This window comes from Nitratireductor sp. (assembly GCF_017794765.1).
GTDB lineage: Bacteria > Pseudomonadota > Alphaproteobacteria > Rhizobiales > Rhizobiaceae > Nitratireductor.
Window position 1 is genome coordinate 3,134,225 of sequence record NZ_CP051236.1, and the last position, 48,117, is coordinate 3,182,341.

A 48,117-nucleotide genomic window follows, 5' to 3' on the forward strand; every position below is an offset into this window, starting at 1 on the left:
TTCCTTAAGTTCCTCCAGCGCGCGCGGCTCGTCAGAGTAGGATCGGATCGTGTGCCCGGCTTCGTTCGCCAGCCAGCCGACCCGCGCGAGAAAGCGAACCTGCTGCCAAAGCGGAAGCGTCCGCAGATACCCGGCCGCAGCGCGGCCGATCCGATTGCGCTCACGCGCCCGCGCTGGCCTCCTGTCGGGGATCTTCGGCTCGTCCGGGTCGCCGCTGATGGCCACAATTTTCGCACGGCCATCGTCATGTGCAGGTCCGCCCCAGTCGCCACCCGGCCCGGCCCACCGCCCGCCAAAGCGGTAACCACGCGGAACACGCGGCTGACCGGGATTGAAATTCGCCCGCGCCTCCAGCAAGGCCTGCAAATGCCACGCCCGTATCAGAAATGCGCCTTCGGCATAGGCCGCGCGCAGCGCCGCATAATCCCTGGCAAGTTCTCGCTCGTCGCCTTCGCTGACCATCTGACCCCGCCTCGTTCAACGGGGCTATGATCAGCTCACAGCGGGCACCGAGGATAAAATTCCTATATTTTTTTGATGCGATGCGGGGAACGATGAGCGTTCCGAAGACAATTCAGATGTTTGGTCAGATGCCTGGGAGAAGAAAAAGATCAGGATTGCAGGTATGAGCGCGGGTTTATCCCCGGACGGGCCAGCCCTATCGCATCCTCATGACGAGCCGTCTCGATAAGCGCCGTTTCTCAGGCCAGAAACAACCCCTCCAGAAACCGCGCGGCATCCTCGAAACGGCCCTCGCCACCGCGGTTTTCGCCCAACACCGCACGCACCTGCACGTCGAAATCGGCATAGTGCTGGGTGGTCGCCCAGATGGCGAAGATGAAGTGGTAGGGATCGCTCATTTTCAGGCGTCCCGCGCGCATCCAGGTGGCGATGATCGCGGCTTTCTCGTCCACCAGTTCCTTCAACTCGCCTTCCAACAGCGGCAGGATACGCGGTGCGCCCTGCAGAATCTCATTGGCAAACAGCCGGCTCTCGCGCGGGAAATCACGCGACATCTCGATCTTGCGGCGAATATAGGAGCGGATTTCGGTGTGCGGATCACCCGCCGCATCCATTTCGCGCAGGGGGGCGAGCCACGTCTCCATGAGACGGTGAATCAAAGTCGCAAAAATCTCCTCCTTGTTCTTGAAATAATAGAGGAGATTGGGCTTGGACATGCCCGCCGCGTCGGCGATCTGGTCAATCGTCGAGCCGCGAAACCCGTGCTGGGAAAAAACCTCGAGCGCGGCCTCGCCGATCAGTTCGCGCTTTTCGCGCTGGATACGGGTGCGCTTTGGACGGGCGGCGGGCTTGTCCATCAGGTGGGCACTCCTGCAAAACAAGCGTGGCGGATACAGGCCGCGCGGCCCAGCTGGTCCAGCCGATTAGTCCACTGTGGAATGCGCCAGCGCAAGGACATTTCCCCTACTATCCCCTTGACCGCCAACATGGCGGTGTTAACGTTTGTCCAAACGGTCAAAAATTGCGTAGCATATCTTCGCGCAAAGCACCAAGCATTGACCGGGACAAGCCGAGCGAAACAACAATCAGGGGAAGCTTGGTCATGCTCGACAGGCTCAACAAGAGGCCGAACGATCTGTCTGCGTTCTGGATGCCGTTCACCGCGAACCGGCAGTTCAAGGAAACGCCGCGCATGCTCGTCGCCGCCAAGGACATGCACTTCACGGCCGAGGACGGCCGCAAGATCATGGATGGCACGGCAGGCTTATGGTGCGTCAATGCCGGCCACTGCCGGCCGAAGATCACCGAGGCCATTCAGCAGCAGGCGGCGCAGCTCGACTATGCGCCCGCCTTCCAGATGGGCCATCCCATCGCATTCGAATTCGCCAACCGGCTGGCGGCAATTGCCCCCGAAGGCATGGACCATGTGTTCTTCACCAACTCCGGCTCGGAGAGCGTCGACACGGCGCTGAAGATCGCGCTTGCCTATCACCGGGTAAAGGGCGACGGCTCCCGCTTCCGGCTGATCGGCCGCGAGCGCGGCTATCACGGCGTGAATTTCGGCGGCATCTCGGTGGGCGGCATCGTCGCCAACCGCAAGATGTTCGGCACGCTCCTGACGGGCGTCGACCACATGCCGCACACGCATCTGCCCGGCGAAAACGCGTTCACGCGCGGCGAGCCCGAGCATGGCGGCGACCTGGCCGACGAGCTGGAGCGCATCGTCACACTGCACGACGCCTCGACGGTGGCGGCGGTGATCGTCGAGCCGGTGGCCGGCTCCACAGGCGTCCTGATCCCGCCGAAAGGCTATCTGAAGCGCCTGCGCGATATCTGCGACAAGCACGGCATTCTTCTGATCTTCGATGAGGTCATCACCGGTTTCGGCCGCCTCGGCGCGCCGTTTGCTGCGGATTATTTCGGTGTGGTGCCGGACATCATGACCACCGCCAAGGGCGTGACCAACGGTGTCATCCCCATGGGCGCCGTGTTCGTGAAGAAGGAAATCCACGACGCTTTCATGAACGGGCCCGAACACCTGATCGAGTTCTTCCACGGCTACACCTATTCGGGCAATCCGATTGCCTGTGCGGCGGGCCTGGCGACGCTCGACACCTATCAGGAAGAGGGGCTGCTCACGCGCGCCTCGGAGCTTGCCGACCACTGGGCCGATGCACTGCATTCGCTCAAGGGCGAGCCGCATGTGATCGACATCCGCAACATCGGCCTTGTCGGCGCGGTGGAGCTCGAAGGCATTCCCGGCGAACCGACAAAACGCGCCTTCTCTGCCTTTTTGAAAGCCTATGAGCGCGGTTTCCTGATCCGCACCACCGGCGACATCATCGCCCTTTCGCCGCCGCTGATCATCTCGAAAGGCCAGATCGACGAGCTGATCGACAATCTGCGCGACGTTTTGAGGATGATCGACTGACATGGGGGCGGAACGCGAAAAGGCCACCCATGAAGTGCTGATCGACGACGAGCGCGTGCGCGTGACCCGCTGGGATTTCGCGCCGGGCGCGGAAACCGGCTGGCACCGCCATGGCATGGACTATGTGATCACCACGCTCACGCCCTGCGCCTTCCATCTGGAAATGCCGGGCGGCAAAACCGTGCACAACAACCTTGAAGCAGGCGTTTCATACCGCCGCGACGAGGGCGTGGAGCACAATGTCATCAACGGCGGCGACAAACCGATGTCGTTCGTCGAAGTGGAATTAAAGTAAGGGACAACACAACATGGCCGCACCGGGCGAGAATCTGAAGATCAACGCCGACCGCCTTTGGGATTCACTCATGGAGATGGCGAAGATCGGGCCCGGTGTCGCCGGGGGCAACAACCGTCAGACACTGACCGACGAAGACGGCGAAGGCCGCAAGCTCTTTCAAAAATGGTGCGAGGAAGCCGGGCTCGAAATGGGCGTGGACGAGATGGGCACCATGTTTGCTACTCGCGCAGGCACCGACCCGGAGGCCCTGCCCGTCTATGTGGGCTCGCATCTCGACACCCAGCCGACAGGTGGCAAATATGACGGCGTGCTCGGCGTTCTGGGCGGGCTCGAAATCATCCGCTCGATGAACGATCTGGGCATCAAGACCAGACACCCCATCGTGGTGACCAACTGGACCAATGAGGAAGGCACGCGCTTTGCCCCGGCCATGCTGGCTTCGGGCGTGTTTGCCGGCATACACGAGCGCGACTGGGCCTACGACCGCACGGACGCGGCAGGCAAGCGCTTCGGCGACGAGCTGGAGCGCATCGGCTGGAAGGGCGACGAGCCCGTCGGCCAGCGCAAGATGAAGGCTTTCTTCGAACTGCATATCGAGCAGGGGCCGATCCTTGAGGACGAGCTTGTCGATATCGGCGTCGTCACCCATGGGCAGGGCCTGTGGTGGCTGCAGGTAACGCTGACCGGCAAGGAGAGCCACACCGGCTCGACGCCGATGCCCAAGCGCCGCAATGCCGGGCTCGGCATGGCGCGGGTGACGGAGCTGGTTCATGAGGTGGCGATGGACCACCAGCCAAACGCGGTGGGCGCCATCGGCCACGTGGAGGTCTATCCCAATTCCCGCAACGTCATTCCGGGCAAGACGGTGTTCACCGTCGACATCCGCTCGCCTGACGAGAAGACGCTGAACGCAATGCGCGCGAAGATCGAGGCCGGCATCGAGACCATCTGTGATGCACTCGACATCACGTTCGAGATCGAGCCGGTCGGCCATTTCGCTCCGGTTACCTTCGACGAAGGCTGCGTGAAGGCGATCCGCGACGCCGCCGAACGGCTTGGCTATTCGCACCGCGACATCGTTTCGGGCGCCGGACACGACGCCTGCTGGATCAATCAGGTAGCGCCGACCGCCATGGTGATGTGCCCCTGCGTCGACGGGCTTTCGCACAATGAAGCGGAAGAGATTACGAAGGAGTGGGCGCAGGCCGGCGCGGACGTCCTGTTCCATGCCGTGGTGGAAACGGCGGAGATCGTCGAATGATCTGACGATCTCTCATATCCGCCGAGGACGACAAAACAAGAGGGGAAACTCATGTCCAAGGTCATCAGAAACGGAACCATCGTCACGGCTGACCGGACGTGGAAGGCAGACATTCTCGTGCAGCATGACAAGATCGTGGCGATCGGCCACGATCTTCATGGCGATCACGAGATCGACGCCACCGGCTGCTATGTGATGCCTGGCGGGATCGACCCGCACACTCATCTGGAAATGCCATTCATGGGCACCTATTCGAGCGACGATTTCGAAAGCGGCACCCGCGCTGCCGTCTCGGGCGGCACGACGATGGTGGTGGATTTCTGCCTGCCCTCGCCCGGTCAATCTCTGCTGGAGGCCATCCAGATGTGGGACAACAAGTCGACCCGGGCGACCTGCGACTATTCCTTTCACATGGCGATCACCTGGTGGGGCGAGCAGGTGTTCAACGAGATGCCTGAGGTGGTGGAAAAGGGCATCACCTCCTTCAAGCATTTCATGGCCTACAAGGGCGCGCTGATGGTGGACGATGACGAGATGTATTCGTCGTTCCAGCGCTGCGCCGAGCTTGGCGCCCTGCCGCTTGTGCACGCCGAAAACGGCGATGTGGTCGCACAGCTTCAGGCAAAGCTTCTGGAGGAAGGCAACAATGGGCCGGAGGCGCACGCCTATTCGCGCCCGCCGGAGGTGGAGGGCGAGGCCACAAACCGCGCCATCATGATCGCCGACATGGCGGGCACGCCGCTTTATGTGGTGCACACATCGTGCGAGCAGAGCCACGAGGCGATCCGCCGGGCACGGCAGAAGGGCATGCGTGTTTACGGCGAACCGCTGATCCAGCATCTGGTGCTGGACGAAAGCGAATATGCCAATGCCGACTGGGACCATGCAGCACGCCGCGTGATGAGCCCGCCCTTCCGCAACAAGCAGCATCAGGATTCGCTGTGGGCGGGCTTGCAGGCGGGATCATTGCAAGTAGTGGCCACCGACCATTGCGCCTTCACGACGGACCAGAAACGCTATGGCGTGGGCGATTTTACCAAGATCCCCAACGGCACGGGCGGGCTTGAGGACCGTATGCCAGTGCTGTGGACCTATGGAGTCAACACTGGCCGGCTGACAATGAACGAATTCGTCGCAGTGACTTCCACCAATATTGCAAAAATCCTGAACATGTATCCGCAAAAGGGTGCGATCGTGGAAGGGGCTGATGCAGACATCGTGATCTGGGACCCGGAAGCCACGAAGACGATTTCGGCCAAAAGCCAGCAATCGGCCATCGATTACAATGTGTTCGAGGGCATCGAGGTGAAGGGCCTGCCGAAGACCGTTCTGTCGCGCGGCGAGATTGTGGTCGAGGATGGCGTGGTGAAGCCCAAGCCCGGCCACGGAAAATTCGTGGCGCGCGAGCCGCACATGGCGGTGAACCGGGCGCTTTCGCAATGGAAGGAAGTGACCGCGCCGCGCAAGGTGGAGCGGACGGGCATTCCGGCGAGCGGCGTATAAGGAGACACATCCATTGAACGCCAACCCAGCAATCCGCCAGGAAGCGTCCTCCCCTCAGACCAGCAAGCCCGTGGTGCAAGCGAAGGGTCTGGGCCTCACCTTCGAGACCAATGACGGACCGGTGCGCGCGCTCGCCGATGTGGATCTGACCATCAACAAAGGCGAATTCGTTTCCTTCATCGGCCCTTCGGGCTGCGGCAAGACCACGTTTCTGCGTGTCATCGCCGATCTGGAACAGCCGACCGCCGGCGAAATCCTCGTCAATGGTATGAGCCCGGAAGAGGCACGCCGCAAACGGGCCTATGGCTATGTGTTTCAGGCAGCAGGGCTCTTTCCCTGGCGCACCATCGAGCAGAATGTCGCCCTGCCACTTGAGATCATGGGCTATTCGAAGGCGGAGCAGAAGGAACGCGTACACCGCACGCTCGATCTCGTGAACCTTGCCGGCTTCGAGAAAAAGTTTCCCTGGCAGCTTTCGGGCGGCATGCAGCAACGCGCCTCTATTGCGCGGGCGCTGGCCTTCGACGCCGATCTTCTCCTGATGGACGAGCCGTTCGGTGCGCTCGACGAGATCGTACGCGACCATCTGAACGAGCAGCTGCTCGACCTTTGGGCGCGCACCGGCAAGACCATCGGCTTCGTGACCCACTCGATACCGGAAGCGGTCTATCTTTCGACGCGCATCATCGTCATGTCGCCGCGCCCCGGCCGGGTGACGGACGTGATCGTTTCGCCGCTGCCGAAGGAAAGGCCGCTCGACATTCGGGAATCGCCGGAGTTTCTGGAAATCGCGCACCGGGTGCGCGAGGGTCTGCGCGCGGGGCATGGCGATGACTAGGGGATCGTCCGCCAGCGCTGCCCCAAAGGTGATGCCATGACGGCGGCAGCGGGAACGGCGCCGGCGGGCACCAAAACGCCCGTCTTCCGACGCGCGGCGGAAGGCAAGACACTACCGATCCTGATCGTGCTCGGGGTCATAATCCTGATCTGGTATGCGTTTACCGTCTACCTGAACGCGCCTTGGCAGATGGACGCCTATGAACGGGCGGGGACGGAATGGACAGCCGCCGATCTCGTGCGCGATACCATGGCACAGGAGCGGCCCGTCCTGCCCTCGCCGCACCAGGTGGTGGCGGAGATCTGGAAAACCACGGCTGGCACGCGCCTTACCTCCAAGCGCAACCTGTTCTATCACGCATGGATCACCCTCTCCTCCACCCTGCTCGGCTTCGTGATCGGCACAGTCCTCGGCGTGCTGCTTGCCGTGGGCATCGTGCACAATCGGGCGATGGACAAATCCGTCATGCCCTGGGTGATCGCGAGCCAGACAATCCCGATCCTCGCGGTTGCGCCGATGATCATCGTGGTGCTGAACGCCGTGGGCCTCTCGGGCCTCCTGCCCAAGGCACTGATTTCCACCTACCTTTCCTTCTTTCCCGTGGTCGTGGGCATGGTGAAGGGGTTTCGCAGCCCCGAAGCATTTCAGCTCGACCTGATGCGAACTTACAATGCCAGCGGCACGCAGACCTTCTGGAAACTGCGCTGGCCAGCCGCCCTTCCCTATCTCTTCACCTCCATGAAGGTGGCGGTGGCGATCAGCCTTGTCGGCGCGATTGTCGGCGAACTGCCGACAGGTGCGGTCGCGGGCCTCGGCGCGCGGCTTCTGGCCGGCTCCTATTACGGCCAGACGGTGCAGATCTGGTCTGCCCTTTTCATGGCGGCAGCACTCGCCGCCGTGCTGGTCGGGCTCGTGGGCATCGGCCAGCGCATGGTGATGGCGCGGATGGGAGAAAAGCCATGAACTGGGCCTTGACCGGAGCGCTTCTTTTCTGGGCCGCCGCATGGGCGCTGAACGAGTGGCTCGCCAGGCTGAACCCGCGCTCGCCAAAGGCCAAGCGCGCGCTTGGCCTCCTGATCCCCGCCATTTTCGGCATCACGCTTCTCGTCGTCTGGGAAGGACTGGTGCACGGCTTCAACATTTCGCCCGTTCTCCTGACGCCACCGAGCGCCATCTGGGCGCGCATCACATCGTCCCTGCCGACCCTGTGGGCCGATTTCCAGCAGACCTTTCTGAAAGCCGTGCTGATCGGCTACGCGATCGGCTGCGGCGCGGGCTTCCTGACAGCCGTCGCCATCGATCGCTCGCCCTTCCTGCAGCGCGGCCTGATGCCGCTCGGCAATTTTGTCTCCGCCCTTCCGATCATCGGCGTCGCGCCAATCATGGTCATGTGGTTCGGCTTCGACTGGCCATCCAAGGCGGCGGTTGTCATCATCATGACCTTCTTTCCCATGCTGGTGAACACGGTCGAGGGGCTTTCAGCGTCATCCGCCATCGACCGCGACCTGATGCGCACCTATGCATCGTCCTACGGGCAGACGCTGTTCAAACTGCGCCTGCCGGCGGCGGCGCCGTTCATCTTCAATGCTCTGAAGATCAACTCCACACTTGCGCTGATCGGGGCCATCGTCGCCGAATTTTTTGGTACGCCGATTGTGGGCATGGGGTTCCGCATCTCCACCGAAGTGGGGCGCATGAACATCGACATGGTGTGGGCCGAAATCGCGATGGCTGCGCTTGCAGGCTCACTCTTTTATGGTGCGGTAGCGCTTCTGGAGCGCGCTGTCACCTTCTGGCATCCATCCATGAGGAGTGGATAACCGGCCGCGCGGAGAACAGCGGCCCAATCAAAGAGGGAAGCAAAGATGAAACACGCAGTGAAAGGCCTCTTATCCGGTATGCTGATGCTCACCGCTTCGCAGGCAATCGCCGCCGATGACGTGACGCTGCAGCTCAAATGGGTGACGCAGGCACAGTTCGCCGGTTATTATGTCGCCAAAGACAAGGGCTTCTACGAAGAAGAAGATCTGAACGTCGAGATCAAGCCCGGTGGACCCGATACGGCGCCGGTCCAGGTTCTGGTGGGCGGTGGCGCCGATGTCATGGTGGACTGGCTCCCCTCGGCCCTTGCCGCGCGGGAAAAGGGTGCCCCGGTGGTGAACATTGCCCAGCCGTTTGCCCGATCGGGCCTCACCATGGTCTGCCGCAGGGAAACCGGCATCGAAAAGCCGGAAGACTTCAAGGGAAAGACGCTGGGAACCTGGTTCTTCGGCAATGAGTATCCGCTCTACAACTGGTTGTCGAAACTTGGCCTGCCGCGCGACGGATCGGAAGATGGCGTGACGATCCAGAAGATCGGCTTCAATGTCGACCCGCTTTTGCAGAAACAGGCCGATTGCATCACCGCCATGACCTACAATGAATATTGGCAGGTGATCGATGCCGGGCTTACCGAAGACGACATTGTGGTCTTTAACTACACCGACGAGGGCGTGGCGACGCTGGAGGACGGGCTCTACGTTCTGGAGGAAAAGCTTGAGGACCCTGAATTTGTGGACAGGATGGCCCGTTTCGTGAAAGCCTCAATGAAGGGCTGGATGTGGGCGAAGGATAACCCGGAAGAAGCGGCAATGATCGTGCTCGACAATGATGCGACCGGTGCGCAGACCGAAAAGCACCAGACGCGCATGATGGGCGAGATCGCCAAGCTTCTGGGTGAAGATGCCAAGCTGGATGAAGCCGCCTATCAGCAGACCGTCGAGACACTGCTGCAGGGAGGCGACGATCCGGTGATCACCAAGGAGCCGGAAGGCGCTTTCACCCACGAGGTGACCAAAAAGGCGATGTGACCGCTGGCATCATGACGCCAGCCTGCGCCGTTGCGTCTCCCGATAGACGCCCGGCGTAGTGCCGGTCTGACGCCGGAAAAAGCGGTTGAAGTAGGCCGGGTCCTGAAACCCCAGCGAATAGGCTATCGCCTGAACCGGGGTTGGCGTGAAGACCAGATCACGGCGCGCAGCATCAATCAGACGGCGTGCGAGCAATCGCGAGACGCTCGCACCCGCCTCCCGTCGTGCGATCCGGTTTAGCTGCGCCACCGACACGCCGATTTTCTCCGCATAGAAGGCGACCGGGCGGTGCTCGCGAAAATGCGCAGCGATCAGCGTCTCCAATGCCAACAGCCGCCGGCTGTCACTGCTGGAGCTGCCCTGTGGCTCGGGCGTGGATGTCCGCACGCCAACCCGCGCCAGCCGAACCAGAATTTCGGTGACATGCATGTCCAGCAACCAGTCTCGACCCAGAACGGCCGCGTTGCCATGCTCTTCAAGCAGTTGCGGAAAGAGGCGCTGCAGATGTGCCGCCTCACCTGCGGTTTCCCCTTCCATGGGCACAATGCGCGACTTGGTGAAATACTCGGAAAAGGCCCTGTCTGATGCACGCGGCAGGGCCAGCCGGTCTGCAAGAACCGTTGCGACAATGCCTTCAGAGCCTCGCGCAAATTGAAACCCATGCACCGCATCCGGAGGAATGAAGATGGCGCAGGGGGCGGAAAACGGCTTGCCTGCCGTTTCATCGCCAATCAGCTTTCCCTCTCCTGCGGTCATCCAGAACAGCTGAAAAAGCGCGTTGTGCCGATGGACAGAAATTTCCCAATTGTGCAGTGCACTGCGAGCAGAGAGCGTTTCACAATGGAGCCAGAAATCAGAGGATTCATCTGATTTCTCTTCATAAAGTCGGTAGTTTGGAACTCTGGTCCGCATCGGTCTTCTCTTCAAATATGATCGAAAAGTGCAATCGTTTGCGACAAATGTCCATTGTCGGCCAGGATCGATTCTTCCAGTCTTGCCCTTCCCGGTGGAGGAAGGTTTCAGCGTGCGAACACAAGTCGTCATAATCGGGTCTGGCCCGGCCGGGCTGTTGCTCGGACAGCTTCTTACCAATGCCGGCATCGACAATGTCATTCTCGAACGGGCCTCCAGAACACATGTGCAGTCGCGGATCCGCGCTGGCGTGCTTGAAGAAGGGACTGCCGCAATGCTCGATGAAGCCGGTGTCGGGCAGCGCATGCGTCGCGAAGGCTTGCCCCATGACGGCTTCGATCTGGCATTCGACGACCGCCGTCACCGGGTTGACCTCCGTGGTCTGACGGGTGGCAAACGCGTTCTTGTTTATGGACAGACGGAGGTCACGCAGGACCTGTTGGACGGGCGCGAAACCGCTGGCGCAGTCGCCGTCTATGAGGCCGGAGAGGTTCAGCCGCACGGTTTTGATGGTGCACATCCCTATGTGACGTATACGAAAAACGGGAAACGCCACCGCATCGACTGCGATTTCATCGCCGGTTGCGATGGTTTCCACGGAATTTCGCGCAAGTCCATCTCGCAGGACGCCATCGAAACCTTCGAGCGTGTCTATCCCTTTGGCTGGCTTGGCATCATCGCCGAGGTACCTCCGGTGGGCGACGAGCTGATTTACGCGAACCACCCTCGCGGTTTCGCACTGTGCTCCATGCGTTCAACAACACGCAGCCGCTACTACGTTCAGGTGAGCGCCGATGAGCGCGTCGAGAATTGGTCCGACGAACGCTTCTGGGACGAGATCCGCAACCGGCTGCCAACAGCAACGGCCGAAGCGATGATCACCGGACCCTCAATCGAGAAATCCATCGCTCCCCTGCGTTCCTTTGTGGCAGAGCCGATGCGCTTCGGCCGCCTGTTCCTGGCGGGCGACGCCGCTCACATCGTGCCCCCCACGGGTGCCAAGGGCTTGAATCTCGCTGCGAGCGACGTGCGTTATCTCTTTGATGCCTTTCGGGAATTCTATATCGAGCGGTCCTCCGCCGGGTTGGACGATTACTCAAACAAGGCACTTTCACGCGTGTGGAAGGCGGAGCGCTTTTCCTGGTGGATGACGAGCACCCTGCATCGGTTTCCCGACCAGGGCACCTTCGGCCAGCGGATCCAGCATGCGGAACTGGATTATCTGTTCCAGTCGCGTGCCGCGCTCACCATGCTGGCCGAAAACTATGTTGGCCTGCCCTATTAGGCCGCACAGGAAGGAGAGCGTCCAGGAAAGGCATGGTGCCTGGCGGTAGCGTCACTCCATGGCGTTCATCGTCAGGAGTTCATAGGCGGCAACCTGCTCGCCTTCCGGATTGTAGACGCCGACATCCCAGCGCACTTCACCATATTCGTCCTTGCGGCGCGTCTTCTGCTTCACCGTGAGGCGCACTTTCAGCGTGTCGCCGGGTGAAACCGGCTTCATGAAGCGCAGATTGTCGAGGCCGTAATTGGCGAGAACCGGGCCCGGCGCCGGGTCGACGAACAAGCCCGCCGCGAAGGAAAGGATCAGATAGCCGTGTGCAACCCGGCCGGGGAAGAACGGATTGGCCGCGGCAGCCTCTTCATCCATATGCGCGTAGAACGTATCACCGGTGAACTCGGCGAAATGCTCGATGTCCGCCAGCGTCACCTCACGCGGACCGGCCCAGAGCGTGCGGCCGGGCTCCAGCTCGCCAAAGGTCAGGCGGAAGGGATGCGGCTCTTTCTCCTCGGTCGAAGCGCCTGCCACATAGCGGTTGGTGATGCCGGCGATGAGGTCGGGGCTCGCCTGGATCGCAGTGCGCTGCATGTAGTGCATCACGCCACGGACACCGCCGAGCTCCTCGCCGCCGCCGGCGCGGCCGGGACCGCCATGCACCATGTGCGGCAGCGGCGAACCGTGACCGGTCGCCTCCTTGCCGGTGTCACGGTTGGCGAAATAGAGCCGGCCGTGGAATGCGCCCGCCTCCAGCACCGCCTGCCGGGCAACCGCCGGATCATGTGTGAAGACCGAGGCAACGAGCGAGCCCTCGCCGCGATTGGCGAGCTTGAGCGCGTGGCCGAGATCACGGTAAGGCATGATGGTGGAAACGGGGCCGAACGCCTCGACAGAATGCAGCTTCTGAGCACCATCGGGATCGTCGCAGGAGAACAGCATGGGCGGCACGAAAGCGCCCGCGCCGGCATCCGCATCGGTGACTGAAAAGGCATCCGGGTCGCCAAACACACGGCGTGCCTCGGTGGCGAGAATGCCCGCCTTCTCAAGAACGTCGTCGCGCTGGGCGAGGCTTGCGAGCGCGCCCATCCGCACGCCTTCGCTGCGCGGATTGCCGACCACGGTCTTCTCAAGCCGGGCAATGAGCGCGTCGGTAACCGCATCGCGGTGCGCGTCGGGCACGAAAATACGGCGCACGGCGGTGCATTTCTGGCCGGCCTTGGCCGTCATCTCGCGGTGCACTTCCTTGATGAAGGCATCGAATTCAGGTGTCCCAGGGGCTGCATCCGGCCCAAGCACCGAGGCGTTGAGCGAATCCTGCTCGGCCACGAAGCGCACGGAATTGCCGATGATCTTCGGGTTGGCGCGCAGCATGGATGCGGTGGAGGCAGAGCCCGTGAAGGACACCACGTCCTGACCGGTCAGGCGGTCGAGCAGGTCTCCGGTGGAGCCCGCGATGAACTGCACCGCGCCTTCCGGGAACAGACCCGATTCCACGATCATGCGGAAACAGGCTTCGGCGAGCCACGCGGTGGCGGAGGCCGGCTTGACGATGGCCGGAACACCGGCGATCAGCGTCGGCGCAAGCTTTTCCAGCATGCCCCAGACCGGGAAGTTGAAGGCGTTGATGTGGACGGCCACGCCCTGAAGCGGGGTCGCCACGTGCTGGCCAACGAAGTTTCCGGAGCGGGAAAGCTGCTCCAGCGCGCCATCCACATAGACTTGATCGTCGGGCAGCTCGCGCCTCGCCTTGGAGGAGTAGACGAACAGCGTACCGATGCCGCCATCGATGTCGATCATCGAGTCGGGCTTGGTCGCGCCGGTCTCATAGGAAAGCTCGTAGAGCGCGTCGCGGCGGTCGTTCAGATACTCCGCCAGCGCCTTGATGGCGAAGGCGCGGTCGTGGAACGTCATCGCGCGCAGCGCCGGCCCGCCCACCTGTCGGGCATGATCGGCCATGCGGGCGAAATCCAGTTTCTGCGAGCCAAGCTCGGCGACCACATCGCCGGTAACCGCACTCCGCAGGGGTTTGAGATCGCCCGAGGGCGCAATCCACGCCCCTGCCGCATAGCTTTCAAGCCGCATCACGCTCATGGAACACTCCTTGTTGGTCAGCGCACCCGCGCCGGCAGCCGGGCGAAGCCGCGAAAGCGCACGCGTCCGGTGCGTTCAGGTTCGCCAGTCAGCCGGTAGCCGGGAAAACGTTTGAGAAAATGAGAGATGCCGATCCGGCCTTCCATGCGTGCCAGCGAAAAACCGGCGCAAAGATGAGGGCCGCCAGCAAAAGCCAGATGCTTGTTGGGCTTGCGCCCCAGATCGAGCCTGTCGGGATCGGCGAACTGGCGTGGGTCGCGATTGGCCGCACCAATACACAGATGGATAGGTGTGCCGGGCTCCACGGTTTCACCGTAAAACTCCACCGGTTCCACCGCCATGCGGTTGCCGAGCTGGTTGGGGCTCTGGAACCGCAAGAACTCATCGACGGCGGTCGCGATCAAGTCCGGGTCAGCTTCAAGCCGCGCCTTCTCGTCCGGCCATTGCAACAGTTCATAAAGCGCGTTGCCGATGAGGTTCGTGGTCGTCTCGTGCCCGGCGTTGAGGATGAAGATGCAATTCTGCAGAAGCTCCACCTCGGACAGTTCCTCCCCGTCATTGCCGTTGATGAGACGGGTCAGCACATCTGTCGCCGGATCGCCGGGATTGTGGCGCCGGTCATCGGCGATGTCCTTGAGATAGGCCTTGAAATCAGTGACGGAGGTGTTGCCCCATCTGAGTTGCTCGTCGCTGACGACGGGCTCCAGCGCACCGAGAATGGCAAGTGACCAGTCACGCAGTGGCTCGCGTTCTTCATGGGGAATATCGAACAGATTGCCGATCACCTCGACCGGGATCGCCGCGGCGAAATCCTCGATCAGATCAACCTCACCCTTCTCTTCCATCCGGTCAAGAAGGCCATCGACCAGCGTGATCAGCCCCGGTTCAAGGGCTGCCAGCGCGCGCGGCGTGAGCGCGCCCATCATGATCTTGCGCACCCGCGTGTGCAGCGGCGGGTCGTTGAAGACGAGGCTCGTTGTGTGATGCTCATAGAGCGGCGTCTCGCCGAATTTCGGCAGAAACTCGGCCTTCTTGTCGGACGAAAACGTTTTCGTGTCTCGATAAACGCGATCGAGATCGGCATGGCGTGAAAGCATCACTGAGCCATCAGAGAAGCGCTTCAACGGCGCATGCTCCAGAAGCGCGTGGTACACCGCAAACGGATTATCCACGAAACCCGATGGCAATGCCGTCAATTCGAACTCTTCCGCCAGTTTTCGGCTTTCCGCCACAGCGATCTGTGCCGTTTTCGTCATGCTATCCTCCCGGAAGCGGCGCCACCGCCTCCTCACAACAGTATTATTGACCGACCGGTCGGTTTATGCAAGTCTGATTGCATTGATGGCCTCGGGAGGAGCCTAAATGTCACAAATGCAACTGTCTCCACAGGAGATCGCGGAGCGCAGCGCGCAGGCGATGTGGGCGCGCGACGATGCGTCCAAATGGCTGGGATGCAGCCTCGATGCGGTGGCGCCGGGCAGCGCGACCCTCTCCATGACGGTGGAGAAACACCACACCAACGGGCACGACATTTGCCATGGTGGCTACATCTTCACGCTGGCGGATTCGGCCTTCGCCTTTGCCTGCAACTCCTACAATCAGATCGTTGTCGCACAGCACAATTCCATCACCTTCGTGGCACCCGGCACGCTCGGCGACCGGCTGAGAGCAGTCGCGCGGGAGGTTGCGCGGTTCGGTCGCTCCGGCATTTATGACGTGCGGGTTGAAAATCAGGACGGCAGGCTGATCGCGGAATTTCGTGGCAATTCCCGCGTTATCAGCGGCAAACATTTCGAGGAGGAGGCCTGAGAGCTTCGGGAGAGACACATGAAAGACCTGACCCCAAGAAAAGAAGAACTGGATCCTATTGAAATCGCCTCGCGCGATGAAATCCAGGCATTGCAGCTGGTGCGTCTCAAATGGTCGCTGAACCATGCTTATGAGAATGTGCCGCACTACAGGAAGAGTTTTGACGCCGCCGGTGTGCATCCCGACGACCTGAAAGAGCTCTCCGATCTCTCCAAATTCCCCTTTACCGTGAAGACCGATCTGCGCGACAACTACCCTTTCGGCATGTTTGCCGTGCCGCGCGAAAAGGTGGTGCGCATTCACGCCTCGTCCGGCACCACCGGCAAGCCAACCGTGGTGGGCTATACCGAGAAAGACATCGAGACCTGGGCCGAAGTCATGGCGCGCTCCATCCGCGCGTCTGGCACACGCCCCGGTGATGTCGTGCATGTGGCTTATGGCTACGGGCTCTTCACCGGCGGGCTAGGCGCGCATTACGGCGCGGAACGGCTTGGGGCCACCGTGGTGCCGGCCTCCGGCGGCATGACGGCACGCCAGGTCACGCTGATCGAGGATTTTCAGGCGCAGACCATCATGGTCACTCCCTCTTATATGCTCTCGATCCTGGATGAATACCGGGCGCAGGGTCTCGACCCGCGCAAGAGCCCGCTGCAGGTGGGCATCTTTGGTGCCGAGCCCTGGACCAACGCCATGCGCGCCGAAATCGAAGACGCATTCGACATGCACGCCGTCGACATTTACGGCCTGTCGGAGGTGATGGGTCCGGGTGTGGCCAACGAATGCGTGGAGACCAAGGACGGGCTGCACATCTGGGAAGACCACTTCTACCCTGAAATCATCAATCCCGAGACGGGCGAAGTGCTGCCGGACGGCGAAATGGGCGAACTCGTGTTCACCTCTCTCACCAAGGAGGCCTTCCCCATCGTGCGCTACCGCACCCGCGACCTGACGCGACTTCTTCCGGGTACCGCGCGCAGCATGCGCCGCATGGAAAAGATCACTGGCCGCTCGGACGACATGATGATCCTGCGCGGGGTAAACGTCTTCCCGACCCAGATCGAGGAACAGATTCTGACTGTGACGGGCCTCGCGCCGCACTTCCAGATCGAGCTCACGCAGGAAGGCCGCATGGACGCGATGACGATCCATGTGGAAATGGCCTCGCTTGAGGCAGGCGAGGATGTCCGCCTCGCCGCCTGCCGCCAGCTCGGCGAACGCATCAAGGATGTGGTCGGTGTGACGGTGCGCGTCAATGCGACCGATCCGGGCGGGGTGGCCCGCAGCCAGGGCAAGGCCGTACGCATTATCGACAGGCGGGTAAAACAGTGATCTCACCCAAAATTCCCAAGCATCCAGATTTCGAAGGAAACTGATGGCCCGCACCCGCGCCAAGGATTACGACGACAAGCGCGACGCCATGCTGCATGGCGCTGCGCGCATTTTCGCACGCGACGGTTATGACCGGGCCTCGATGAACCAGCTTGCAACGGAACTGGGCGTCTCCAAGGCGCTGCTCTACCACTACTACGCCTCCAAGGAAGCCCTGCTCTTCGACATCATCGAGACACATCTTCAGGAACTGGTGGAGGCGGTGGAAGAAGCAGACGATGCTGCGGCTGAACCCCGTGCCCGGCTCCAACAGCTTGTCATTGCCCTGCTCGAAGCCTATCGCGACGCCGACAACGAGCACCGCGTTCAGCTTTCCGGCCTCCAGCTTCTCCCCGAGGCACAACAGGAGCAGTTGAAAGCGTTGGAGCGGCAATTGGTGGCGATCTTCGCCGAAGCCGTGCGTCAGGTTAATCCCACGGCCTTCGACAACAGACCGCTCTTGAAACCGGTGACAATGAGCCTCTTCGGCATGCTCAACTGGTTTTATATGTGGTTTCGCGAGGACCGAGGAATTTCAAGACAGGACTATGCGAAGCTCGCCACCCATCTGCTTGTGAGCGGGGTGTCCGAGCTCGACTGACGGTCTTGCCCGCCCCGCGATCCCATGGCATTTGAAGCAGATGGATGTGCCTGCAGAACCTGCCGAAACTGCCCTTGCCGACCTGATCGATCGTCTGCATCAGCGTGGGCGTGCTCGTGTCTGGTCTCTGGTCATCACCCTGTTCGGCGACGCCATTGTGCCGCGCGGCGGCGAAGCGCCCCTTGCGGGACTTCAGGAGGTCATGGCGCGGCTTGGCATTGAGGCGGGAGCCCTGCGCACGGCCATGTCGCGACTTGCCAGCGACGGCTGGGTGGTGCGCGAGCGACGCGGCCGCAACTCCTTTTTCTCCCTCGACAAGCACGGTCAGCACGCCTTTGATCTTGCGACCCGTCGCATCTATGCGGCCGGGCCACCCGCCTGGGATGGTTCGTGGACTGTTGCTATCGCCGCACCCGGCAGCAATGGCGTGCATGATGCCACCCTGAAGGACGGCGGATTTCTCAAGATCGCCGATGGAATCTATCTCCTTCCACGCACCGTTGAGCCACGCGACGGCACGGCACCCGGCGATGCTCCTTTGAGCGAGATGCTGGTGATCCACGGCTCCAGCGCCGAGCACCCCGAAATGCTGCGAAACCTCTGGCCCTCAGACGAGATCGCTGGCGCCTATCGCGAACTGGTTGCCGAATATGCGCCGCTGGCTGAGAGCCTTGCTACTGCCCCGCTTCCAAACCCAGTCGACGCGATGGCCGCGCGAACCCTGCTCATCCATGACTGGCGACGGATCGTCCTGCGCGATCCCGGCCTGCCAATGGCTCTCCTGCCGAAGGACTGGCCCGGAGAAGAGGCGAGGAGCCTGGTTCACGAGATCTATCGCCGGCTTGTCGCGCCCAGTGAGCGCTGGCTTGATCAGACGGGCCTGCCGCCTCTCAGGAACGCCGGCACCTTCCAGCGCCGCTTCGTTGGATAGGTTTACCTTTCGGGCGACAACGCCAGAATGATCAATCCAAAGATGGTGAGAACTGCGCCTGCCATGACGGAGAGGCTTGCCCATCCATGGCCCAGCAACCCCTCGATCAGAATGATCAATGTCGGGGTCAGATAATTGTAGGCAAGCACTTTGGAGGCCGGGAGCCGCAAAGCTGCAAATTGCAGCAGGAAGAATGTGCCGGCCGTGGTGAAGATTGCCAGATAGACGATCGTGACCCAGGCGATCGGAGGCAAATCGGACCAATCCGTTGCGATGATTTCTCCAACGCCGAACAGGGCAATCAGGATGCCGGTTGCCAGGAGCGTCCAGAAGGTGAAAGCGATGACCGGTTCTCCGCGATTGTAGAACCGAACCAGCGATGCATAGGCGGCGTGCGCCACCACGCCGGCGAAGAAAATCACTTCCCCCTTCCCCAGGTCGAAGCGGCGCATTGCCTCGATGTTTCCGTCAAAGATGACCCAGACAGATCCCAGCCCGGCAAGGATCAGGCTCGGAATGACCCAGCCGCGCGGCACCTGACGCAGGATCAGAAAGCCAAAGAATGCGCTCAGAAGCGGCATCAGCGTGAAGATGGCACCGGTGGAAACGGGATTCGTGACACGCAGCGCCATGAACATGCTGACGAAATAAAACGCCATCAACCCGCCAAGGATGACAAAACGCCAGGGCGAGCGCGGGACAGGCAAAGGCTGGCGCAGCACCACCTTGACGACCATACCCATGAACATGATCCCGATCAGGAATCGAGCTGCATTGAGCGCCATTGGGCCAATATGCGGCACTGCAAGCGCGCCCAGCGAAAACGACACGGCGACCAGCGATGCGAAGCCGAGCATGGCCAGATGTCCGAGGCGCTTTTGTGCCCCTGTCGCGCTTGTGCGGTGCGCAGCGCGGCGCGCCGCTTTCGTGTCCACGGTGTCGGTCAAGCCCGCCTCCCCTTATCCCCCCAGTCTTTAAAGAAAAGGCCCGCAAACCGAAACCGGTTTGCGGGCACTTTGCAAGATTATCGCCAGGTGATCAGCCATTGGCCAAGGCCAGCAGAAAACTCCCCGCAAGTGCCGTGTTGGTGATCACACCATTGAGGTGAGCGACCCGCTCCTCCCCCTGATAATCCCAGAAATTGTGAAAGATGAGGGTTGCAACAATCAGGAACGCAATCAACGCCAATGCGGCAAATGCGGAATACAGACCGAGGATCAGCAGGAACCCGGCCACGCACTGGATCGCAATACCGGTCATCAGCACCAATGAAGCCAGAGGCACCCCACGCGCGCGAAGAGCGTCCGTCAGAAAGGGCATACTGCCCAAATTGCGCAATCCTGCGAAGACGAAGGCTCCACCAAGAAGCAGACGCCCCAGAACGGGAATGAACGCTGGTACTGCTTCAAACATGATCGACCCCAATCATTTGCAGATAAATTGGCCGCAACATCCCTACGCTACCTCCCGCACGGCATCCGGAATGACCGGGTGTACGGAACGAAACGGTATGGCAATCCGGTTCCAGACATTGATCAGGCCGACCAGAACCGTGAGCTGCACCAGCTCCGCTTCAGAAAAATGCTCGAGCATGTTTTCATAGATCTCATCCTCCACCGGTCCATCGGAAATCCTGGTGAGACGTTCGGTCCACGCGAGGGCCGCGCGCTCCCGATCCGTAAACAGGGGCGATTCCCGCCAGGCCGATACGAGATGAACACGTTGTTCGCTCTCGCCATCCCTCCGCGCCTCGCGCGTATGCATGTCGACGCAATAGCTGCAACCATTAATCTGCGATGCGCGCAGGTTCACCAGATGGATCAACCCGCGATCAAGCCCGGATTTATCCACGGCCTTCTTCAGATCAAGCACGGCGCCGATCAGTTCGGGCTGAGTTTTCATGTAGTTCAGACGTTCCTGCATGGTCGTGTCCTTCTCTTCTTAAATGCGGGCACAGCCCTATGGACGTTGATGGCGCTCCACAAAGGCGCAGCCAAAAGCGAGCGAACGGGGATCCGCGCTCGCCTGATAGTCGGAAATCACATCTGAAAGCCGCGTCTTGCGAAGTTCGGCGCGGTAAGCCTGCTCGGCCCGCAGCATGGCAGCGTTGATACCGCATGGTTTCGCATAGGCCTTCCGATCCAGAGCCCCCGGCCCGCGCTGGCGGATTTCCGCGCAGCGAAAGGCGGGCTTGGGACCCTCGATGGCCAACACCACATCAAGCAGCGTGACCGCATCCGCAGAACGCGCCAACCGGTAGCCGCCATGCGGACCGGGGACGGACTCCAGAAGGCCCGCCGCCGTGAGCTGCTTGAGATGTTTCAGGAGATAGCTTTGTGAAAGACCGTGATATTCGGCAAGCGCACTGGCGGGCATGGTTCGCCCCTCATCAAGCTGCGCAAGAAGCGTGGCACAATGAATTGCTGCCTCGACACCTTCGCTCAGTTTCATTCCAATCTCCCTATTATGGATAATTAATATCCTGGATTTTAAATATCTACAATAAGAATAAATCGGTAGCTGCCATCTCCTGACAGATGTCCGTGATTTTTCCTCTATCGGGTAAGGCGTTTAGTTGCACCAGGGTTAGCGCAAAGGGAACATCGAAAGGACGGCGGCAGTATGCCGCCGCCGTCTCCCGCTATTCCGCAGCCACTTTGGCCGGGTTGTTGGGATGCGTCGTCCAGTTGGCATAGACGGGCTGAACCGTCTCACCCGTGCGCTTGTCGAGCGCACCGGCGGCCAGCGGCACCATGTCGATACAGCCTTCCACCGGGCAAACATTGACACAGAGATTGCAGCCGACACATTCCTCTTCGATCACCTCGAAATGGCGTTTTCCGTCCACCATGGCGGTGATCGCCTGGTGCGACGTGTCCTCGCAGGCGATGTGGCACCGTCCGCATTTGATGCACTGATCCTGATCGATCCGTGCCTTGGTGACGTAGTTCAAATTGAGATACTGCCAATCGGTCACATTAGGCGTCGCCCGACCGATCACATCATCAAGCGTGGCATGCCCCTTGGCGTCCATCCAGTTTTCGAGCCCCTCGATCATTTCCTCGACGATCTTGAAGCCATAGGTCATGGCGGCGGTGCACACCTGCACCGTCCCTGCCCCGAGAGCAAGGAACTCGGCCGCATCGCGCCATGTTGTGATACCGCCGATGCCGGAAATAGGTAGACCGGCAGTCTCGGGATCGCGCGCGATCTCAGCCACCATGTTGAGCGCTATGGGTTTGACCGCAGGACCGCAATAGCCGCCATGAGATCCCTTGCCGTCGATTGTGGGTTCGGGTGCAAAAGTGTCGAGATCAACCGCCGTGATCGAATTGATCGTGTTGATGAGCGACACCGCATCCGTGCCGCCGGCATGAGCGGCGCGGGCCGGTTTGCGCACATCGGTGATGTTCGGTGTCAGCTTGGTGATGACCGGCATTCGCGTGGTCTGCTTGCACCAGCGCACGACCATCTCGACATATTCGGGCACCTGCCCCACGGCGGAGCCCATGCCGCGCTCGCTCATGCCATGCGGACAGCCAAAATTGAGCTCGATGCCGTCGGCCTCCGTCTCTTCCACCAAGGGAAGGATCGCCTTCCAGGCAGCCTCCTCACACGGCACCATGAGCGAAACGATCAGCGCGCGATCAGGCCAGTTCTTCTTTACCTGCTTGATTTCGCGCAGGTTCAGATAGAGATCGCGGTCGGTGATGAGCTCGATATTGTTGAGGCCGAGAAGCCGGCGATCTGCACCCCAGATCGCGCCATAGCGCGGTCCGTTGACATTGACGACCGGTGGCCCCTCCTCGCCAAGCGTCTTCCAGACGACACCACCCCAGCCCGCCTTGAAGGCGCGCTCAACATTGTAGGCCTTGTCGGTGGGCGGTGCGGAAGCAAGCCAGAAGGGATTTGGAGACTTGATGCCAACGAAATTGCTGCGAATGTCTGCCATGGGTTTCTCGCTCCTCAGCCGGCCAATGCGCGATGGATGCTTTCGGCCGCGTCACGTCCCTGTGCGACTGCCGAGACGGTGAGATCGTCGCCGCCGGCGATGCAGTCGCCGCCGGCCCAGACCTTCGACAACGAGGTTCGACCTTCCTCGTCGACCTTGATGCGATGCCCCTCAAGCGCAATCGATGCGCCGGAGCCGTTTAGAACCCCGGGCTCGAAAGACTGGCCGATGGCCTTGAACACCTGATCGGCGCGCAGGGTGAGGGTCTCACCGGTGCCGGACAGCTTTCCATCCTTCAACGCCGTGTATTCAAGTTCGATCCCCGTGACATTGCCATTCTCAGCGAGTATGCGCCGAGGCTGCAGCCAGTGCCGGATGACAACGCCTTTGGAGGCAGCCAGATCCTGCTCGAATTCGGATGCGTTCATGTGTTCCTGGCCCCGGCGATAGCAGATCGTCACCTCCTCGGCGCCCAGAAGCCGCGCCTGAACGGCAGCATCGATAGCCGTCATCCCGCCGCCGATCACGACGACACGGCGACCGACCGGCAGGCTGGCGAGATCCTGCGCCTGACGCAGATGTGCGATATAATCCACCGCACTCTCAACACCTTCCACATCTTCGCCGTCCGCGCCGAGCGCGTTGACGCCGGCCAGCCCCATGCCGAGAAACACGGCGTCGAAATCCCGGCTAAGGTCACCGAGAGAAAAGTCCCGCCCCAGCGCCTTGCCTTCCTCAAGCGTGATGCCGCCAATCGCCATCACATAGTCCACCTCGGCCTGGGCGAACCCGTCCGGTGTCTTGTAGGCGGCAATGCCGAACTCGTTGAGACCGCCGGGCTTCGGCCTTGCCTCGAAGATCGTGACGTCATGCCCGTGCATGGCCAGACGATGGGCACAGGCAAGCCCCGCAGGACCCGCTCCGACAATGGCAACCCGCTTGCCGGTTGGCGCAGCGCGCTCATAAAACTGTGCGCCTGCGGCCATCGCTGCGTCGGTCGCATAGCGTTGCAACCGGCCGATCTGCACCGGCTTGCCCTCTGCCTCCTCGCGCACGCAGGCTTCTTCGCACAGCGTCTCCGTCGGGCAAACGCGGGCGCACATTCCGCCAAGAATGTTCTGATCAAAGATCGTCCTGGCAGAGCCCAGCGGATTGTCCGTCGCGATCTGGCGGATGAACATGGGTATGTCGATTGATGTCGGACACGCCGTCATGCACGGCGCATCGAAGCAGAAGTAGCAGCGATCCGCCTCCACGGCCGCCTCATGGCGGTCGAGCGGTGGATGCAGGTCGGAGAAGTTCCTCTCGTACTCCTCGCCGGAAAGGCGGCCGGCGGCGATGCCGTCCGCATAGAGACCATCAGCCATTCCGTATTCCCCTTTTATTATTGGGGAAAGGCTAACGCAGTTTCATTTTTTTATCAATCGGTCAAATTTCTGAGCGGCCGTATCTCTTTGATTATTAATATGATTACAAAAATCATGTTTTAAAATGCAGAGACTTCAAAGAGAACGCCGGCCCATAGGCCGGCGCATCTGGACGAGCGATCATCAAGGCAACATCAATAGACTTCGATGGAGCGAATATCGTCATTGTAGAAGTCTCTCAGGCGGCGCATGCTGCGCTCAACCGTTTCACACCAGCCGCTATAGTTGCGTCGTTCACAGATGCGCGCTTGTGCACCGCCTTCAAGACGCACCGAAGCGATGCGCCGTACCCATTCACGCGGCAGTGCCGCGCTCCCATCTCCTGCGTCGAAACAGATGCTCGCGCCGCGAAACTCCACACGTTCAAAAAAGCACGCCCGACGCACCGGCTCTACATCGGGTTCATCCCCTGCGCGCCGACGGAGCACACGGAAAGACGATACCGCATGGCCGCTGCGCACGAACGGCACATCACGCGTGAGCAGACTGCAGCGTCCATCATGGCCAGGGCGCGAACAGATCTCGACCGTGGTGCGCTGCCCCACACGAACCGAGGCTATGCGCCCTCGCCACCCGGGCGCGACAACGCGGGCGTCATTGCCTATCCCCACACAATATTGGCGTCCCCTGAAATTCGGGCGGTCATAGAAGCAGGCATTGCGCGGTGTCGGACGACGATCACCGCCAGCTCCTGCTACCTCGTCAAACGGTTCGTCTCCATTTCGCCCTTGCAATTCACGCATCACGAAATCGAAAATCTCCAGTCCGATGAGCGCACCGACATCGGAAATGGGGCGATCGCGATAGCGCGAACTGGTATCGCGCAGATAACGGGCAGAGACCCATCCTTTTCGCGCGGCATACCCGACCTCGCACCACTCATAACGTCGGGTACATCGCAACGTCGAAACACGTGCCCCGCGCGGGATGGTGAGCACGGCGCGATAGCGCCTCCCCGGCCCTTCGCGCATCTTCACATCGGCAGTTGCCTCCGCGGCGACGCCACGCTGGGCATGAGCTGAACCCGAGAACGGGATCGACAAACCTGCCAGAGCCAGCAGGACAAGTAACATCTGAACAATCCGGGCAGGCAAGCGACTCTCCATTGCGCGTGAACTGGCCCGCGCAAAGTGATGCAAAGTCGTAACGATATCCAGAAGAGATCGCTTAAAATACGTTGCAGGATCGGGATCAGCGCGGCTTCTTGCCGAACACCCGCATATATTCCTCGACACCCCCCTTCGCGAGCGCCTTGGCCTGCTTCACCCACTCGTCGCGCTCGATCCGGCCCTTGAAGTTGAGGTGATCGTCCACCCACTCGCGCTCGGCCTTCTTCCAGGCCGCGATCTGCGCAAAGGTGAAGACCCCAAGCTCATTGAGCCGCGCTTCCAGTTTCAGTCCCACGCCGGAAATCAGCTTCAGATCATCGGGCTTTGCAGGTTTGCGCATGCGGGCGGGCTTCGCATCTTTCGCCCTCTTCGCGGTTGCCGGTTTCACGCGGGTGGAGGCGGCCTGTCGCCCACCTCCGGCCTCGGCCTGCACCCGTTTTGGCGAGGAGGAGCCCGGCACGGCTGAAGGACCAGCCGCAGACGCCCTCACCGGCCTTCGCCCTCCGGCCATCGGCCGGATCTCACCCTTCGCCTTTGGCTTCTGATCTGCCGCCTTCGCCCGGCCCTTCCGGCGTGCTGTCCTGGCTGTGTTGGCAGTTTCGCCGGGCGCATCGAAACTGATCACCGGCTCCATGGAACTCAGCGTTTCGTCATCCAGCCAGCAAAGGCTGAAATGCCCGTCGCCGAGATCCTTCAGGGGCGGCACCTCACGCTCGCACTTGCCGTCCGGCACCAGATCCTTGTAGCGGCATCGTGTCTGGAACGGGCAACCCGAGGGCGGGTTCATCGCCGAGGGTATGTCGCCTTCAAGCACGATATGCTTCTTGCGGACAGACGTATCGGCAATCGGGATCGCCGAGAGCAGCGCCTCCGTATAGGGGTGATAGGGCGGCGCGAATATCTGGTCGGTCGTCCCCTGCTCCACGATATGGCCGAGATACATGACGACCACCCGGTCGGCCAGATAGCGCACGACAGAAAGGTCATGGCTGATGAACAGCATGGTGGTCTTGTTCTTGCGCTGAATGTCCATCAGAAGCTCGGTCACCGCCGCCTGCACGGAAACGTCGAGCGCGGAGACGGGCTCGTCCGCCACCACCACCTTGGCGTTGCCGGCAAAGGCGCGGGCGACACCGATGCGCTGCTTCTGCCCGCCGGAAAGCTGGCGCGGCATGCGCTCTGCAAAGGCGCGTGGCAGCTTTACCAGATCGAGCAGTTCCAGCATGCGCTGTCTGCGGTCGGCCAGCGTCTTGCCGATGTTGAACTTCTCCAGTGTGCGCACGATCTGCGACCCCACAGAGTGGCTCGGATTGAGTGTGTCGAACGGGTTCTGAAACACCATCTGGATGCCGGCGACCGTGCCGGTGTCCCGGTCTTCGACAGGCGTCGACTGTATGGGATCGTTTGCAAGCACCACCTCGCCATCCGTTGCCGTCTCGAGCCCGAGAAGCACCTTGGCGAGTGTCGATTTTCCGCAACCGGATTCGCCAACAATCGCAACGGTTTCGGATTCCCGCGCCTCAAAGCTGATCTGCTCATTGGCCTTGACGGTCTTGGTGTCGCCGCCACCAAAAATGCCGTTGGCGGCCACGTGATAGTATTTCTTGAGATTTTCGATGCGCAGCATCGGCTTGCCGGGCTCGATCGGTTCCTTGTCTTCCAGCGCGCCTTCCGGCAGCGCATTCCAGTCAATCTCATCAAACCGGAGGCAGCGGGAATGGTGCCGCTCATGCCCTTCGACCGGCAGCATCGGCACCTCGCCTGCATCGCACAGGCCCTCCTTGAAATGCTGACAGCGCGGGCCGAAATTGCAGCCCTTCGGGCGCTCATGCGGCAGCGGCAACTGGCCGGGAATGGCAATCAGGGGCCGCTCATTCTTGTCGGCGCCCGGCAGCGGGATGGAGCGGAACAGCCCCTGCGTATAGGGATGGCGCATCCGGTCGAACACGTCTTCGACGCGGCCCGTCTCCACCGCCTCGCCCGAATACATCACTGTTACACGGTCACAGGTTTCGAGGATAAGGCCCAGATTGTGCGACACGAAGATCATCGACGTGCCGTATTTCTTCCCGAGCCCCTTCACCAGTTCGACAATGCCCGCCTCGACGGTCACGTCGAGCGCGGTCGTCGGCTCATCCAGCAGCAGCAGCGCCGGCTTCGACAGGAGCGCCATGGCGATGACGATGCGCTGCTGCTGGCCGCCGGAAAGCTGGTGTGGATAGGACCGCATCATGCGTTCGGGGTCCGGCAGGCGCACCGCCTCAACCATTTCCAGCGCCCGGCGCCGCGCCTCCTCCTTCGAGACATTGTCGTGAATGAGCGGCACTTCCATGAGCTGCTGGCCGATCTTCATGGCCGGGTTGAGGCTCGCCATCGGCTCCTGATAGATCATGGCGATCTCATTGCCGCGGATCTGGCGCAGCTCCTCCTCGCTCATCTCGGCCATGTCGCGGCCCTTGAACCTGATGCGGCCGCCGACGATCTGGCCGACATTGGACAGGTCGCGCATGATGCCGAGCGAGACGGTCGACTTGCCGCAACCGGATTCACCAACGATGCCCATCGCCTCGCCGGGCATGACCTCGCAGGAAAAATCCATCACCGCCGGGATTTCGCCGGCACGGGTGAAGAAGGAGATGGAGAGGTTTTCGATTTCGAGGATCGGCTTACCGCTTTTCCGGCCGCGTGTGATGCTGATGGCTTCGTTCATGGCGTCGCTCTCAGTGTTCATCCTCAATCCTTCAGCGATTGTTCACGCAGCGCGTCGGCAAGCAGGTTCAGCCCGAGCACGAAGGACATGAGGGCAAAAACGGGCGGCAGCGCCGGATGAACATAGGCCCTGAGCAGACGGCTCGATTCCTTGATGCCCGTGCCCCAGTCAGGGCTTTCAGGCGCGAGACCGAGGCCGAAATAGCCGAGCGTGCCAAGAAGGATGGTCGTATAGCCAATGCGCAGGCACACATCGACAATGAGCGGACCGCGCGCATTGGGCAGCACCTCCCAAAGCATGATGTACCAGGGCGTCTCGCCACGTGTCTGGGCAGCTGCCACATAGTCTCGTGTCTTGATGTCCATCACCAGCCCGCGCACGATGCGAAACACCCCCGGAGACGAGGCAAAGACCACCGCCACGAAAATGTTGAGCTGGTTGGAACTGATCGAGATGATGCCGAGCGGATCGGCATCGAACACAAGGCCCACATAAGCCCAGCCGCCGATGAGCAATGTCACGGCAAGCTGGATCGCCAGAAGCTGCGGACGGCTGCGATAGCGCGTCCAGAAGAGCGTCACGAAAAACACGATCGGGAAGATGAAGAACACGCCCGCCATCCATTGCGGAATGGGCGTCTCGCGGATTCCCGGCGTTACCAGAAGATAGAAAAGCAGGATGACCGGGAAGGCGAGGACCAGATTGGCGAGGAACGACAGAAAACTGTCGATCCGCCCGCCATAATAGCCGGCCGGCAGGCCAAGCGTGGTGCCCACCATCAGCGCGAACAGCGTCGCCGCAGGCGCAATGATGAGAACGATCTGGCTGCCATGGACCATGCGCGAGAACACGTCGCGCGCCAGCCGGTCGCCGCCGAACAGAAAGGCCTGTCCGCTTTCCGGCTCAATGGCGCCGGGCAGGACGTTCTTCATGATCGGAAACTGCGCCAGCGGATCAAAGGGTGCGACCGTGCCCGCGAAAATTGCCGTGAACAGCCAGAAAAAGCAGATCAGAACACCGGCGACGCCGACACCCGTCTCAAAGAGCTGACCGTAGAGGCCGAGGCGTTCACGAAAACGCAGGCTGAAGAACAGGATGATGGCCAGCGCGATCCACACCGGCCAGAAGCGCGCCAATACGCCGAAAATGATGCCAAGGATACCAAGGGTTTCTACCTGCATCGCGCGTCCTCCCTATTGCACGCGAATGCGTGGGTTGAGATAGGCATAGCCCACATCCGAAATGAGCTGCGTGGACAGGACGACGAAGACCGACACCAGAGAACAGCCTAAAAGCAGATCGATATCGTTGTTGCTTGCCGCCTCCACCAGGGTGAAGCCAAAGCCCTGATAGCGGAACATAACCTCGACGATGACGACACCGGTCAGAAGCCAGGGAAACTGCAGCATGATGACCGTGAAGGGTGCGATCAGCGCATTGCGCAGCGCGTGCTTGATCACCACGGCGCGGAAGCCCAGCCCCTTGAGGCGGGCGGTACGGATATATTGCTGCGTCATGACCTCCACCATGGAGGCCCGTGTCATGCGCGCGATATAGCCGATGCCGTAAATCGCCATCGTCATCACTGGCAGGGTGAAATTGTAGAAGGAGATACCCTGCCTTGTCGCGGTCGCGGCCGACCCATTGAGCCATCCGAGCCATGAGGCGAAGATGACCGCGAAGATCACGCCGGACACGTACTCGGGCGTCGCCGTGGTCGCGATCGAGGCGACGGAGAGCGTGCGATCCGTTCGCGTTCCCTCCCGCATCCCGGCCAGGACGCCGATCAGAAGTGCCACCGGAACCATCACCACCATCACCCAGAACATCAGGATCCCGGTAGCGCCGAGTGCCGGGAAAAGCTTTTCCGCAACAGGGACCTTGAACTTGGTCGAGCAGCCGAAATCCCCCTGCAGAATGCCGCCGTAATATGGCTCCGCGGGTTCATCACAATAAGAAAACCGTGGTGAAGACACACCCGTTTCCGGATCGATATTTGGCTGCTTCTGTACGACACCCAGCCACTGGCCATAGCGCACGAAAAAATTCTGGCGATAGCCGTTTTTCTGCAACCAGCTTTCCAGCTCCTCAGCGGAGGAGCGCATGTCGAGCTGGCTGATCGCCAGCTTTTTGAGGTTCGGTTCCAGGTTGACCAGGAAGAAAACGACAAGGGTCAGACACAGCATCGTCAATGCCATGACGCCCAGACGTCTCAGAATAAACCCAAGCACGGTTTCCCCTTCCCCCGTATCCGGAGGTTGTTATTGATTGCCTGCGCAAGAGGGGGCCTCTCGGCCCCCCTGAAGTCCGGTCTCAGCCCTCGTCGAGCCAGACCTTTTCCAGATCGATCTCGAAGGTCTGGTGCATGCCGTGGTTCTTCACGGCCTCCACCGAGTGGTTGTAAAGTTTGCGCCAGTAGGGCTGGAGAATGATGCCCGAGCCCTGGATGATCTCCTCGATCTTTTTCATCACCTCGCGGCGATTGTCGGGATCGGGAATGGCCAGCGCCTCCTCGATCAGCTTGTCGAGCTCCGGGTTGGAGTAGGCGGATTCGTTCCACGCCTCGCCCGTGCGATAGGCGAGTGCCACGACCTGAATGCCCAGCGGACGCATGTTCCAGTTGGTCATCGAGAAGGGATACTTGGTCCAGTCGTTCCAGAAAGTGGAGCCGGGCAGCACCGTGCGCTTCACCTTGAAGCCAGCCTCGCGCAACTGGGCGGCAATGGCGTCACCCGTGTTCTTGTGCCAGTCCTCGTCCACGGTGATGAGCTCGTGCTCATAATCCATCTGGCCGGCTTCTTCCATCAGGGCCTTGGCCTCGTCCAGATTGCGTTCCAGCCTGGGCAGTTCGGCATATTCGGGGTGGATCGGGCAGACATGATGGTTCTCGGCCACCTCGCCGGCATTGTTGTAGCCGAGCGCCAGAACCGTCGTGTTGTCGACGGCACGCTGCAGGGCGCGGCGCACCTTCTCGTCGTCATAGGGCGCATTGTCGACATTGGTGCGCGCCACGATCGTTGTTGCCGTGGTGACCTCCGATTTCACCAGCCCCAGAGAGTCCATAATATCCACGAAATCGGCAGTCGTTTCGTAATTGGTGTGGATTTCTCCGGATTCAAAGGCACTGACGGTCGCGGAGGGGTCCGTGCCGTAATCGATGAACTCAATGCCATCGAGATAGGCTTCGCCGCCCCACCACTTGCCATCCGCCCGCTTCTTGAGTTCCACTCGGTTGCCAACCTCGTAGGACACGAGCTCGAAGGGACCGGTGCCAATGGGATTGGCGACGAAATCGCGGCCCGTTTCGTCGAAGCTTGGGTGAACGATAAGTGCCGGATAGTCCGACATGCCGGGAATGATGGAAATATCAGGTGCCGACAGGTTCAGCTTCACCGTCATGTCATCGACCTTTTCGATGGCCCCCTCGCGCGCCTTTTTGGTCTCAGAATCAACGAGGGAAGCCATGCGGGCCGGCATGGAGTTGCCCTCCACGGTCTGGTCGCACCAGCGGTTGAAGTTGTAGATCACGTCATCGGCGGTGAAGGCGTCGCCATTGTTCCAGGTAACGCCCGGACGCACGTGAAGGATGTACTCGGTTGCATCGTCGTTGACTTCCCAGCTTTCGAGAAGCTTGCCCTCAAAGGTGAAATCGCGGGTGTACTTCACCAGCGGCTCGAGCGTCTGGCGCATGGCGTTGGCGATTTCCGACCAGTCGGCCGTGCGCGGATCTTTCGGGTCCTTGATGAACATGGCGACGCGCAGTATGCCGCCCTTTTTCGGCTCCTGAGCCATTGCATGTCTGGGGGCTGCCAGGCCGAGCATACCGTAAGCTGCTGCCGTCGATGCGCCGAGCGCGCTTGCGAGCGCAAGAAACTCACGCCGGTCCATTCTGCCGGCACGTGCCTCATTCGCCATATCGGCGACGCGGGCCGGCACCTTCTCGCCATTGCTCTTGAAAAACGTCATCGACGCACTCCCATTATCTGCCGTTTTCGGTTCGCCATTAGCATTTCCCATCCCGCCCCCGATGTCAAAATTCCCCGGGGTTCGAGAGGCAAATTCTGCAACTTTTTCGACAATCTCAATGACGGATTTGCGACAGTATTGCCGCAAAAATTACACGAAGAGCCGATTTCGCAACAATAGGTACGATTTAATCCTGACAAATCTTGACTTCGGGAAGCACGCTGTCCCGGATCCGCCCCGGCCTGCTGATTGACGCTGTCTCTGCCAGTTGCTAAGCGGTTTCGGTTCGCTTGAGGTGCTCTGGCAGGGGGTTCACCCGCCGGAGAAAAGGGAACACGGAACGGTCATTTTTATGAACCGCAGCCGTGGCTGCTCCCGCAACTGTGAGCGCTGAGGTGCCTCTGATGCCACTGGGTGCAAGACCCGGGAAGGCGAGACCACCGACGAAGCGCGAGCCAGGAAACCTGCCTCAGGCCGTCACCGACCGGATGCGGGACGCTTCCGGGGCTGTGGTTCTCGCAGTGGTGGCGATTGTCATCGCTGGCGGGGAGACCGAACTTTGGCGTCTGTCGCTCTCCAGCAAATCAGAAAATGTTGCTCGCTGGAGGAAATGCATGCTTTCAAACCGACACCGAACCTCTTTCCTGTTCAGTGCATCAGCGCTGATACTGGGCTTCTCCACGCTCACCACGCAGGCTGAAGACTTCGAGCTCGACACACTGGTCATCACCCCCAGCCGCACCCCAACGGAGGCCTCCAAAGTGGGCTCCACGGTGCAGGTTATCGAGCGCGAGGAGATCGAGGAGCAGTCTCTGCCTCTGGTGCAGGATTACCTCAACCAACTGCCGGGCCTGAATCTCTCCCCGAATGGCGGGCCCGGAAACACGACCACGCTGATCATGCGCGGCCTGCGCGGGCAGTATGTGAAAACCCTCTTCGAGGGCATCGACATATCAGAAGTTACTGGCCCTACCGTGCAGGCAGCCTACGGTCACCTTCTCGCCGACAACATTGGGCGGATCGAGGTTCTGAAAGGCTCACAGAGCACACTCTACGGCTCCGATGCGATTGCCGGCGTGGTCAATCTCACAACGCTCGGAGGCATTCCGCAGGGTATCGAGCACAGCGTTCATGTCGAAGGTGGATCCCGAAAAACAGGCTTTGGAAACTACTCACTGACGGGCGGTTTCGACCAGGGCGAATTCGGCATTTCCCTGTCTGGATTCACCACCGATGGTTTCTCGATGGCATCATCTGGTGTGGAAGATGATGGATACACCAATCTGACAGGGACATTCAGCGGCCGATACGAAACCAGCGGCGATCTTGCAGTTTTCGCCAGCGGCCTTCTGTTAAACGGCTCGACTGAGACGGATGATGGCTTTCCAGTCGCCGACAGCCCGGCGAACGGGACATTTCGGCAGGCGGCCGGGCGCGTGGGCGCCGAATTCTCCCTGTTTGACGGTCAATTGAACAACACGTTGTCGGTACAGATGTCCGACACCGCCCGCGAGAGCACAAGCGGCTCTGGCTCCACCTCAACCTTTGACGGTTTGCGCTACAAGCTGGATTATCTGGGCTCTCTGGAAATTTCTCCCGAGCTGACGATCAATTTCGGCGCAGACTGGGAGCGTCAAACGGCCGTTACGGCAAGTGTCGATAAGAGCGTTTCAATGGGCGGCGGCTGGATCGACGCGATCTACAGCCCATTTGATGCGCTGGCTTTGACAGCCGGCGTCCGCCATGACGAACACAGCACCTTCGGTGGACACACATCCTGGCGCGCCACCGGATCCTATGAGTTCGCCAGCACCGGAACACGTTTCCACTCCTCGGTCGGAACGGGCTATCGCGCGCCGAGTCTCTACGAACTCTACGCTCCGTTCTATGGCAATACCGAACTGAAGCCTGAAACGAGCCTCGGCTTCGATATCGGCGTTGAACAGCGCTTTCTGGATAACAGGCTCGTCACCGATGTTACCTTCTTCATGATCGATGTCGAGGATTACATCGGCTACCACCCGGTCACCTATCAGAACATTCAGACGAATGGCGAGGTCAAGACACGCGGCGTGGAGGCGTCTTTTGCCTATGCGGCAACCGACTGGCTCGACCTGCGCGGTGCCTATACCTACACGAAGGCCACCCAGACGGATGGACTGCGGGAAGTGCGCATCCCGAAACACGACATCGCTCTTGGCGCGACACTGCGTCCTGCCGATCGCTGGGAAATCAGCGCGACAGCGAAAATCGCCCTCGACACGGTGGACGGTTATGTCGACGGCCCACGCTCAAACCTTGATGATTATATTCTTCTGAACGCCAGGGTCGCCTACAAGCCGAACGAGAATACGGAGCTCTATTTGCGTGGCGAGAACCTGCTCGATCAGAAGTACGAAGTCGTTCAGGGCTACAACACACCCGGCTTCGGCGTTTTCGCCGGCTTCCGTGCAAAGTTCGCTCCCTGATGCCGAAGCGCCGGAAATGCCTCCCCTGCCTTTCCGGCCTTGCTCTTCTGGCCGGCGCGCTTCTTGTCGCGCCGGTTTCGGCCGCGCCAAAACGCGTCATGTCGCTCAATCTGTGCACTGACCAGCTTGCCATGACGCTGGCCGGGCCGGATCAGCTCGTTTCCGTCTCTTTCCTCGCGCGCGAACCGGGCCTCTCCATGCTGCACGAGGAAGCCAGGAGCTACCCGGCCAATCACGGGCTTGCCGAAGAGGTGTTTCTTGAAAATCCCGACCTGGTGGTCACCGGCACCTACTCACTACACAACACCACCGCGTTGCTGAAACGGCTGGGCTTTCATGTCGAAGAATTTTCCTTCGCGCAGACCCTTGAGACCATTCCTGGTGAAGTGCGGCGGATGGGGGCGCTCATCGGGCAGGAAAAGAGGGCGCAAGCCATCGCAGACGATTTCACGCGTGAACTCGAAACAATCGCCGCCGGCCAATGCGGCAAAGACCCTACCATGATTGCCTATGACCAGAACGGCATCGCCTCTGGACGCGGCACGCTGGCCGATTCCGTTATGCAGGCTGCCGGCTTTGCCAATCTTGCCGCCGACATGGGTGTCATTGGCGTAGCCCCCTTTCCACTGGAGCAGGTGATCGCCGCCCACCCGGATGTCATCAGCATCGGCGCGCCGCAAAAGGCGCCGACGCTTGGCGAATTTGTGACACGCCATCCCGCTATTGGCGCGCTCCCCGATACGCGTATCGGCGCATTCGTGCCGGAGGCCTCCCTGTCCTGCGGTATCCCCTCGGTGATCGAAGCCGTGCGGGCGCTGGCAGCGCTCCGCACCGAGATTGCTCCCTGCCACGGGAACGCTGCGCAATGAAGCTCTGCATGTCGCTCATCCTCCTGGTTTTCGTGCTGTTCGTCGTGTCGCTGCTCGTCGGTCCCGCCGAACTCCGGGTGGAAGACAGCATTGCCGGGCTTTTTGCCGGCGGCAGTGAGGCGGCGGCCATCATCATGCGTGAAATACGCCTGCCGCGCGCCCTTCTTGGTCTTGCCATCGGCATGTCGCTCGGGCTTTCCGGCGCGGTTCTTCAGGGTTTTTTGCGCAATCCGCTGGCTGAGCCTGGCGTGATCGGCGTGTCGTCCATGGCAGCCCTCGGCGCGGTTCTGGTGTTTTATTCGGGGCTTGCCGGAAGCTCGCTCTATGCGCTGCCCGCCGGTGCGCTGATCGGCGCGCTCCTTGCAATACTCGTCCTGCTTGCCATTGCCGCGCGCCAGGGTTCAACGCTTACACTCATTCTGGCGGGCGTTGCGCTCTCCAGTCTTGCGGGAGCGCTTACCGCGCTGGTTCTCAATCTTTCCCCCAATCCCTTTGCCTCCTATGAGATCATCTTCTGGCTGCTGGGCTCACTGAAGGACCGATCCATGGAGCATGTGGCACTCGCCCTGCCGCTCATGGCTGCGGGCTGGTTTCTGATTGCACTCTCGGCCCGCGCCATTGATGCACTTTCGCTAGGCGAGGAAGCGGCTTCCAGTCTCGGCATTTCCATGAGCCTCACACGCTTTCTGATCGTCGCCGGAGTGGCGCTCTGCGTCGGTGCGGCCACTGCGGTCACCGGCACCATCGGCTTCATCGGCCTCGTGATCCCGCATCTTATTCGTCCGCTCACCAACCGAATGCCAAGCAGCCTTCTGCTACCCGCAGGGCTGGGTGGCGCAGCACTTCTCCTCGCCGCCGACATCGCGGCACGCATTGTGTTGCCCGCTGGCGAGCTCAATGTCGGCGTTCTGACAGCGCTGATCGGAGCGCCGTTTTTCCTGTGGCTCGTTGTCCGCGCCCGCCGGGAGATGCTGTGATGGATCTGCACGCCGACAATCTTTCTGTTACGCTCGCAAACAGACACGTGATCAGTGACATTGGCTTCAAGATCAAACCCGGTGTTCTTGTCGGTGTTCTTGGACCGAATGGCGCGGGCAAATCCACGCTCATGCGGGCGCTCAACGGCCAGCTCTCCGTCAAGGGTGACATCCGGTTCGGGGAACACGACCTGGCGGTGATCGGGCCCGCAGCGCGCGCCCGCCTCGTCGCCTATCTGCCGCAGCAACGCACCATAGGCTGGCGGCTGACCGTGCGCGATCTCGTGGCGCTCGGCCGTCTGCCGTGGCGTGCCTTTGGCCAACGCGCGAGCGCGCGCGATGAAGCGGCAATCGAGCGCGCGATGGAGATGGCCGATATCGCGTCACTCTCGCCGCGGATCGCCACCGAACTCTCTGGCGGAGAACAGGCCCGCGTCCTGATGGCGCGCGCCATCGCGCAGGAGACACCGCTTCTCATCGCCGACGAACCGGCCTCCGGCCTCGATGCCGCGCACCAGATCATGCTGATGCGATCGCTGAAAGGGCTCGCTGCAGAGGGAAAAACCGTGCTGGTTTCACTCCACGATCTGACGCTGGCGGCTCGCTGGTGCGATGAGGTCATGCTCCTGAATGAGGGAAATCTGGCCGCGCTTGGGTCGCCGGAAACCGTGTTGTCGGATGAAAACCTCGCGAGGATTTATGGCGTGACGGCCCATCGCGCACAGGATGGAAACGGCCTGATCATTGCGCCTGTGGGGCTGACCGAAACGGCACCGACCAGCTAATCGGCATTGTGAGTGGCCATTGCCGCCCTGGCATTGAGAAGACCGTCGCCGAAGTCTTCGTCACGGCCGGGCTCTCCCAGATCCACCGCGGTGCTGCGAAGCAATTCCGCAAGCGCCCTGGGAGATGCATTCTCGCCCGCATGGATCAGATTGGCAATCGCTCCAGAGACGATGGCAGCGGCAAAGGAGGTGCCCGTAACGACATCCATGCCGCCGGGTATGGGGGCCACCACGTTCACGCCCGGCGCCGAAAGATCGATGTAGCGGCCACGGTTTGCCTTCCCCATCACCCGGTCGTGCATATCGGTCGCCGTTACGGCGATCACGCCATCATAGGCTGCCGGATAACCGAAAGGCGCGCCGGGACCGTTGTTGCCCGCAGCAGCGACAAGCACCACACCGCGCGCCATCGCATTACGGCAGGCGGAAGAAAAAAGCGGATTTTCTGGCCCAACAAAGCTCATGTTCACGATCTGGGCGCCCTCTTCCACCGCCCAGTCGAGCGCCGCCAGAAGCACGCTAGTGCTGGAAACGCCCTCCTCGAAGGCCCGGGCATGGAGCAATCGCACACCCGGCGCCATACCGCGAAACGGCCCATCGCCGGCAATCAGACCAGAAATGGACGTGCCATGCTCCCGGTCTTTCACCGCCATGTCGGGGAGCGCGTCGAATACGCTTGCAACACGGCCGGCAAGGGCCGGGTGCGTCTCGTCCACAGCCGTATCGATCACGGCCACGCTCACATTCTCACCGTTCACCGCGCCGGCATCGAGTGCGATCCGTTCAAAGGCGTAGTTGACGATGCCCGCGGTCTGTTGAAGCTGGAACACATGGTTCGGCACCCGATCGGCCAGCCGGCCATCGCCTTCAAGCTGTGCAAGCACGAAAGCCACCGGGCGTCCGTCGGGTATCCCTAGGCGGGCAATGGTGCGCCCGAGCAAGGCCGAACCACGGGCCGAGCGCAGTTCCAGCCCGAATTGCGCCGCAATGGCGGCAGCCACATCCCCGTCACCGTCGAGGGTGACAAGAACCTCATCCGGCACGAAAACTCCGGAGATGGCACGCTGCGGCGCTACGGGCCTGACATTGGCTCCCACGCTCCCTGTCGTGGTGGCTGGGCTGCCGGGCGTGGCGCCATTGCCTGCCGCGCTGTCATTCGTTGCCGAAGATGCATCACCGGATGTCGCAGGCTGGGTGGGCGCATCGGCGCCCGCCCCCGGGCCAAACAGCTCCGCCAGCATCTGCGGCAGAAAGACCACATTGCGTCCGCTGGCCTCCAGCCGCGTCTGCGCTTCGTCGTCGGCGGATTCAACTGGTGTCCCTGTTTGGGCATGAGCTGAAACCGCGAAGACAACCGAGATAACAAGCCCCGCCAATAAGTGTAAAATTGACTTATTCATCGCCCGGCCTGCGTCCCGTCACGACCGATTCAACGAGTTCCGCCTGTTCGAGTGCCTCAACGATCTGATTATACTGTTCAACCGTCTCGGCATCGACGACAACACGGTACAGCCMGCCCGGCAGAGGCCCGGCGGCGATCTCGACCCCACTTTCTTCAAGCAAGGTCGAGACATCGGCCATGGAGGCATCCGCCGCGAATGTCACGAAGGCGAAGGGTGCGTTCCCGCGATCCGCCCCCGCCACGGAATATTGCTCGGTCTGCGAAAGGTTGAGCCAGACCGTCTGGCCGACGAGAATGGCGAGCGCCAGCCCGGCAGCCACCCACGCAGCCTGCACCGGCAGTGAAGGCAGAAAACCGGCCAGCCATTCCCGCAGCGAAGGTTTTGCGCTCCTGTCGGGGCCCGCCTCCTCGGCCAGCGCCCTGGAAAAGCGGGTTAACGCATCCTCTGGCGGACGGATCGCCTCATTGTCCGCGAGCGTGGCCGAATACTCGCCCTCGGCTTCGGCCAGCGAAGCCATGGCCTGCGGGTCGGAGGCAAGCCACTCCTCGACCTCGCGCAGTTCCGCGCCCGAAAGCGTTCCGTTCAGGAAGAACGGCAGCAGCGCCTCCAGCCGGTCGCGGCGGTTCGATTGTGCGTTCTCGCTCATGGCCAGCCTCGATCATATCCTGCCGCCTGCAAGGCTTCTCCAAGCTTCTTGCGGGCGTAAAACATCCTGGTTTTCACGGTAGCGGCGGGGACGGAAAGGATTTCGCCGATCTCGGTCACCGACTTGCCGTGGTAATAGGCTAAGTCGACCACGGTGCGGTGTTCTTCCGACAGTGCATTCACGAAGGAGCGCAGCGCCGCCGCCTTGTCATCCTTCATTGTGGTGACCTCTGGCGTGTCGGCGCTGTCTTCAATCGCCTCTGCCTGCCCGTCATCCAGCGCACTTTCCCGGCGCTTGCGCAAAGCCGAAAGCGCCTTGAAGCGGGCGATGCCAAGCAACCAGGTGGAGACCTGAGAGCGCGCTTCGAAGCGCGGCGCCTGACGCCACACTTCCAGAAACACTTCATTCGCAATCTCGTCCGCCATGGTTTCCGATCCCGTCTGGCGCATCACGAAACGGAAGACCCGTGCGTGATGCCGCATGAACAAGAGCCGGAGCGCCGCCCTGTCCCCACGCGCCGTTCTGGCCACGAGTGCAGCATCGGATGTCTGATCCGCAACACTCATGCCAGGCCCTTCGACAGTGTGTCGCGCGACGGTGCGTTTCGGTTCATCGCTTCCCCCAGTTTCTGAAAAGCTAGTCCATTTGCCGTTCGGTGGAAACAGAATTGCCTCCCTCTATCGACTTTGCGGTGCACATCAATGTGAACCTTTTCACAGCCTCGTCAGACAAACCCTGCAGGGTACGCATGGTGCGCACCCGGAAAGGAGTGTTCTGATGACACGGCATATCGACTGCAAATGGTCGTTCAAGCCGCCGCGGCGCGTGGCCGGGGCGGTTTTGTTGACCTTGCGTAAGCCGAGGCGTAGGCTCTCCCATGACGGGGTTGAAATGAACCTCGCTTCGGGGGGATACGCCGGAACAAGGGGAACAGGGCTCAACAATGATGCCCATCCGGCCACCTCCCGAAACGGCTTCGGGAGGCACGTTATGGGGCATAACCGGCAGTTCCCGGCACGGTGCGAAGGAAACGCACACGATCGTCCTGGCACAATCGCCAGACGCTTTCTTGAGAGCACCGCCGCCATAGCGCTCGCCGTCATGGCGGGCTTTTCATCGAGTGCACCTGCAAGCGCGCAGGAAAACGCGATCATCCAGCCGGGTTTCATGGCAGTGACCGGTTTCCCCGGCACGCTCATCCCCGGTTTCGAGGAAGGACTCCTGCCCGGTGTCGACCCGGTGGACGAAACCTTCATCGATACCGGGCGCGCTTCTCTGCGCATCTTCGACATGACCTGGCTCGGCGCCCCGCCCAGCGGGCAGGTGGTCTTTACCCCGCCGCCCTTCGAAGTGCCGGCCTCCGAAATCGGCCAGGTGTTCGGACTTGCCTATGATGACGGCAGACGGAAAGAGACCACGGCCATCGTGCCGAACCTCTATGCCGCGGCCACGTCCATGCACGGCCTCCAGATCGTCACGGAAGACGGGGACGAGGACGGGCGGCCCGAACGGCAGCGCCGCGGCGAAGCCGGCGCACGCTTCATGGATGGGCAGTTCGGCGAGAAGAATGGCGGCGGACCCGGTTCGATCTGGAAAATCGACGGTATCACCGGTGCCGTGACCCTGTTTGCCAATATCGACACCAACAGCGGCCCGGGCATCGGAAATATCGCCTTTGACCGGTCACACCGCCAGTTCTTCGCTTCCGATCTCGACAGCGGTCTCATTCACCGCATCGACATCGACGGCAATCTCATCGACACGTTCGATCATGGCGTCGACGGCAGGCCGGCACGCGGGCTCGATCCCGTGGGCGACGATGGCGCCGTGATGGACATTCAGGGTGCTGCTTTCGACGCGGAAGAGCCGAAGAGCTGGGGTTACACGCAGGAAGAGCGCCGCGTTCATGGCCTCGCCATGCACGGTGGACGCCTCTACTACGCCGTGGGCGAAGAGGCGGAAATCTGGTCCGTGGGCATCGCCCGCGACGGCACATTCGCCGGCGACCCGCGCTGGGAGCTGACGGTGGAGGCAGAGGAAGACCTTCCGGTCACCGACATCGCCTTCGACACGCGCGGCTTCATGTACCTTGCCCAGCGGGGCGAGGTCGAAAACCGCTATGACTACTCAAGCTTCGCCGACAGCGGTGAAGCATCGGTGTTGCGCTACTGGCGCGAAAGCCCTGACGATCCCGAAACCGAAAGCATCTGGGTGCCGGCACCCCAGGAATATGCAGTCGGCTTTCCCGAACCATACCGACAGGGAGCCGGCGGCATCGACCTGCAATATGGCTATGACGCCGAAGGCTTCTTCAATCGCAATGCCTGCGCCGCCACGCTGGTGAAAACCGGCGACAGGCTGCGCGACAACCCTGCCCTTGAAGACCGGCTCATCGAGGGCGGGCCACTTGCCGTTCATGGCGTGCAGCTTACGAGAAGCACTCTCGTGCGGCCAAAGAACGAGCCACCCTTCGGCTCGTGGTTTGCCGATTATGACGGGTTCTTTGAAGACCCCGAGGTCAAAGGACACGTCGGCGATGTGGAGGTCTGGCGTCCCTGTGAGGGCCGCGCCGGCTACTACGAGCCTATCCCCTATCCGGGCGACATTCCCGTCCCCGGCTGGCCGCCCGGCTTCCCGCCGCCCAACGATCTCCCGTCCTGTATCGAGCTGGAGACAGCAGCGTATTTCTGTACGCCCGCAGGGCTTGAAGCCGATCTCTACATCCATGACCGCGCCGGCATTGGTGGCGATTCGCTTTCCGCGAAATCGCTGACGCCAGGCGTCGGCGTTTCCCCGTCCAAGCAGACGGTCCCCAGCCTGGCCACGCCGTTCACACTCGGCATCAGTGGCCACATTCCTGGTGAAACCGTCGATCTCGGCCTTTGCTTCTACAGTAAGTCCGATGCCGAGGCGGGTGGCTACTTCCCCTGTTGCAAGGTGACGTTGCCGCTTGAAACGCCGCTTGAATCCTGTGCGCCGTGAGGAGGGAGAGATGATCATGTTCACTTTTCCCGCCGACCGGACCACGGTCAACAATGTCATGGAGACGATCATGAAACCCCTTGCAGAAAAAGCGCGCTCGCCGCGCTGGCTGCTGGTGGCGGGCATGGCGCTCTCCACCGCGCTCATACCGCTTTCCGGCATCAATCAGGCCAGAGCACAGGACCGGACGATCGAGGAGCTTGAGGTTCTCGAAACGCCGGGCGACGCAGAAGGCCCACGCATTGAACTTGAACCGGAAGTGCCCGAGGTCGAGCCTGATCTGACGCCTTTCCTTGAAAAGCGCGGAACACAGCTCAATTGCGATTATGTGGAATACCGCCTGCGCCTCGGCGTGCGCGGCACACCTGATATGATCGCCCACCCCGGCCTCGACGCGTTTCTCACCAATGTAACCTTCGAGTTTACCGATCAGCTTCCCGCCAATCTGTCGATTGTCGACGCCACTTTCAGCGGCGACATCATCGGTGTCGGCGGTGGAGCCGTTCCACCCCATGTGGTCAGCACAAGCGCTACCCTTGATGACACGCTCACCCAGTCGGACTTCCATCTGTCCGCCGCCGATCTCGACGGCGACGGCAGTCTGACCGAGCGCGCCATCGACATCACCATCAAGGCAAAGATCGACCAGACGGCGTTCCCTGCCGCAACCAATGTCGATAATCAGGCCAATGTGGCCGTGATCCGCACGGCAACCGGCGGGCTTGTCGCCACCATTCCGTCGCACGATCCCGCCCTGCCGGACGACGGTGACTGGAAGACGGGCGATCCAACGACAATCACCATCGACGTCACGGATTGCGATCCGCCACCGCCTCCCCCTCCGCCCGGCGACGGGCCGGAAGAGGCCTGTTTCTCGGTCGAGACCGGCGAGGTGGACTGCCTTCCCGGCGGCGGTGCCTATATCTACCGCATGGATGTCGGCCCGGAGATGGCAGGCAATGTCGTCACGGTGACCTCCACCACGCCCGGCATCACCATCGATCCGCCGAGCCAGCCCGTTCCGGCCGGCGGTGGCACGCTCGAATGGGAGATCACCGGCGCGCTGCCCGGCGATACGGTGCATCTGATCGTCACCGGCATCGAGACCTATGCGGGTCCGGCCGAGGGCGTTGGGCTGTGCTGTTCGCAGGTGGTCGATATTGAGATTCCCGAAGACCTCGAATGCCCGCCCGACGATGAAGGCGAGCCCGATATCAAGGTCGAGAAGCGCGCCGATGAGGCCGAATGCGAGATCGACGGTTCGTGTGATTTCACCATTCGCGTCTCCAACGCGGGTGACGCACCTTACACCGGCAAGATCGTTCTGGATGAGGTGACGACACCCGGCAGCGCGGCGGTGGTCTCGGGACCCAACGCCCCTTGGACCTGCGTTCCGATGGCAAGCCCCATGTCGTGTGAACACCCCGAAACGACGCTCAATCCCGGCGAATTCGTGGAGCTGAAACTCGGCTTCCAGCCCGGACCGGCATGGAGCTGGAGCGCGATCCGCAACTGCGCCGAATATGACTACACGGCCAGCGGCAAGGATCCGTTCGGCGATCCGACCAACGACAAGGCCTGCGCCACAATCGCGATCTGCCTGCCGGGCGATCCGGCGTGCACGCCGCCAGAGAACGACATTCCGGATATCGCCGTTCGCAAGCGGGCCGATCCTTCGGTCTGTACGCCAGATGGTCTCTGCACCTACGTCGTGACCATCCTCAATGCAGGCGCCACACCGATCAACGGTCCCGTCAGCTTCGTGGACACGTTCCCGGCGGGTGATGTCGCCTCGGCATCGTTCAGTCCGTCACCGCCCTGGTCGTGCGCACCGCTCTCCGGCAACACGTTCCAATGCGATCACCCGGGCCTGAACCTCGTGCCGGGCGCATCGACGGACATTCTCGTGACCACAATCGTCGGCGACTATCCGACAAACGAGGTCGAGAACTGTGTGGAGGTGACCGCGCTTGAAGGCGAAACCGATCTCGCCAACAACGAGGCCTGTGCAACGGCGACCATACCGGGCATCCCGGGCGGCCAGCCGCAAATGCGCATCCAGAAGACCTGTGAGCCCACCGTGTCGCTCGCCGAAGGTGTGTCCTGCCGGATCACTGTCAGCAATGCCGGAACCGCCGCACCGGTCGGCCCGGTTCGCGTCAACGACGCGGCCGAGATCATCGGCAGCGGTGCACCGGTCGACATCCAGACGGTCACGCCTGACGGTCCGGAATGGTCGTGCGGCGCGGTGCCTGCGGCCAATCTTACCTGCGAGATTCCTGGCGCCGTCATGACACCTGGAACCGCGCGGCACTTCGATGTGACGGTCAATGTCTCACCCAATGAGCGGTTCGAGAACTGCGCACGCGGTTCCTTCGGCCCGGCTCCGGGAGACGACATCGTCTATCCCATCGGCGAGGCCTGTGCTGAAGGCGGTACCCAGATCTCGGTCGAGAAAACCGGCGATGCAGAGTGCCTGCTTGGCGAGCCCTGCACGTTCCAGATCACCATCCGCAACGAAGGTCCGTCATCGATCTCCGGTCCGGTTCGCATCGGCGATGCGCTTCGGGTTGAAGGGTTTGGCGGCGTACCGGCCCGGATCATCTCCGTGAACCCGCCTTTCGGCTGTTCGCCGGAGCCGACCGAGCTTCCCTTCGCCTGCGAAGCCGACCTCACCCTTGCCAGTGGCGAAAGCCGCACGCATGAGGTGGTTGTCGAGCTGCCGGAAGATGGCGGGCTCGCCAACGCGGTGGGCAATGGTGCATCGGGACGCAACTGTGCAGCGGTGATCGACCGTGGAGCGGATGTGCGCACCGCGCCGTCCCTCTCAGGTGCGCCGGATGGTGCTGGAGATGGCCGTGCCTATGACTGCCACGACTTCACGGTTCTGGCGGATGAGGATGAGGACCAGCAATGTTCGCCGGGTCTCGTTCTCAACAATGACGGGCGCTGTGTCTGTCCGGAAGGCACCACCTTCCGCAACGGCCAGTGCGTCGGCACGCAGACCGCTCCGGTTCCGCTGCCCACGCCGCGGCCAACACCGCCGCGCGAGCCCGATCCGAAGCCGCAGGCAGATCCCCGGCCGCAATGCCGGCTCCTGCCGGGCCAGATTCGCACGCGCGACGGTCGCTGTGTCTGCCCTCGCGGAACGCGCCTGACCAACGGCCGCTGCGTCAAGCCGCAGGTCCAGCGCGAATGCCCGCGCGGCACGACGGGCACGCCACCCAACTGCCGGCCGATCCGCCAGCAGTGCCGCCTGCTTCCGGGCATGATCCGCACCCAGGACGGACGCTGCGTCTGTCCGCGCGGAACACGTCTGGTGGCCGGAGCCTGCCGCAAGCCAGAGGTGCAACGCCAATGCCCGCCGGGAACCACGGGGCGCTTCCCGAATTGCGCACCCATAGTGCAGCCGCGCTGCCCGCGTGGAACGACTGGCACGTTCCCCAACTGCCGCCCGGTTGTGCAGCGCCGCTGCCCGCAGGGCACCACGGGAACCTTCCCGAACTGTCGCCCGGTCGTGCAGCGCCGCTGCCCGCCCGGCACCACGGGCAAGTTCCCCAACTGCCGGCAAATCCGCGTGACGCCGCCGGTCAACCGAGTGCCCCGGCAGCAGCTTGATCGCCCCCTGCGCATCAACCCGCAACTCCTGCGGCCGCGCGACAAGGGCAATCAGCTCCAATAACGGGAAACACCTTAAAAATGCCCCGCCGGGTTCTCCGGCGGGGCGCTTATCCTCCACCCACCGCGCAAGACATTACTCCCCCACGGCCTGGTCCAGATCAAAACTCGAATATCCCGGTGGACGGACTTTCCCGGTGATCACCCGGGTTTCAATTTCCAAACGGTACCGACCACCCCATCGGCGCCAATGGTTTGCAATCCGCTTTTCAACCCACGCAAGGCGATGTCTCGCAAGCGTTCGGCTGCCTTCTTCATCCAGATAGCTCACCCGCAGCACGGAGGGTTCCCGGTCGAGAATCTCGATCAGCTGATCGACAGCGGAGAGCCAGTTCTGTCTCAGCGCACTTCTTCCTCGTACGAATGCGTCACTGCGAAGATCAAGCCGCACCATACGCTGGATCGATGCACCAAAATTGATTTTGGTCATCTTGCCGGCGGTCAGTCGAACCACGCGCACATTTTCCGTCGTCAGGCGATAGCCTGAAGGCAGGGTTCGGGCGTCGAGCTTGACGACGAAGTTGGTCCCCAGGCGGTGATCCGGCAGCGCCGCGCACGGTATATGAAAGCGGCCCGCCGCGTCGGTTGTTATCAGCCGCCCCTTCACAGCGGCCAATCGCACCCCCGGCAATCCCGGTTCCCCCTCGTCCGGATACCCGTTGCTGTTTCTATCGTCGAAAACTTTCCCGATCACGTCACCACAATCGAAAACCGGCTCCTCTTCTATCCGGACACTGGCTTTGGCTTCGGAGGTTATCGGGCGACCGAGCGGATCGGTCAGAACCGCAGTGTTGACATAGACACCTGGACCGATAGAGGCCGGCGCATTCATGCTCAGGCGAATTTCGATCGAACTCTGCGCCTCCAGAGAAATGTCATCGAAGCGAAGCAAGCGACCGTTCACGACTGGGTCCGCAGGTGCCCTATCCACCTGTGCAGAGCCCTCAATATAACGAAACCCGGGCGGAAGCTGATCTTCAACTTTCAACCCTCGAACGGGTCCGTCGCTATTGTTGGTCACCACGATCGTAAATGGTGCCTGCTCTCCCCGGCGGATACTGGTCCTGTCTGCGGTCTTGCTGATCGTGAGGTTGCCCGCCCCGGCCGGTAAAGTCAGAGGAAGCGCGCTTTCGTTCGAAGCCAGGGAAAATGCCTCACCGCCGCCATCCAGCACTGAGCCATGTGCGGTTGCTGTATTCGTGACCGCTTCGGCGGTTCCGGCACCATTCTCGATGTCAGCCTGTGTAAGCAGATAGTTAGCGGAAAAATGCCCGATCTCGCCCACCGCCAGAGATTGCGTTTCCGGTTGTATGTCAGACAAGCGGCCATTCGCGGGATGCCCGTTGAATTCCGGACCATTGTCCTCGATCCGAATGTCGCTCACAGGAAGCTTACCGGTATTGGTGACCTCAAACGCGTATTGGATAACATCACCGGGCGAAGCCAGGCCGTCGCCATCCATGTCCGAAAATCCTCCGGTTTTGGCCAGGCTCAGACCCGGAAACTGGAGAGGCAGGACAACGCACTGTTCCGAGGGACAATCCGGGTCTGCCTCAGTGGGAATTTTGGCGAAGTTGACGACTGTATCAGCCGGTTGTACGAGCCGTTCGACCACGGATGCTTCAACCCTGAGAACGAGTTGCCCGCTGGTGCCCCCCTCGCGCTGCGGAACGGTCAAACCTGTCCACTCGACAGTGCCGCTGCTGTAGCGGCCACCATGACTTGCAGCCACAAACCGCAGATGCGGATCCAGAACATCGAGAACGGAAAAGTCAGTGGCGGCGCTGCCGGCGTTGGTGAGCACGATCTCGAATGTCAGGGTCTCGCCAAGTTCGGCCAGTCCGGGAACCCCGCCTCCCTCCGATACAAGCGATTTGGAAACGCTTACATCCGGAGGAATGTGGTTTGCGGTGCTGCAGGAGGCACACTCTCCACTGCTTGCAACCACACTGTTGGACAGGGTTACCGGTGCGTCCTCGGCTACAATTGCCGTGTAGCTGATGCTATGGGTCCCGGCCGGTGTTCCCGCCGGAAGCTTGAAAGAAAGTTCCGGTTCACCACCCGTGTCCGCTTCGAACGAACCGGCGCTCACAACACTGCCGAAGGTGAGCCCGGATCCGAGCGTATCGGTTAATTCGAGATCCTGCGTTGTCGTTCCGTCTACGACCACCGTCGTCAACGTATAGGTCAGCGTGTCTCCAATCTCGACGGATGCACCGTCGCCCACATCCGACGTCTTTGCCGTGCCGAGCCGGACCAGCGGATTTGCCGTTGCGCAGGACCTGCATTCGCCCACATCTGCGACCACCGCGTTGGACAGCGCTCCCGAAGCACCGTCCGACACCGTCGCCGTATAGGACACACTGTAGGTCCCCGCTGCGGTACCGGAAGCAAGCGTGAAAGAGAGCTCAGGCGCACTTCCCACGTCAGCTGAAAATGCTCCCAGAGCCGTCACACTGCCAAAGTCGAGCCCCGCTCCCAGCGTATCGGTCAGGATCAGGTCCTGTGTCGT

38 protein-coding genes, 1 pseudogene and 1 riboswitch are annotated in these 48,117 nt (G+C 61.4%); of the genes and pseudogenes, 19 read left to right on the top strand and 20 right to left on the bottom strand.

Annotated features, from left to right (window positions below):
• Together HF949_RS14850 and HF949_RS14855 are read right to left on the bottom strand one after the other, a co-directional pair.
• A pseudogene (locus HF949_RS14850) lies at window positions 1-462 on the bottom strand (hypothetical protein); the annotation flags it as partial.
• A gap of 239 nt (window positions 463-701) precedes the next feature.
• Entirely contained in the window at window positions 702-1,319 is a 618-nt protein-coding gene (locus HF949_RS14855; protein WP_292896528.1) for a TetR family transcriptional regulator C-terminal domain-containing protein, read from the bottom strand.
• Window positions 1,320-1,564: 245 nt separating this feature from the next.
• Here HF949_RS14855 and HF949_RS14860 point away from each other — a divergent pair, with 245 nt between their 5' ends.
• From HF949_RS14860 to HF949_RS14895, 8 genes are read left to right on the top strand one after another with little or no spacing between them, the layout of a single operon-like run.
• Window positions 1,565-2,893: an aspartate aminotransferase family protein gene (locus HF949_RS14860; protein ID WP_292896530.1), complete on the top strand. Its 1,329-nt coding sequence runs from the start codon at window positions 1,565-1,567 to the stop codon at window positions 2,891-2,893.
• A gap of 1 nt (window position 2,894) precedes the next feature.
• Window positions 2,895-3,188: a cupin domain-containing protein gene (locus HF949_RS14865; protein WP_292896532.1), complete on the top strand. Its 294-nt coding sequence runs from the start codon at window positions 2,895-2,897 to the stop codon at window positions 3,186-3,188.
• Between the two features lie 13 nt (window positions 3,189-3,201).
• Complete coding sequence (locus tag HF949_RS14870) at window positions 3,202-4,452, top strand: Zn-dependent hydrolase (protein WP_292896534.1); 1,251 nt, start codon at window positions 3,202-3,204, stop codon at window positions 4,450-4,452.
• Between the two features lie 51 nt (window positions 4,453-4,503).
• Complete coding sequence (hydA, locus tag HF949_RS14875; RefSeq protein WP_292896536.1) at window positions 4,504-5,955, top strand: dihydropyrimidinase; 1,452 nt, start codon at window positions 4,504-4,506, stop codon at window positions 5,953-5,955.
• 13 nt (window positions 5,956-5,968) lie between these two features.
• Entirely contained in the window at window positions 5,969-6,793 is an 825-nt protein-coding gene (locus tag HF949_RS14880) for an ABC transporter ATP-binding protein (protein WP_292896538.1), read from the top strand.
• 36 nt (window positions 6,794-6,829) lie between these two features.
• A complete protein-coding gene (locus tag HF949_RS14885) occupies window positions 6,830-7,756 on the top strand; it encodes an ABC transporter permease (RefSeq protein ID WP_292896540.1) in 927 nt (308 codons plus the stop codon).
• Window positions 7,753-8,613, top strand: coding sequence for an ABC transporter permease (locus HF949_RS14890; protein WP_292896542.1), 861 nt, complete (start codon window positions 7,753-7,755; stop codon window positions 8,611-8,613). Before HF949_RS14885 ends, HF949_RS14890 begins: the two co-directional genes overlap by 4 nt.
• A 45-nt stretch (window positions 8,614-8,658) precedes the next feature.
• Window positions 8,659-9,642, top strand: a complete 984-nt coding sequence (locus HF949_RS14895) for an ABC transporter substrate-binding protein (protein ID WP_292896544.1) — start codon at window positions 8,659-8,661, stop codon at window positions 9,640-9,642.
• 9 nt (window positions 9,643-9,651) lie between these two features.
• Here HF949_RS14895 and HF949_RS14900 read toward each other — a convergent pair whose 3' ends face one another.
• Complete coding sequence (locus HF949_RS14900; protein ID WP_292896546.1) at window positions 9,652-10,398, bottom strand: helix-turn-helix domain-containing protein; 747 nt, start codon at window positions 10,396-10,398, stop codon at window positions 9,652-9,654.
• Between the two features lie 268 nt (window positions 10,399-10,666).
• Here HF949_RS14900 and pobA point away from each other — a divergent pair, with 268 nt between their 5' ends.
• On the top strand, window positions 10,667-11,839 hold the full coding sequence (gene pobA, locus HF949_RS14905; protein WP_292896548.1) for a 4-hydroxybenzoate 3-monooxygenase: 1,173 nt from the start codon (window positions 10,667-10,669) through the stop codon (window positions 11,837-11,839).
• Between the two features lie 51 nt (window positions 11,840-11,890).
• On the opposite strand, the gene paaZ is transcribed toward pobA, so the two are convergent.
• Window positions 11,891-13,924, bottom strand: a complete 2,034-nt coding sequence (paaZ, locus tag HF949_RS14910) for a phenylacetic acid degradation bifunctional protein PaaZ (protein ID WP_292896550.1) — start codon at window positions 13,922-13,924, stop codon at window positions 11,891-11,893.
• Between the two features lie 17 nt (window positions 13,925-13,941).
• Window positions 13,942-15,180, bottom strand: coding sequence for a cytochrome P450 (locus tag HF949_RS14915; RefSeq protein ID WP_292896552.1), 1,239 nt, complete (start codon window positions 15,178-15,180; stop codon window positions 13,942-13,944).
• A gap of 115 nt (window positions 15,181-15,295) precedes the next feature.
• Here HF949_RS14915 and paaI point away from each other — a divergent pair, with 115 nt between their 5' ends.
• The 4 genes from paaI to HF949_RS14935 are packed head-to-tail and all read left to right on the top strand — an operon-like array spanning window position 15,296 to window position 18,633.
• Complete coding sequence (gene paaI / locus HF949_RS14920; RefSeq protein WP_292900228.1) at window positions 15,296-15,733, top strand: hydroxyphenylacetyl-CoA thioesterase PaaI; 438 nt, start codon at window positions 15,296-15,298, stop codon at window positions 15,731-15,733.
• Window positions 15,734-15,751: 18 nt separating this feature from the next.
• Entirely contained in the window at window positions 15,752-17,062 is a 1,311-nt protein-coding gene (gene paaK / locus HF949_RS14925) for a phenylacetate--CoA ligase PaaK (protein ID WP_292896554.1), read from the top strand.
• A gap of 43 nt (window positions 17,063-17,105) precedes the next feature.
• A complete protein-coding gene (locus HF949_RS14930; RefSeq protein ID WP_292896556.1) occupies window positions 17,106-17,702 on the top strand; it encodes a TetR/AcrR family transcriptional regulator in 597 nt (198 codons plus the stop codon).
• Window positions 17,703-17,742: 40 nt separating this feature from the next.
• Window positions 17,743-18,633: a PaaX family transcriptional regulator gene (locus HF949_RS14935; RefSeq protein ID WP_292896558.1), complete on the top strand. Its 891-nt coding sequence runs from the start codon at window positions 17,743-17,745 to the stop codon at window positions 18,631-18,633.
• A 2-nt stretch (window positions 18,634-18,635) separates the two neighbouring features.
• Here the strand turns inward: HF949_RS14935 and HF949_RS14940 are convergent, their stop codons facing one another.
• The 11 genes from HF949_RS14940 to HF949_RS14990 form a co-directional block, all read right to left on the bottom strand.
• Window positions 18,636-19,580, bottom strand: coding sequence for a DMT family transporter (locus HF949_RS14940; protein ID WP_292896560.1), 945 nt, complete (start codon window positions 19,578-19,580; stop codon window positions 18,636-18,638).
• 91 nt (window positions 19,581-19,671) lie between these two features.
• Entirely contained in the window at window positions 19,672-20,046 is a 375-nt protein-coding gene (locus HF949_RS14945) for a DoxX family protein (RefSeq protein ID WP_292896562.1), read from the bottom strand.
• A gap of 42 nt (window positions 20,047-20,088) precedes the next feature.
• Window positions 20,089-20,556, bottom strand: a complete 468-nt coding sequence (locus HF949_RS14950) for a carboxymuconolactone decarboxylase family protein (RefSeq protein ID WP_292896564.1) — start codon at window positions 20,554-20,556, stop codon at window positions 20,089-20,091.
• A gap of 36 nt (window positions 20,557-20,592) precedes the next feature.
• Window positions 20,593-21,084 (bottom strand): RrF2 family transcriptional regulator, encoded by a 492-nt coding sequence (locus tag HF949_RS14955; protein ID WP_292896566.1) that lies wholly within the window; start codon window positions 21,082-21,084, stop codon window positions 20,593-20,595.
• Window positions 21,085-21,274: 190 nt separating this feature from the next.
• Window positions 21,275-22,585, bottom strand: coding sequence for an NAD-dependent dihydropyrimidine dehydrogenase subunit PreA (gene preA, locus HF949_RS14960; RefSeq protein WP_292896568.1), 1,311 nt, complete (start codon window positions 22,583-22,585; stop codon window positions 21,275-21,277).
• Between the two features lie 14 nt (window positions 22,586-22,599).
• A complete protein-coding gene (locus tag HF949_RS14965; protein ID WP_292896570.1) occupies window positions 22,600-23,952 on the bottom strand; it encodes an NAD(P)-dependent oxidoreductase in 1,353 nt (450 codons plus the stop codon).
• Between the two features lie 194 nt (window positions 23,953-24,146).
• Entirely contained in the window at window positions 24,147-25,085 is a 939-nt protein-coding gene (locus HF949_RS14970; protein ID WP_292896572.1) for an SH3 domain-containing protein, read from the bottom strand.
• A gap of 118 nt (window positions 25,086-25,203) precedes the next feature.
• Window positions 25,204-27,831, bottom strand: coding sequence for a dipeptide ABC transporter ATP-binding protein (locus tag HF949_RS14975; RefSeq protein ID WP_292900230.1), 2,628 nt, complete (start codon window positions 27,829-27,831; stop codon window positions 25,204-25,206).
• A 23-nt stretch (window positions 27,832-27,854) separates the two neighbouring features.
• Window positions 27,855-29,012 carry an ABC transporter permease gene (locus tag HF949_RS14980; RefSeq protein ID WP_292896574.1) on the bottom strand — a complete coding sequence of 386 codons (1,158 nt, stop codon included), beginning with the start codon at window positions 29,010-29,012 and terminating at the stop codon, window positions 27,855-27,857.
• A 12-nt stretch (window positions 29,013-29,024) separates the two neighbouring features.
• On the bottom strand, window positions 29,025-30,062 hold the full coding sequence (locus HF949_RS14985; RefSeq protein ID WP_292896575.1) for an ABC transporter permease: 1,038 nt from the start codon (window positions 30,060-30,062) through the stop codon (window positions 29,025-29,027).
• 82 nt (window positions 30,063-30,144) lie between these two features.
• On the bottom strand, window positions 30,145-31,797 hold the full coding sequence (locus HF949_RS14990) for an ABC transporter substrate-binding protein (RefSeq protein ID WP_292896577.1): 1,653 nt from the start codon (window positions 31,795-31,797) through the stop codon (window positions 30,145-30,147).
• A gap of 276 nt (window positions 31,798-32,073) precedes the next feature.
• Window positions 32,074-32,283, top strand: a riboswitch (cobalamin riboswitch).
• A 128-nt stretch (window positions 32,284-32,411) separates the two neighbouring features.
• Here HF949_RS14990 and HF949_RS14995 point away from each other — a divergent pair.
• Genes HF949_RS14995 through HF949_RS15010 form a run of 4 tightly spaced genes read left to right on the top strand, consistent with a single transcriptional unit; the run spans window position 32,412 to window position 36,896 of the window.
• The gene (locus HF949_RS14995) at window positions 32,412-34,265 is read left to right on the top strand and encodes a TonB-dependent receptor plug domain-containing protein (RefSeq protein ID WP_292896579.1); all 1,854 of its coding nucleotides are present in this window, start codon (window positions 32,412-32,414) and stop codon (window positions 34,263-34,265) included.
• Window positions 34,265-35,134, top strand: coding sequence for an ABC transporter substrate-binding protein (locus HF949_RS15000; protein WP_292896581.1), 870 nt, complete (start codon window positions 34,265-34,267; stop codon window positions 35,132-35,134). The genes HF949_RS14995 and HF949_RS15000 overlap by 1 nt, the downstream gene beginning before the upstream one ends.
• The gene (locus tag HF949_RS15005) at window positions 35,131-36,111 is read left to right on the top strand and encodes a FecCD family ABC transporter permease (protein WP_292896583.1); all 981 of its coding nucleotides are present in this window, start codon (window positions 35,131-35,133) and stop codon (window positions 36,109-36,111) included. Before HF949_RS15000 ends, HF949_RS15005 begins: the two co-directional genes overlap by 4 nt.
• Window positions 36,111-36,896 (top strand): ABC transporter ATP-binding protein, encoded by a 786-nt coding sequence (locus HF949_RS15010; protein WP_292896585.1) that lies wholly within the window; start codon window positions 36,111-36,113, stop codon window positions 36,894-36,896. The genes HF949_RS15005 and HF949_RS15010 overlap by 1 nt, the downstream gene beginning before the upstream one ends.
• Here the strand turns inward: HF949_RS15010 and HF949_RS15015 are convergent.
• From HF949_RS15015 to HF949_RS15025, 3 genes are read right to left on the bottom strand one after another with little or no spacing between them, the layout of a single operon-like run.
• Window positions 36,893-38,296, bottom strand: coding sequence for a S8 family serine peptidase (locus HF949_RS15015; protein WP_292896587.1), 1,404 nt, complete (start codon window positions 38,294-38,296; stop codon window positions 36,893-36,895). The genes HF949_RS15010 and HF949_RS15015 overlap by 4 nt on opposite strands.
• Window positions 38,289-38,945, bottom strand: a complete 657-nt coding sequence (locus HF949_RS15020) for a hypothetical protein (RefSeq protein ID WP_292896589.1) — start codon at window positions 38,943-38,945, stop codon at window positions 38,289-38,291. The genes HF949_RS15015 and HF949_RS15020 overlap by 8 nt, the downstream gene beginning before the upstream one ends.
• Entirely contained in the window at window positions 38,942-39,511 is a 570-nt protein-coding gene (locus HF949_RS15025; RefSeq protein ID WP_292896591.1) for a sigma-70 family RNA polymerase sigma factor, read from the bottom strand. The genes HF949_RS15020 and HF949_RS15025 overlap by 4 nt, the downstream gene beginning before the upstream one ends.
• A gap of 424 nt (window positions 39,512-39,935) precedes the next feature.
• Between HF949_RS15025 and HF949_RS15030 the strand changes: the two genes are divergently transcribed.
• On the top strand, window positions 39,936-41,927 hold the full coding sequence (locus HF949_RS15030; protein ID WP_441338376.1) for a hypothetical protein: 1,992 nt from the start codon (window positions 39,936-39,938) through the stop codon (window positions 41,925-41,927).
• Between the two features lie 10 nt (window positions 41,928-41,937).
• Window positions 41,938-45,609, top strand: a complete 3,672-nt coding sequence (locus tag HF949_RS15035) for a DUF7929 domain-containing protein (protein ID WP_441338377.1) — start codon at window positions 41,938-41,940, stop codon at window positions 45,607-45,609.
• Between the two features lie 72 nt (window positions 45,610-45,681).
• Here the strand turns inward: HF949_RS15035 and HF949_RS15040 are convergent.
• On the bottom strand, window positions 45,682-48,117 hold a 2,436-nt coding region (locus HF949_RS15040), incomplete at its 5' end, for a DUF7507 domain-containing protein (protein ID WP_292896595.1).

Excerpts from the sequence above, each read along its gene's own strand:
- paaK (WP_292896554.1), top strand. The coding sequence starts at position 15,752 with ATGAAAGACCTGACCCCAAGAAAAGAAGAACTGGATCCTATTGAAATC.
- HF949_RS15035 (WP_441338377.1), top strand. The coding sequence starts at position 41,938 with ATGATCATGTTCACTTTTCCCGCCGACCGGACCACGGTCAACAATGTC.
- preA (WP_292896568.1), bottom strand. The coding sequence starts at position 22,585 with ATGGCAGACATTCGCAGCAATTTCGTTGGCATCAAGTCTCCAAATCCC.
- HF949_RS14870 (WP_292896534.1), top strand. The coding sequence starts at position 3,202 with ATGGCCGCACCGGGCGAGAATCTGAAGATCAACGCCGACCGCCTTTGG.
- HF949_RS14890 (WP_292896542.1), top strand. The coding sequence starts at position 7,753 with ATGAACTGGGCCTTGACCGGAGCGCTTCTTTTCTGGGCCGCCGCATGG.
- HF949_RS14935 (WP_292896558.1), top strand. The coding sequence starts at position 17,743 with ATGGATGTGCCTGCAGAACCTGCCGAAACTGCCCTTGCCGACCTGATC.
- HF949_RS15030 (WP_441338376.1), top strand. The coding sequence starts at position 39,936 with ATGGGGCATAACCGGCAGTTCCCGGCACGGTGCGAAGGAAACGCACAC.
- HF949_RS15015 (WP_292896587.1), bottom strand. The coding sequence starts at position 38,296 with ATGAATAAGTCAATTTTACACTTATTGGCGGGGCTTGTTATCTCGGTT.
- HF949_RS15005 (WP_292896583.1), top strand. The coding sequence starts at position 35,131 with ATGAAGCTCTGCATGTCGCTCATCCTCCTGGTTTTCGTGCTGTTCGTC.
- HF949_RS14930 (WP_292896556.1), top strand. The coding sequence starts at position 17,106 with ATGGCCCGCACCCGCGCCAAGGATTACGACGACAAGCGCGACGCCATG.
- HF949_RS15000 (WP_292896581.1), top strand. The coding sequence starts at position 34,265 with ATGCCGAAGCGCCGGAAATGCCTCCCCTGCCTTTCCGGCCTTGCTCTT.
- HF949_RS14895 (WP_292896544.1), top strand. The coding sequence starts at position 8,659 with ATGAAACACGCAGTGAAAGGCCTCTTATCCGGTATGCTGATGCTCACC.
- HF949_RS14860 (WP_292896530.1), top strand. The coding sequence starts at position 1,565 with ATGCTCGACAGGCTCAACAAGAGGCCGAACGATCTGTCTGCGTTCTGG.
- HF949_RS14855 (WP_292896528.1), bottom strand. The coding sequence starts at position 1,319 with ATGGACAAGCCCGCCGCCCGTCCAAAGCGCACCCGTATCCAGCGCGAA.
- paaI (WP_292900228.1), top strand. The coding sequence starts at position 15,296 with ATGCAACTGTCTCCACAGGAGATCGCGGAGCGCAGCGCGCAGGCGATG.
- HF949_RS14950 (WP_292896564.1), bottom strand. The coding sequence starts at position 20,556 with ATGCAGGAACGTCTGAACTACATGAAAACTCAGCCCGAACTGATCGGC.
- HF949_RS14995 (WP_292896579.1), top strand. The coding sequence starts at position 32,412 with ATGCTTTCAAACCGACACCGAACCTCTTTCCTGTTCAGTGCATCAGCG.
- HF949_RS14885 (WP_292896540.1), top strand. The coding sequence starts at position 6,830 with ATGACGGCGGCAGCGGGAACGGCGCCGGCGGGCACCAAAACGCCCGTC.
- paaZ (WP_292896550.1), bottom strand. The coding sequence starts at position 13,924 with ATGAGCGTGATGCGGCTTGAAAGCTATGCGGCAGGGGCGTGGATTGCG.
- HF949_RS14915 (WP_292896552.1), bottom strand. The coding sequence starts at position 15,180 with ATGACGAAAACGGCACAGATCGCTGTGGCGGAAAGCCGAAAACTGGCG.
- HF949_RS14965 (WP_292896570.1), bottom strand. The coding sequence starts at position 23,952 with ATGGCTGATGGTCTCTATGCGGACGGCATCGCCGCCGGCCGCCTTTCC.
- hydA (WP_292896536.1), top strand. The coding sequence starts at position 4,504 with ATGTCCAAGGTCATCAGAAACGGAACCATCGTCACGGCTGACCGGACG.
- HF949_RS14865 (WP_292896532.1), top strand. The coding sequence starts at position 2,895 with ATGGGGGCGGAACGCGAAAAGGCCACCCATGAAGTGCTGATCGACGAC.
- HF949_RS14945 (WP_292896562.1), bottom strand. The coding sequence starts at position 20,046 with ATGTTTGAAGCAGTACCAGCGTTCATTCCCGTTCTGGGGCGTCTGCTT.
- HF949_RS14900 (WP_292896546.1), bottom strand. The coding sequence starts at position 10,398 with ATGACCGCAGGAGAGGGAAAGCTGATTGGCGATGAAACGGCAGGCAAG.
- HF949_RS14990 (WP_292896577.1), bottom strand. The coding sequence starts at position 31,797 with ATGACGTTTTTCAAGAGCAATGGCGAGAAGGTGCCGGCCCGCGTCGCC.
- HF949_RS14955 (WP_292896566.1), bottom strand. The coding sequence starts at position 21,084 with ATGAAACTGAGCGAAGGTGTCGAGGCAGCAATTCATTGTGCCACGCTT.
- HF949_RS15025 (WP_292896591.1), bottom strand. The coding sequence starts at position 39,511 with ATGAGTGTTGCGGATCAGACATCCGATGCTGCACTCGTGGCCAGAACG.
- HF949_RS14980 (WP_292896574.1), bottom strand. The coding sequence starts at position 29,012 with ATGCAGGTAGAAACCCTTGGTATCCTTGGCATCATTTTCGGCGTATTG.
- HF949_RS14970 (WP_292896572.1), bottom strand. The coding sequence starts at position 25,085 with ATGTTACTTGTCCTGCTGGCTCTGGCAGGTTTGTCGATCCCGTTCTCG.
- HF949_RS15010 (WP_292896585.1), top strand. The coding sequence starts at position 36,111 with ATGGATCTGCACGCCGACAATCTTTCTGTTACGCTCGCAAACAGACAC.
- HF949_RS14975 (WP_292900230.1), bottom strand. The coding sequence starts at position 27,831 with ATGAACGAAGCCATCAGCATCACACGCGGCCGGAAAAGCGGTAAGCCG.